The organism is Paenibacillus sp. 2KB_20, from assembly GCF_052115765.1.
Classification (GTDB): domain Bacteria; phylum Bacillota; class Bacilli; order Paenibacillales; family Paenibacillaceae; genus Paenibacillus_AQ.
This window is the reverse complement of record NZ_JBFRHH010000025.1, coordinates 1-51,574: the sequence shown is the minus strand read 5'-3', so window position 1 is coordinate 51,574 and position 51,574 is coordinate 1. Positions and strand designations below refer to the sequence as shown.

Annotated in this window: 56 protein-coding genes and 1 pseudogene; 48 read left to right on the top strand and 9 right to left on the bottom strand. The window is 49.5% G+C overall.

Features of this window, described 5'->3' with window-relative positions:
• Nucleotides 1–449 precede the first annotated feature (449 nt).
• From AB4124_RS33195 to AB4124_RS33175, 5 genes are all read left to right on the top strand, one after another.
• Nucleotides 450–1,802, top strand: coding sequence for a cytochrome ubiquinol oxidase subunit I (locus AB4124_RS33195; RefSeq protein ID WP_379406695.1), 1,353 nt, complete (start codon nucleotides 450–452; stop codon nucleotides 1,800–1,802).
• Nucleotides 1,799–2,830, top strand: a complete 1,032-nt coding sequence (locus tag AB4124_RS33190; RefSeq protein ID WP_441975364.1) for a cytochrome d ubiquinol oxidase subunit II — start codon at nucleotides 1,799–1,801, stop codon at nucleotides 2,828–2,830. The genes AB4124_RS33195 and AB4124_RS33190 overlap by 4 nt, the downstream gene beginning before the upstream one ends.
• Nucleotides 2,831–2,835: 5 nt before the next feature.
• Nucleotides 2,836–2,937 (top strand): cytochrome bd oxidase small subunit CydS, encoded by a 102-nt coding sequence (gene cydS, locus AB4124_RS33185; protein ID WP_015737491.1) that lies wholly within the window; start codon nucleotides 2,836–2,838, stop codon nucleotides 2,935–2,937.
• Between the two features lie 126 nt (nucleotides 2,938–3,063).
• Nucleotides 3,064–4,095: an MBL fold metallo-hydrolase gene (locus tag AB4124_RS33180; protein ID WP_339268097.1), complete on the top strand. Its 1,032-nt coding sequence runs from the start codon at nucleotides 3,064–3,066 to the stop codon at nucleotides 4,093–4,095.
• A gap of 310 nt (nucleotides 4,096–4,405) precedes the next feature.
• A complete protein-coding gene (locus AB4124_RS33175) occupies nucleotides 4,406–6,031 on the top strand; it encodes an ABC-F family ATP-binding cassette domain-containing protein (protein WP_076325414.1) in 1,626 nt (541 codons plus the stop codon).
• 124 nt (nucleotides 6,032–6,155) lie between these two features.
• Here the strand turns inward: AB4124_RS33175 and AB4124_RS33170 are convergent, their stop codons facing one another.
• On the bottom strand, nucleotides 6,156–6,347 hold the full coding sequence (locus AB4124_RS33170; protein WP_076325415.1) for a hypothetical protein: 192 nt from the start codon (nucleotides 6,345–6,347) through the stop codon (nucleotides 6,156–6,158).
• 226 nt (nucleotides 6,348–6,573) lie between these two features.
• On the opposite strand from AB4124_RS33170, the gene AB4124_RS33165 reads away from it, so the two are divergent.
• Nucleotides 6,574–7,449 carry a cation diffusion facilitator family transporter gene (locus AB4124_RS33165; RefSeq protein WP_441975363.1) on the top strand — a complete coding sequence of 292 codons (876 nt, stop codon included), beginning with the start codon at nucleotides 6,574–6,576 and terminating at the stop codon, nucleotides 7,447–7,449.
• Nucleotides 7,450–7,556: 107 nt separating this feature from the next.
• Here the strand turns inward: AB4124_RS33165 and AB4124_RS33160 are convergent, their stop codons facing one another.
• Nucleotides 7,557–7,922, bottom strand: a complete 366-nt coding sequence (locus AB4124_RS33160; RefSeq protein WP_076325417.1) for a hypothetical protein — start codon at nucleotides 7,920–7,922, stop codon at nucleotides 7,557–7,559.
• 202 nt (nucleotides 7,923–8,124) lie between these two features.
• On the opposite strand from AB4124_RS33160, the gene AB4124_RS33155 reads away from it, so the two are divergent.
• The 3 genes from AB4124_RS33155 (at nucleotide 8,125) to AB4124_RS33145 (ending at nucleotide 10,963) form a co-directional block, all read left to right on the top strand.
• Complete coding sequence (locus tag AB4124_RS33155) at nucleotides 8,125–8,703, top strand: hypothetical protein (RefSeq protein ID WP_430200610.1); 579 nt, start codon at nucleotides 8,125–8,127, stop codon at nucleotides 8,701–8,703.
• Between the two features lie 252 nt (nucleotides 8,704–8,955).
• Nucleotides 8,956–9,405, top strand: coding sequence for a MarR family transcriptional regulator (locus AB4124_RS33150; RefSeq protein ID WP_076325419.1), 450 nt, complete (start codon nucleotides 8,956–8,958; stop codon nucleotides 9,403–9,405).
• 52 nt (nucleotides 9,406–9,457) lie between these two features.
• On the top strand, nucleotides 9,458–10,963 hold the full coding sequence (locus tag AB4124_RS33145; RefSeq protein ID WP_441975362.1) for a DHA2 family efflux MFS transporter permease subunit: 1,506 nt from the start codon (nucleotides 9,458–9,460) through the stop codon (nucleotides 10,961–10,963).
• A gap of 128 nt (nucleotides 10,964–11,091) precedes the next feature.
• On the opposite strand, the gene AB4124_RS33140 is transcribed toward AB4124_RS33145, so the two are convergent.
• Nucleotides 11,092–11,256 carry a DUF1328 domain-containing protein gene (locus AB4124_RS33140; RefSeq protein ID WP_006212708.1) on the bottom strand — a complete coding sequence of 55 codons (165 nt, stop codon included), beginning with the start codon at nucleotides 11,254–11,256 and terminating at the stop codon, nucleotides 11,092–11,094.
• A gap of 275 nt (nucleotides 11,257–11,531) precedes the next feature.
• Between AB4124_RS33140 and AB4124_RS33135 the strand changes: the two genes are divergently transcribed.
• The 11 genes from AB4124_RS33135 (at nucleotide 11,532) to AB4124_RS33085 (ending at nucleotide 23,549) form a co-directional block, all read left to right on the top strand.
• Nucleotides 11,532–12,053 carry a DUF948 domain-containing protein gene (locus AB4124_RS33135; protein ID WP_339268087.1) on the top strand — a complete coding sequence of 174 codons (522 nt, stop codon included), beginning with the start codon at nucleotides 11,532–11,534 and terminating at the stop codon, nucleotides 12,051–12,053.
• Between the two features lie 57 nt (nucleotides 12,054–12,110).
• Nucleotides 12,111–12,644 carry a hypothetical protein gene (locus AB4124_RS33130; protein ID WP_441975361.1) on the top strand — a complete coding sequence of 178 codons (534 nt, stop codon included), beginning with the start codon at nucleotides 12,111–12,113 and terminating at the stop codon, nucleotides 12,642–12,644.
• Nucleotides 12,645–12,729: 85 nt separating this feature from the next.
• Nucleotides 12,730–13,071 (top strand): general stress protein, encoded by a 342-nt coding sequence (locus AB4124_RS33125; protein WP_076325423.1) that lies wholly within the window; start codon nucleotides 12,730–12,732, stop codon nucleotides 13,069–13,071.
• Between the two features lie 231 nt (nucleotides 13,072–13,302).
• Nucleotides 13,303–14,478 carry a PP2C family protein-serine/threonine phosphatase gene (locus AB4124_RS33120; RefSeq protein ID WP_441975360.1) on the top strand — a complete coding sequence of 392 codons (1,176 nt, stop codon included), beginning with the start codon at nucleotides 13,303–13,305 and terminating at the stop codon, nucleotides 14,476–14,478.
• Nucleotides 14,475–18,134 (top strand): response regulator, encoded by a 3,660-nt coding sequence (locus AB4124_RS33115; protein WP_441975359.1) that lies wholly within the window; start codon nucleotides 14,475–14,477, stop codon nucleotides 18,132–18,134. The genes AB4124_RS33120 and AB4124_RS33115 overlap by 4 nt, the downstream gene beginning before the upstream one ends.
• A gap of 60 nt (nucleotides 18,135–18,194) precedes the next feature.
• The gene (locus AB4124_RS33110) at nucleotides 18,195–19,067 is read left to right on the top strand and encodes a CheR family methyltransferase (RefSeq protein WP_076325426.1); all 873 of its coding nucleotides are present in this window, start codon (nucleotides 18,195–18,197) and stop codon (nucleotides 19,065–19,067) included.
• A gap of 20 nt (nucleotides 19,068–19,087) precedes the next feature.
• Nucleotides 19,088–20,767: a response regulator gene (locus AB4124_RS33105; RefSeq protein ID WP_441975358.1), complete on the top strand. Its 1,680-nt coding sequence runs from the start codon at nucleotides 19,088–19,090 to the stop codon at nucleotides 20,765–20,767.
• Nucleotides 20,768–20,878: 111 nt separating this feature from the next.
• Entirely contained in the window at nucleotides 20,879–21,202 is a 324-nt protein-coding gene (locus tag AB4124_RS33100) for an STAS domain-containing protein (RefSeq protein WP_009594079.1), read from the top strand.
• 32 nt (nucleotides 21,203–21,234) lie between these two features.
• Nucleotides 21,235–21,684, top strand: coding sequence for an anti-sigma B factor RsbW (gene rsbW, locus AB4124_RS33095; protein WP_076325428.1), 450 nt, complete (start codon nucleotides 21,235–21,237; stop codon nucleotides 21,682–21,684).
• Nucleotides 21,681–22,451: a sigma-70 family RNA polymerase sigma factor gene (locus tag AB4124_RS33090; RefSeq protein WP_009594120.1), complete on the top strand. Its 771-nt coding sequence runs from the start codon at nucleotides 21,681–21,683 to the stop codon at nucleotides 22,449–22,451. The genes rsbW and AB4124_RS33090 overlap by 4 nt, the downstream gene beginning before the upstream one ends.
• Nucleotides 22,452–22,571: 120 nt before the next feature.
• The gene (locus AB4124_RS33085; RefSeq protein ID WP_379406704.1) at nucleotides 22,572–23,549 is read left to right on the top strand and encodes a magnesium transporter CorA family protein; all 978 of its coding nucleotides are present in this window, start codon (nucleotides 22,572–22,574) and stop codon (nucleotides 23,547–23,549) included.
• Between the two features lie 87 nt (nucleotides 23,550–23,636).
• Here AB4124_RS33085 and AB4124_RS33080 read toward each other — a convergent pair whose 3' ends face one another.
• The 3 genes from AB4124_RS33080 to AB4124_RS33070 all read right to left on the bottom strand — a co-directional run bounded on the left by AB4124_RS33080 (nucleotide 23,637) and on the right by AB4124_RS33070 (nucleotide 24,918).
• Complete coding sequence (locus tag AB4124_RS33080; RefSeq protein WP_076325430.1) at nucleotides 23,637–24,068, bottom strand: DUF5665 domain-containing protein; 432 nt, start codon at nucleotides 24,066–24,068, stop codon at nucleotides 23,637–23,639.
• 134 nt (nucleotides 24,069–24,202) lie between these two features.
• Complete coding sequence (locus AB4124_RS33075) at nucleotides 24,203–24,613, bottom strand: YtxH domain-containing protein (protein ID WP_076325431.1); 411 nt, start codon at nucleotides 24,611–24,613, stop codon at nucleotides 24,203–24,205.
• A gap of 47 nt (nucleotides 24,614–24,660) precedes the next feature.
• Nucleotides 24,661–24,918: a GlsB/YeaQ/YmgE family stress response membrane protein gene (locus AB4124_RS33070; protein ID WP_006212694.1), complete on the bottom strand. Its 258-nt coding sequence runs from the start codon at nucleotides 24,916–24,918 to the stop codon at nucleotides 24,661–24,663.
• A gap of 282 nt (nucleotides 24,919–25,200) precedes the next feature.
• On the opposite strand from AB4124_RS33070, the gene AB4124_RS33065 reads away from it, so the two are divergent.
• Nucleotides 25,201–26,205, top strand: a complete 1,005-nt coding sequence (locus AB4124_RS33065) for an asparaginase (RefSeq protein ID WP_441975357.1) — start codon at nucleotides 25,201–25,203, stop codon at nucleotides 26,203–26,205.
• 65 nt (nucleotides 26,206–26,270) lie between these two features.
• A complete protein-coding gene (locus AB4124_RS33060) occupies nucleotides 26,271–26,990 on the top strand; it encodes a pirin family protein (protein WP_441975356.1) in 720 nt (239 codons plus the stop codon).
• Nucleotides 26,991–27,102: 112 nt separating this feature from the next.
• Here the strand turns inward: AB4124_RS33060 and AB4124_RS33055 are convergent, their stop codons facing one another.
• Nucleotides 27,103–27,330 carry a DUF1128 domain-containing protein gene (locus AB4124_RS33055; RefSeq protein WP_015737472.1) on the bottom strand — a complete coding sequence of 76 codons (228 nt, stop codon included), beginning with the start codon at nucleotides 27,328–27,330 and terminating at the stop codon, nucleotides 27,103–27,105.
• Nucleotides 27,331–27,512: 182 nt separating this feature from the next.
• On the opposite strand from AB4124_RS33055, the pseudogene yyaC reads away from it, so the two are divergent.
• From yyaC to AB4124_RS33030, 5 genes and pseudogenes are all read left to right on the top strand, one after another.
• Nucleotides 27,513–28,051: pseudogene (gene yyaC, locus AB4124_RS33050) on the top strand (spore protease YyaC).
• Between the two features lie 108 nt (nucleotides 28,052–28,159).
• Nucleotides 28,160–28,951: an alpha/beta fold hydrolase gene (locus AB4124_RS33045; protein WP_430182106.1), complete on the top strand. Its 792-nt coding sequence runs from the start codon at nucleotides 28,160–28,162 to the stop codon at nucleotides 28,949–28,951.
• A 258-nt stretch (nucleotides 28,952–29,209) separates the two neighbouring features.
• Nucleotides 29,210–29,893, top strand: a complete 684-nt coding sequence (locus AB4124_RS33040; protein WP_441975355.1) for a DUF6483 family protein — start codon at nucleotides 29,210–29,212, stop codon at nucleotides 29,891–29,893.
• A 36-nt stretch (nucleotides 29,894–29,929) separates the two neighbouring features.
• Nucleotides 29,930–31,105, top strand: a complete 1,176-nt coding sequence (locus AB4124_RS33035; RefSeq protein ID WP_441975354.1) for a class I SAM-dependent methyltransferase — start codon at nucleotides 29,930–29,932, stop codon at nucleotides 31,103–31,105.
• 398 nt (nucleotides 31,106–31,503) lie between these two features.
• The gene (locus tag AB4124_RS33030) at nucleotides 31,504–33,693 is read left to right on the top strand and encodes an O-antigen ligase family protein (protein WP_441975353.1); all 2,190 of its coding nucleotides are present in this window, start codon (nucleotides 31,504–31,506) and stop codon (nucleotides 33,691–33,693) included.
• 58 nt (nucleotides 33,694–33,751) lie between these two features.
• Here AB4124_RS33030 and AB4124_RS33025 read toward each other — a convergent pair whose 3' ends face one another.
• A complete protein-coding gene (locus tag AB4124_RS33025; RefSeq protein WP_076325438.1) occupies nucleotides 33,752–34,066 on the bottom strand; it encodes a hypothetical protein in 315 nt (104 codons plus the stop codon).
• Nucleotides 34,067–34,217: 151 nt separating this feature from the next.
• Here AB4124_RS33025 and AB4124_RS33020 point away from each other — a divergent pair, with 151 nt between their 5' ends.
• From AB4124_RS33020 to AB4124_RS32925, 20 genes are all read left to right on the top strand, one after another.
• Nucleotides 34,218–34,829, top strand: coding sequence for a DedA family protein (locus tag AB4124_RS33020; protein ID WP_076325439.1), 612 nt, complete (start codon nucleotides 34,218–34,220; stop codon nucleotides 34,827–34,829).
• A 3-nt stretch (nucleotides 34,830–34,832) separates the two neighbouring features.
• On the top strand, nucleotides 34,833–35,399 hold the full coding sequence (locus AB4124_RS33015; RefSeq protein WP_076325440.1) for a thioredoxin family protein: 567 nt from the start codon (nucleotides 34,833–34,835) through the stop codon (nucleotides 35,397–35,399).
• A gap of 2 nt (nucleotides 35,400–35,401) precedes the next feature.
• Nucleotides 35,402–36,040 carry an MBL fold metallo-hydrolase gene (locus tag AB4124_RS33010; protein WP_379416774.1) on the top strand — a complete coding sequence of 213 codons (639 nt, stop codon included), beginning with the start codon at nucleotides 35,402–35,404 and terminating at the stop codon, nucleotides 36,038–36,040.
• 178 nt (nucleotides 36,041–36,218) lie between these two features.
• Entirely contained in the window at nucleotides 36,219–36,410 is a 192-nt protein-coding gene (locus tag AB4124_RS33005) for a hypothetical protein (RefSeq protein ID WP_076325442.1), read from the top strand.
• A 247-nt stretch (nucleotides 36,411–36,657) separates the two neighbouring features.
• Complete coding sequence (gene sigY, locus AB4124_RS33000) at nucleotides 36,658–37,203, top strand: RNA polymerase sigma factor SigY (protein ID WP_441975352.1); 546 nt, start codon at nucleotides 36,658–36,660, stop codon at nucleotides 37,201–37,203.
• Nucleotides 37,184–37,522, top strand: a complete 339-nt coding sequence (locus AB4124_RS32995; protein WP_256720772.1) for a YxlC family protein — start codon at nucleotides 37,184–37,186, stop codon at nucleotides 37,520–37,522. Before sigY ends, AB4124_RS32995 begins: the two co-directional genes overlap by 20 nt.
• A complete protein-coding gene (locus tag AB4124_RS32990; protein WP_441975351.1) occupies nucleotides 37,522–37,725 on the top strand; it encodes a hypothetical protein in 204 nt (67 codons plus the stop codon). Before AB4124_RS32995 ends, AB4124_RS32990 begins: the two co-directional genes overlap by 1 nt.
• Before the next feature lie 45 nt (nucleotides 37,726–37,770).
• Nucleotides 37,771–37,965 carry a PLDc N-terminal domain-containing protein gene (locus tag AB4124_RS32985; protein ID WP_076325446.1) on the top strand — a complete coding sequence of 65 codons (195 nt, stop codon included), beginning with the start codon at nucleotides 37,771–37,773 and terminating at the stop codon, nucleotides 37,963–37,965.
• On the top strand, nucleotides 37,962–38,885 hold the full coding sequence (locus AB4124_RS32980; RefSeq protein WP_430109803.1) for an ATP-binding cassette domain-containing protein: 924 nt from the start codon (nucleotides 37,962–37,964) through the stop codon (nucleotides 38,883–38,885). Before AB4124_RS32985 ends, AB4124_RS32980 begins: the two co-directional genes overlap by 4 nt.
• Nucleotides 38,882–39,658 carry an ABC transporter permease gene (locus AB4124_RS32975; protein ID WP_441975350.1) on the top strand — a complete coding sequence of 259 codons (777 nt, stop codon included), beginning with the start codon at nucleotides 38,882–38,884 and terminating at the stop codon, nucleotides 39,656–39,658. The genes AB4124_RS32980 and AB4124_RS32975 overlap by 4 nt, the downstream gene beginning before the upstream one ends.
• Before the next feature lie 214 nt (nucleotides 39,659–39,872).
• Complete coding sequence (locus tag AB4124_RS32970) at nucleotides 39,873–40,253, top strand: ATPase (RefSeq protein WP_071219588.1); 381 nt, start codon at nucleotides 39,873–39,875, stop codon at nucleotides 40,251–40,253.
• 173 nt (nucleotides 40,254–40,426) lie between these two features.
• Nucleotides 40,427–40,714 carry an Asp-tRNA(Asn)/Glu-tRNA(Gln) amidotransferase subunit GatC gene (gatC, locus tag AB4124_RS32965; RefSeq protein WP_071219587.1) on the top strand — a complete coding sequence of 96 codons (288 nt, stop codon included), beginning with the start codon at nucleotides 40,427–40,429 and terminating at the stop codon, nucleotides 40,712–40,714.
• A 20-nt stretch (nucleotides 40,715–40,734) separates the two neighbouring features.
• Nucleotides 40,735–42,192 (top strand): Asp-tRNA(Asn)/Glu-tRNA(Gln) amidotransferase subunit GatA, encoded by a 1,458-nt coding sequence (gatA, locus tag AB4124_RS32960; RefSeq protein ID WP_076325449.1) that lies wholly within the window; start codon nucleotides 40,735–40,737, stop codon nucleotides 42,190–42,192.
• Nucleotides 42,193–42,222: 30 nt separating this feature from the next.
• On the top strand, nucleotides 42,223–43,662 hold the full coding sequence (gene gatB, locus AB4124_RS32955; protein WP_441975349.1) for an Asp-tRNA(Asn)/Glu-tRNA(Gln) amidotransferase subunit GatB: 1,440 nt from the start codon (nucleotides 42,223–42,225) through the stop codon (nucleotides 43,660–43,662).
• 118 nt (nucleotides 43,663–43,780) lie between these two features.
• Complete coding sequence (locus tag AB4124_RS32950; RefSeq protein WP_441975348.1) at nucleotides 43,781–44,239, top strand: GNAT family N-acetyltransferase; 459 nt, start codon at nucleotides 43,781–43,783, stop codon at nucleotides 44,237–44,239.
• A 49-nt stretch (nucleotides 44,240–44,288) separates the two neighbouring features.
• Nucleotides 44,289–45,002 carry an MgtC/SapB family protein gene (locus AB4124_RS32945; RefSeq protein ID WP_076325452.1) on the top strand — a complete coding sequence of 238 codons (714 nt, stop codon included), beginning with the start codon at nucleotides 44,289–44,291 and terminating at the stop codon, nucleotides 45,000–45,002.
• 195 nt (nucleotides 45,003–45,197) lie between these two features.
• On the top strand, nucleotides 45,198–45,806 hold the full coding sequence (locus AB4124_RS32940; RefSeq protein WP_339268044.1) for a hypothetical protein: 609 nt from the start codon (nucleotides 45,198–45,200) through the stop codon (nucleotides 45,804–45,806).
• 49 nt (nucleotides 45,807–45,855) lie between these two features.
• Entirely contained in the window at nucleotides 45,856–47,175 is a 1,320-nt protein-coding gene (locus tag AB4124_RS32935; RefSeq protein WP_441975347.1) for a DUF4097 family beta strand repeat-containing protein, read from the top strand.
• 87 nt (nucleotides 47,176–47,262) lie between these two features.
• Complete coding sequence (gene perR, locus AB4124_RS32930; protein WP_071219580.1) at nucleotides 47,263–47,682, top strand: peroxide-responsive transcriptional repressor PerR; 420 nt, start codon at nucleotides 47,263–47,265, stop codon at nucleotides 47,680–47,682.
• A 116-nt stretch (nucleotides 47,683–47,798) separates the two neighbouring features.
• Nucleotides 47,799–49,514: a glycosyl hydrolase family 18 protein gene (locus tag AB4124_RS32925; RefSeq protein WP_441975346.1), complete on the top strand. Its 1,716-nt coding sequence runs from the start codon at nucleotides 47,799–47,801 to the stop codon at nucleotides 49,512–49,514.
• Between the two features lie 127 nt (nucleotides 49,515–49,641).
• On the opposite strand, the gene AB4124_RS32920 is transcribed toward AB4124_RS32925, so the two are convergent.
• A complete protein-coding gene (locus tag AB4124_RS32920) occupies nucleotides 49,642–50,007 on the bottom strand; it encodes a YgzB family protein (RefSeq protein ID WP_076325456.1) in 366 nt (121 codons plus the stop codon).
• Nucleotides 50,008–50,194: 187 nt separating this feature from the next.
• On the opposite strand from AB4124_RS32920, the gene AB4124_RS32915 reads away from it, so the two are divergent.
• Entirely contained in the window at nucleotides 50,195–51,073 is an 879-nt protein-coding gene (locus tag AB4124_RS32915; RefSeq protein WP_339268039.1) for a nucleotidyltransferase-like protein, read from the top strand.
• Nucleotides 51,074–51,574: the final 501 nt, after the last annotated feature.

Sequence of the window (51,574 nt, the reverse complement as noted above, 5' to 3'; positions counted from 1 at the left end):
AAGTGCGTGTTCAAAAAGGTCGATTTTCAGCACCGAGAAGGTTGGATGAAGCTAGGGACGTCAGGAGCGGAGCGTACGTTTTGGGTACGTGAGCACCGGAAGGCCCGGCTGAATTCAAGATTCGATGCCGAGCTGCTTCCTGATTCGCTTCGTGTTAGATATAGAATTTGTTAGTTATCAGCGGAGGCTGATGAAATTCTATATCGCAAGAAAACCTACCTATCATCGCGGTCGCGCATCCTTGAAGTGGCATCGATTAGGTTTTCTTATCAAAAGCGGACTTTTTGAACAACCTCTAAAGGAGGCTAGGCTGACGGATGCACAGGAAGCAGGAGCGAAAGCTTGCGATTCTATGCTTTATTGTTGCGGCCATAATGCTATACGGCGCCGTGAAAGGGTATCTGCGCTATATGAAATATTTTGGATAAAGAAACCGAGGAGTGAACCTGATGTCTTCACTGGACCCCGTACTGATGAGCCGGATCCTGACCGGTTTGACCCTGTTTGTACATATTGTTCTGGCAACCATCGGCGTTGGGATTCCGATTATGCTGGCCCTGGCGGAATGGAGGGGGATTCGGACAGGGGACAACCATTATACGTTGCTCGCCAGGCGCTGGGCGCGGGGATTCGTGATTACGGTGGCCGTCGGCGTTGTGACAGGTACTGCCATCGGCTTGCAGCTTAGCTTGTTATGGCCCACCTTTATGCGTGTAGCCGGTAAAGCCATTGCGCTGCCACTGTTTATGGAAACCTTTGCTTTTTTTGTGGAGGCGATTTTTCTTGGCATTTATCTCTATACATGGGATCGATTCAAAAATAAATGGACCCATTTGCTGCTGCTTATTCCCGTGGCGATCGGCTCCTCCGCGTCAGCATTCTTTATCACGAGCATGAATGCTTTTATGAATCAGCCCCAGGGCTTCGAACTGGTAGATGGGGTATTTACGAATGTGAATCCGTTTGTCGCTATGTTCAATCCGGCAACGCCGACCAAGGTGAGCCATGTGCTGGCGTCAGCGTATACGACCAGTGCGGCTGCGCTGGCCAGCATAGCCGCTTTCAGTTTATTGCGGGGAAGCAGGCACATCTACTTTAAGAAAGCGCTGAAGCTTACTGTCGTGTCCACCTTTGTTTTTGCAGTGGCTACCGTGATGATCGGAGATTTCTCTGGCAAATTTCTGGCTAAATACCAGCCCGAGAAGCTGGCGGCGGCCGAGTGGCATTTTGAGACGATGACACAAGCCCCGCTCATTTACGGCGGCTTTCTGGATCAGAATAATGAGATTAAGTATGCATTGAAGATTCCCTATGCGCTAAGCATATTAGCGGGAAACAGCCCCAGCACGGAAGTCGTTGGCCTGAATGAATTTCCGGAGAATGAGAGACCGCCGATGTCAGTGCATTATTTTTTCGATTTGAAGGTGACCAGCGGCGCCGTGATCGTTCTGATTCCGCTCCTGTATATGTTCCGCAAGAAACTTCCTGGCAAAAGGCCTTATCCAAAATGGCTGCTGCTCAGTATATTGGCTTTGGGGCCTCTTTCGATGTCAGCCATATGGCTGGGCTGGTTCCTTGCCGAGATCGGAAGGCAGCCGTGGATTGTGCGGGGATACATGAAGGTATCGGATGCGGCAACCACTTCATCAAGTGTCGGCTGGATGCTGGTGCTGTTTATTATCCTGTATCTGGTGCTATCCGTATCCGCGATCCGCGTGCTGAGCCAATTGTTCCGGAATAAAAGCGCCGAAGAGGAAATCCGGCTGCTGGGACTCGAAATCGAAGGGGGAGACCGCAAATGAGCTATGCAATGGTAGCAATAACCGTGCTGTGGACATTTCTGTTTGGCTATTTGCTGGTGGCCTCGATTGATTTCGGTGCCGGATTTTTCAGCTATTACAGCGTGCTCACTGGACACGAGAACAAGATTCATAACATCATCCAGCGGTATTTATCTCCCGTCTGGGAAGTGACCAACGTATTCCTGATCTTTTTTGTGGTCGGGCTTGTCGGATTCTTTCCGGATGCTGCGTATTATTATGGCACCGCTCTGCTTGTGCCGGGCAGCTTGGCCCTTGTGCTGCTGGCGATCCGCGGCGCTTACTACGCCTATCACACGTATGGCAGCCAGACTGGGAACAATATCGTGTATATGGGGCTCTACGGGGCAACGGGGCTTCTCATCCCGGCCGCATTGTCAACGATATTGGCCATCTCGGAAGGTGGCATTATCTATATGGACAACGGGAAGGTGGAGCTTCATTGGTATACGTTTTTCACGAACCCGTACACGTGGTCGGTCATCCTGCTTGCACTTGTGAGCGTTCTGTACATCTCGGCGATGTTCCTGTCTTATTACGCGCAGCGTACGGGGGATGAGGTAGCGTTCGGCGTGGTCCGGGGCTATGCACTGGGGTGGAGCGGACCGACGATCCTGGCTTCGGTTTTCGCGTTTTTCCAGATCAACCATCAGAACCCGGTGCATTTTGGGCAGATGCTGGATATCGCATGGATGTTTATCGCCTCGTTCATCTGCTTTGTCATTGCGGTGTATCTTGTATGGAAACGAATCCGGCTCGGCATCGCTTTTATCATGGTTATGCTCCAATTTGCCTTTGCCTGGTATGGGTATGGACGCTCGCATCTGCCGTATGTTCTCTATGATTACATCCATATTCATGAGAGTATTACCAACGATACGATGGCGATCGCTTTGATTACCGCATTTATCCTGGGTTTCTGCGTATTGGTTCCTTCCCTGATCCTGCTGATGCGATTGTTTCTGTTCGATGCGAACTACATTCGTGGAAAATCCGCGAAGAAGGGGTGAGGCAAGTGGAGGACTTCGGCATTTTCATAGCACCGCTGCTCACCGTACTGGCTGCTGTAGCCTTTATGGCGATCTATGTCGTCAAGTATAAAGATCCATCGGATTGATTCTGACAAAGGCAAAGACGGGTTGTTTCGCCACGAATCATTCGGTGTAAAAAGAACAACATACGCAAAGTTGAGCGGAGAGGTCAATACGGGGTAAAATACAGGGTAATGGAAGGAGGAGGCTGCATGCCAAAAATTCGCTATAACAATATCGATAACGTCAGCACGGATAAAACACTTAAACAATTCAAGCAGTGGCGCGACGAACGTCGTCAGAAGAAGAAGGATTATTCCTACTGTATTCCGAACCTGACGCCGGATCTTCAGTATTTGCATAGCAACCGGCACGAAACCTCCGTTACCTGGATCGGGCACGCTACGTTCTTCATCCAATATGAAGGCTTGAATATCGTGACTGATCCCGTATGGGCGCGGAGAATGGGGTTTAATAAGCGCCTTGGAGAACCTGGACTTCCCATTCATGAGATCCCCCCGATTGATGTCATTTTGATCTCGCATTCCCATTATGACCATATGCATGTTGCCTCGATCCGCAAGCTGTATCGTGCGGACACCACGATCATCGTACCCGTTGGTCTGCGTCGCAAAATGATCAACAAAGGCTTTCGGCGCGTGATCGAACTGCAGTGGTGGGAATCTGCAACCATTAAGGGCGTTAAATTCTCCTTCGTGCCGACACAGCATTGGACTCGGCGTACGCCGTTTGATACGAATACATCCCATTGGGGAGGATTCGTGATGGAGCCCGTGCTGCAGGATGCGAAGAGGGATTCGGGTTCTTCCGATGAATCGCTATGCTATAACGAACCTGTCGCGGAGGATGGCACCCGCCTGCTTCCGCCGAATTTGTATTTTGCCGGAGACAGCGGTTATTTCGAGGGCTTTAAGCTGATCGGAGAACGCTTTAACATTCACCTTGCTCTGATGCCGATCGGGGCATATGAGCCGGAATGGTTCATGACGTCACAGCACGTTAATCCGGAAGAGGCGCTGCAGGCGTTCCAGGACGTGAAGGCCGAGACGATGATTCCGATGCATTATGGCACTTTCAAGCTGGCAGACGATACGGCCAGAGAAGCGCTGGATAGGATGGAAGCGGAACGCGAGCGGCTGGGGATCGCCAAGGAGCGTATTTGCGTATTAAAGTACGGAGAAACCTTCAAGGTTCAGCCTGAGCGGAGAAGCGTGACATCGTAACTGAAACGTACAAACGATTCTGATCAAGCAAATGCATAAGACGGAAAGATTCATACACCATAGACTAGCAAAAGAAGGCCCGGAAGGTTTTTTATAACCTCTCGGGCCCATTTTCAGTTGGACTTTTTCTATTAAACTAGAAAAAGTAGTTTTTGATCGACGGCGTCCTGTCCTGTGCGCTTGAGAAAAGGGTGCAAGCAGGAGGTTATATTTGTTTAAAACCGTTTTATATCGTCCAGAAGCTTCGATAACCGTCGTACTTATGCTATAATGTGCTGAAACCAATAGTGATAAAGGATGGTAATGCTTAATGATCAGTACAAGCGGCGTAACGCTCCGCTATGGCAAACGAGCACTATTTGAAGATGTCAATATAAAATTCACCCCGGGCAACTGCTACGGCCTCATCGGCGCCAACGGGGCGGGTAAGTCTACATTTCTGAAAATCCTCTCCGGTGAGATTGAACCGAACCAAGGCGAGGTTCATATGACACCGAATGAACGGATGGCGGTTCTGAAGCAGAACCACTATGAATACGACCAGTATCCAGTCCTGGAGACGGTTATTATGGGTCATGCCCGGCTGTATAACATCATGAAAGAGAAAGATGCGCTGTATGCGAAAGCCGATTTCTCTGAAGCAGACGGAATGCGTGCGGGTGAGCTGGAAGGCGAATTCGCAGAGCTGAACGGATGGGATGCAGAGCCGGATGCGGCAGCGCTCCTGATCGGTCTCGGCATTCCACGTGAGCTGCACGATAAGAAAATGTCGGAGCTGAGCGGTAATGAGAAGGTACGCGTTCTCTTGGCGCAAGCATTGTTTGGCCGTCCGCATAACCTGCTGCTGGATGAGCCTACCAACCACTTGGACCTGGAATCGATTCAGTGGCTCGAGAACTTCCTTATGGATTATGAAGGTACCGTTATCGTGGTATCCCATGACCGTCACTTCCTGAACAAGGTGTGTACGCATATTGCGGATATCGACTTCGGTAAAATCCAGCTGTATGTCGGCAACTATGATTTCTGGTATGAATCCAGTAAGCTGGCGCTTGAACTTCAACGGGATGCCAACAAGAAGAAGGAAGAGAAGATCAAGGAATTGCAGGCATTTATTCAACGCTTCTCGGCGAATGCTTCCAAATCGAAGCAGGCGACTTCCCGTAAGAAACAGCTCGATAAAATTACGCTGGAGGATCTTCGTCCTTCGAACCGTAAATATCCGTTTCTTCATTTCAAGCCTGAACGCGAGGCGGGCAAGCAGTTGCTTACGGTTGATGGCATCACCAAATCGATGGATGGGGAAAAGGTTCTGGATAATGTCAGCTTTGTTGTAAACAAAGGCGACAAAATCGCATTTGTTGGACCGAACGGTATGCCGAAAACGACGCTGTTCCAGGTCATTACAGGAGAAACCGAAGCGGATGCCGGTGAATACAGCTGGGGTGTAACAACCACCCAGGCATATTTCCCGAAAGACAACTCTGCTTATTTTGACGGTGTTGATATCAACCTTGTGGAATGGCTGCGCCAATATTCCAAGGATCAAGATGAGACATTCTTGCGCGGATTCCTTGGCCGCATGCTGTTCTCAGGTGAGGAAGCGTTGAAGAAAGCAAGCGTATTGTCCGGGGGCGAGAAGGTTCGCTGTATGCTGGCCAAAATGATGCTGAACGGCGCGAATGTGCTCATCTTCGATGAGCCGACGAACCACTTGGATCTTGAATCCATCACGGCACTCAACAATGGTCTGATCGATTTCGACGGAACGATTCTGTTCACCTCGCATGACCATCAGTTCATTCAGACGATTGCCAACCGAATTATCGAGATTACGCCAAATGGCATTATCGACCGCAGCATGAGTTATGATGAGTATCTTGAGAGTGAAGAGATCAAGGGACTTCGCGAAAGCATGTACCCGGTTGAAGTTTAAGAAATAAGATACGACGGCGAAGATGATGGCGCGAGCTTTCATCTCGCACGATCCATTAAAAAATGCTGCACCTTCCAAGTATGGGAGGTGCAGCATTTTTTGCGTTATGCACGGATGGGCTCTTCTACGAACCGCCGGTACGACGACGCTGGTTGTTTGGTTTTTTATTGTTTTGGCTTTTCATTTTTTGCGCTGAACCGGCCTGGAATTGTCCGGGCTTGTTCGCGGATGAGTTTTGCTGTTTCTTTTGTTCCAGCTTTTGCCGGATTGCATCAGCCAAATTCACTTTACGTGACTCATTATTATTCTCGGGCATAGTATCACCCTCCTCTTTGTGTTCGCCTGTCCTCATTTTATTCGTTTTTAAATCGCCCGGCAAGGGTAACAATGATTAATACCATTTTCTACGCCCATGGTTCTTTGACCGAAAGCAATTATGTTTCTCTAGACCCACACGAATGACCTTTGCTAGGATTAAATATGGATAATGATGGATATCGCTTGAGGCCTGCAAAAGGGCAAGCAAAGGAGAGACGTATAAAGTGAATAACGCCTATGAAAACATCAAACAAGGGGAACGCGGGGCTTGGATCAGTATTGCCGCCTACCTCGTGTTGTCATCATTTAAAATATTCTGTGGATACTTATTTGCATCCAGTGCTTTGCTTGCTGACGGTTTCAACAACCTGACGGATATTGTGGCATCACTCGCCGTATTGATCGGACTGCGAATTTCCCAGAAACCGCCGGATTCCGATCATGCGTATGGGCATTTAAGGGCGGAGACGATTGCGGCTCTGGTTGCTTCATTTATCATGGCGGTCGTGGGTATCCAAGTGCTGGTTGAAGCCGTTCGTTCATTTTTTGAAGGCTCTAAGGAAATACCAAATTTATGGTCTGCCGGCGTGGCCGGCATCTGTGCCGTTGCCATGCTTGGCGTATACCGGTACAATCGGAACCTCGCACGGCGCATCGATAACCAGGCACTCATGGCAGCGGCCAAGGATAATTTATCGGATGCACTTGTCAGTGTGGGAGCAGCTGTTGGTATTATCGGCGCTCAATTCGGCCTGCCCTGGCTGGATACCGCAGCGGCGGTAGCGGTTGGTGTCATTATTTGCAAAACGGCTTGGGAAATATTCAGAGATTGCACCTATAGTCTAACGGACGGTTTTGATGAAAACCGTTTGTCGGACTTGCGCAGTACGATTGCCCGTACGCCCGGTGTCGAGGGGATTAAGGACATGAAGGCCCGAATTCACGGCAATCATGTGCTGGTGGATGTTGTCATCGAGGTCGACCCGGATATCAGTGTTCTGGAGGGTCATCAGATCAGTGACCGGATCGAAGATCAGATGGAGAAGATTCACAATATTATGAGTGTCCACATTCATGTGGAGCCTAAGGGATCGTCCTAGGGGCACCGAAGAGGTACGTATACAAATGGCAGGCCAAGATTGTCTTGACCTGCCATTTAACCTGCTAGGATACATGAAGGATCATGAAGTCCGGCAGTCATACACGATTACGCTACATAAATCCAAGCTTTACCGAGCCATGTATAAACTTCAACCCATTCCCCGCCAAGCACGACACCCGTTCGATTACCGGTTGTGTCGATTTTTTGCGAAGCCAAGGCACCAAGCTTTTCGCCGTTTGGAGCGTTATAGAAGTAGGTTCTTTCCGCAATCTCGATCATAGGTGTAGGCACCAACACGACTTCTTCCGGTTTTATAATAGGCTCTGTCGTCGAGATGGGAGCCGGACCTGAAGTTTCAGTTACCGTCCCCGAAGTTTCGGATACCGTCCCGTTAATCGGGTCTGCGCTTGCTACGGCGGTCAGGGACAGGGTGAGTGCTAGGGCTGCAGTAATGCTTAGTGTTTTTTTCATGGAATAATTCCTCCTTGGGACCGAAGTATGATTTGACACATTATTTTAACACATTATCGTAATAACCACGATTTGGATGTTTTGAACCAAGAAAGTTGGGTACATTTCTCAAATCGTGACAAGCTTCAAGGATTCCTATATACTTTGGAGATGGGAAAAGCCTTGTTGCTGCAAGGATATCCTATAGGAGGGGGGACTTTGAATGGTACGTCGAAAAAAAAGAGCCGGACGTTTCCTGCTGGGTATACTTGTCCTTCTGCTTGTGATTATCGGTGCGTTGGTCTGGTTTGTTTCTCCTACGCAATCTCTCGATATGCGCTACCGATCCGTTGATTTCAAGGACAAGTTGATGACCATGGTGTCAAACCGGGATACCCGCATGCTGCTGAGCACAGAAGAAGTCGGGGAACTCAGCAAGAAGAACATGGTAAAATATATGAGCACCCATGACCTGGGCGTAGATATCACAGGCGCCGATTTCATAATGAATGGCACAACGATGACAGCCCATATGAACGGGCAATGGGGGATTCTTCCCTTTGGTGCAGTGCTGCGCTTTCAAATGTCTGCCGAGGGAAGCCATCTTCACCTGACGCATGAATCGACAACGATCCGGGGGCTTGAGATCCCATTGAATATGTTCCGACTGGAGCCGATACAAATTTCGCTCAAGGACTATTTACCGGATCTGGTAACTGTGAAAAATGTGAAGTTTCTGTCCGACGGCCTGGAATTAAACTTCACGATGGATTGGATGTCCATTCCGTCACTATTTAAGTAAAGCAAGCGAATCGGCTAAAGACTCAGACAAGGAAACCATGTCTGGGTCTTTTTTTTGTGTTTTCAAGAGATGTCATTATTTTCAGAAAAAAACTATGAAGAAAATACATATGTAAACATTGACACTATAATCATCCGCTACTATAATCAATAAATGTTTAGAAATAAATGTTTTAGTACTAAAGTATATAGAGGCGAAGATGGCTGTCTCTATTGAAGGAGTGCTGGACCTTTTAAGGGAGTGTAAAAATACATGTCCATGCGGAATGAAATTCTGGAGTTGGAGATGCTATTTAAGAAGATGGTTCGGACTGTGCATCATGAATGGCAGAAGGAGGGATTTCCTAAACTAGGCAGAACCCAGTATACCGCTTTGGAGATGCTTCATGAACAGGGAGCTTTGAGATTGTCGGATTTGGCCGATTCCATTCATGTGACATGCGGAGCGGTTACAGGCATATCCGATAAATTAATCGAAGGTGGGTTCGCACGCCGAATAAGGGATACAGCCGACCGAAGAGTTATCCATCTGGAGATCACGCCGCTTGGGCGGGAACTGATCGAACAGCTGGCCAATAAACGTGCCGAGTTGAGCGATTTGTTATACGGTTTTCTAACGGACGAAGAGGTTAAGCAGTTGAGTGTCCTGTATCGCAAAATTTTGACGAATGTTGAGCACATCCAAGGTCAGATGTCCACATAGAACAAACAAGCTATATGTATGATTTTACTTAGAAAGAGAGTGAAGGCTGCACATGAGTACCCATACCGTTGTTCGCCCCGGCGAGCCTGTTAAGAAAGGCCCTATCATTGCTGCACTTATGATTGGCGCTTTCGTCGCCATTCTTAACCAGACATTGATGAATGTTGCTCTGCCGAGCATCATGGAAAATTTGAGCATCAAACCGACAGTAGCCCAGTGGCTAACCACAGGCTTTATGCTGGTGAACGGGGTCTTGATCCCCGTTACCGCTTATCTGATCGCGCGTTTCTCGACAAGGCAGTTATTCATCAGTGCGATGACGCTGTTTACGATTGGCACCTTGCTGTGTGCCATCAGCCCCAATTTTGCGTTCCTGCTTACCGGACGCCTCGTTCAGGCTGCGGGTGCAGGTATTTTGATGCCGCTTATGACCGTTGTATTTCTGAATATTTTCCCTGTTGAGAATCGCGGCAAGGCGATGGGGATGATGGGGATCGCCATGATATTTGCTCCTGCTATCGGACCTACGCTTTCCGGATATATTGTGGAGCACTATGATTGGCGTGTGCTGTTCTACATGATTCTGCCTTTCTCGATCATTGCTACATTAATCGGAGTTTTCTTCCTGAAAAACGTTACCGAGGTCAGCCGGCCGAAGCTGGATATGATCGCGATCATTTTGTCCACCTTGGGCTTTGGCGGTTTGCTGTACGGCTTCAGTGATGCCGGGAATGACGGTTGGTCCAGCACGCCGGTTGTTACGACCCTAGCGGTCGGGGCGATCGCCCTCATCCTGTTTGTATGGCGGGAGATGAAGACCGACAATCCGATGCTGGAATTCCGGATATTCAAATACAACATGTTTACGTTGACGACCCTAATCAATGTCATTGTCACGATGGCAATGTATGCCGGCATGATCCTGCTGCCCATTTATCTGCAGCAGATCCGTGGATTCACGCCGGTGGAATCAGGACTTCTCATGCTTCCCGGCGCTATTCTGATGGGGATCATGTCACCGATTACGGGCGCGATCTTCGATAAGGTTGGCGCAAGATGGCTGGCTGTTATCGGTCTAGCGATTACGGTCATTACGACGTGGGAGTTTAGTAATTTGACCGAAACAATGTCTTACAACCACATCATGATCATCTATACGGCCCGCATGTTCGGGATGTCGATGCTTATGATGCCGATCCAGACGGCCGGACTAAATCAACTGCCGCGGAGCTTGAACGCCCACGGTACGGCCATGTCGAATACACTCCGCATGGTTTCTGGCTCGATCGGAACAGCGATTCTTGTTACCGTAATGTCCACCCAGGCCGAGAGCAAAGGGGAAGCCCTGATGAAATCGGGACTATTTGATCCGAAGAATCAGGCAGACCTGCTCAAGCTGGGTAACGAAGCAACCATTTACGGCATTAATTATGCCTTTGTTATTGCCACATGGATCAGCGTCGCTTCCTTGATCTTGGCTTTCTTTATTAAGAAGACGAGACCGGCGGAAGAGCCGAAGACTTCAGGAAATCAGGAGGTTGCAGGAACGAACGTGTAACCCGATCCGATTTTGCTCAGCGCATAACGCATAAAAAGGGTGTCCAATCCGTTTATCAAACGGAGGACACCCTTTTTTTCATTTCCAAATGTGTATATTCAATGCATGGGCTTTAGTATGCGACAGCGTCACATACTTCGTCTGCGTCCGGTGAAGAGAGAGATCACAAACAGGACAACGAAGATGAAGAACAGCACCTTCGCGATACTGGCTGCAGCCTCAACGATGCCGAAGAAGCCAAAGATCCCTGCAATCAGTGCAACAACTAGAAAAATTACGGACCATTTTAACATCCTATTCACCCTGCTTTCTTTATCGATTTTATTGGATATAGCAAGCAGTCTCATGAGGCTTCAAGATGCGGCATATACCCAATTTGAAGCTCGGTAGGGAGCTATCGGCTGTTGCCACAGCGCCCTTCGTAGTGTTCTTTAACCGGGGCGGCAGAGGATGAAACAAGCTGCAGAACAATGGCAGGAATGGCAATCGTCCCTTTGTTTCGTGAGTTGGGGGATAGGGTAACTATTGCGTATCCGAAACCAACATACTTGAAAGTGAGGGACAACGTATGCTAACCCAAATCAGTGTTGCCATTATTGCCGTGGCATTTGCGGTTCTGGTTTTCTTTTTAATCAAGACATTAAAGGCTGCGACACAATCGCTCGAAAAGGTAACAGAAACACTCCAGGATGTCCAAAAGACGGTGGACGAATTGACTTATGAAGTGAAGCAGACCATTCGAAATACGAATGATATTACGGTGGATGTTCAGCATAAGATGAGACAGATTGATCCTGTACTGGATACCGTCAAGAATCTGGGAGAAGCTTTAAGCGAAGTCACCTATGCGGTGAAGCAGGTATCCTCCGGCATGGTTAGCCGCTTTAAGCAATCCCGGATGGAACAGAAGAAAGAGCAGCCTGCCCGTACGGAAGTGCCTTTGACGGCTCAGGATCGTACATTCCAGTCCTATGATGCGGTATACCAGCATACGGAAGAAGAAGAAAAGTCACGCGGCCGGAATTGGTTAGCCTACGTGGATACAGCGGTTGGTCTGTGGAACAGCTTTCGTCGTCAAAAAGCCAGATAAATGTAAAAAATCCAAGCCCGGGTATAGCTCTGCAAGCTGAAGAAAGGAGGAGGTCGCATGTGGAATGTCGCACTGTTGATGGTAGGGCTCTTGATTTACTCCGGAAGTGGAGGTGCTGTGGCAGAGCCGCAGCCTTCTGCCGGGATGTCGCCACCGCCTTTTATTCATGCCGCATCGGATGTTGGACAAGCACAGACCAGCGACAACTCTACGGAGAGCTATCGAACTTTAAACGGGATTTCGTTAACGGATAACAAGCGCGATGTCATTCGCAAGCTGGGAGCGCCATCTCGAATTGAGCATGAGGAGCTGACCGGAATGACCAAGCTGGATTACAAAGATTTGGAGGTTGGGGTCCGTAACGGCTACACGGAATATGTTCATGTGAAGCCCTCTGCCGCATCCTTTCAGGTTGAAGACCAGCGTATAGGTATGACTACCAATCAAATTCGGGCATCTCTGGGGAAACCGTATTTTAAAGCGGAGGACGGGGATGTGTACCTTGAGGACCATCATGCGCTTAAGGTGTTTATTGACCGGAACTCCGGTGAAATTACAGGAATTGATTTGTTTTTCGATTATAGCCAGTAAATTTGTTTCAACCTTAAGAAATCAGGTTAATAACAAATGGACTACAACCTACTGAGGTTTTACACTATTAGGGGAGGTTTTCACAATGGAATTTACCAATACGAAGTCATATGCCAAAGTCGTTGAGAACGGTACGCAAGCGGTTCAGGAGGTTCAGAACCTGCGCCAGTCCGGTTACGATCAGGATCGGATTTATGTATTGGCTCATGATTCGGACAAGACAAGCCGGATCGTGGATGCATCCGATGCCAACAACGTAGGCATCAAGGAAGAAGGCATTTTTGATGCCTTTGCGAATTTATTCCGATCCCGCGGCGATGAACTCCGCGCCAAAATCGTATCGCTTGGCTTCACGGAGGCCGAGGCTGGATTCTATGAGAAACAGCTGGATCTAGGCAAAGTACTCGTCATCGCTAAAAAAGATTAATGACATAACATCGACGGTATGCGTTATAGGACTTAAAACATAGATAAGGAATGAGACCTTGGACGTCTCATTCCTTATCTATGTTTTAAAAGAATGTTCCATAAACCTTATAAAGGTGGAAGATTCAAGATACAGAGCCTTTTTCTATGGCAATTGATCAGAAGGTTATTATAGTATAATAGTGGGAAAAGGATTTCTATCGTATAATCCGTAACGTTAAGGGAGAGGGCAATGAGAATATTAATCGTAGATGACAATCCGACTAACGTCATTATTATTCGAGAAATCTTAAAAAAGGAAAATTATCAGAATACTTTATCTGCATCTTCAGCCCTGGAAATGCTGGAACATCTGGGGATTGGCGATCGCAGCCGTGAGCTGCATCCCCGGAGAGCGGATATCGATTTGATTCTGCTCGATATGATGATGCCCGAGATGGATGGAATTGAAGCTTGCCGTATTGTACAGCAATATGAGCATTTGAAAGATATACCGATCATTATGGTCACTGCCGTCGGGGATTCCAAGAAGCTGGCGGAAGCGCTGGATGCCGGAGCCGTCGATTATGTGACGAAGCCGATCAACAAGGTGGAGCTTATGGCACGGATTCGTCTGGCGCTCCGGTTGAAACATGAGAAAGACTGGCATATTGAGAGGGAACAGCGGGTCCAAGCTGAATTGAAGCTTGCGGCCATGGTTCAGAATGCCGTTTTGAGCTCACCAATTGAAGATGATCAGCTTGAGATTCATGCGTTATACCAGCCCTCAGCGGAGCTGGCGGGGGATTTGTATGCATGGTACCCGCTTGGCGAAGGCCGTTATGGCGTGATTCTGCTGGATATGATGGGACACGGGATTACTTCGTCCCTATTTTGCATGTTCATCGCTTCGGTTTTGAAGGACACGGTGACAACTTATGTCGAACCGGAGAAGGTGGTTCAGGAATTGAACCGCAGGTTCAATCAGTTAAACCTCGGCGAACAGCTGATACAGTACTATTTTACAGCGATCTATCTTGTTGTAGACACCCGTTTGAAGCGGGTGGACTATGTCAACGCAGGCCATCCGCCGGCTCTTTTCTTTCAGGAAAGCGGGGGTGTGATGACCTTGGATCAAGGCTGCTGCCCAGTGGGGTTATTCGACCGGATCGAAGACATGGAGCCTAGAAGCTTTCAGTATGAAGGCGAAGGACACTTGGTTATGTATACGGATGGCCTGCTTGAGCTGGTAGAGGGTGGTCATGACGAGAAGCTGGATTATTTGAAGGAACATTTGGGCGGCCCTCATCATTGGCGAGAAGATGAAATGAAGGAGCAATATTTTGTGGATGATCCATCGCAGGAGCGAGAGGACGATAAATGCCTGGTTTGGATATCTCTTAAAAAAGGAGAGGAAACCAATCAATGAAGCTTAGGAGCAAGTTAGTCATTGGTTTTACGACTTTGCTGGCGCTCATGCTGGTTCTGACCTTGATTGGTTATGACCGAATCACTTATATGAAAGACCAGATGGATCAGGTCTATCAGGAGCGCTATCAAAAGGTACGAAACTCCAGCGCAATGCGCGGAGAGGTCAACGATATGGCGCGTGAGCTTACGAATATGATACTGAGTAATGACCAGTCCACGTACGCTGTGTCCGAACAGGAACTGGAAACGATGACAACACAAACTCAGGCGTATTTTAAAGCGATCAAGGAAAGCGCAAATACCGCCGAAGAGCAGCAATTGTTAGTCCGGATTGATCGTGCGGTGAATCAATATATCGTTTATCAAAACAAGACATTGGAACTATTGGCAAAGAGCAATGCAACAGAGGCCAATCTGCTACGCAGCTCGACTGGACAAGCTGTCCAGGAAGAGATGCTGACGAGTTTGAACGAGCTTAGCAGTTATGAGAACCAGAAGATCAATGATGAAATAACAGCAGCAAAAGCGGCATATGACCGCTCTGTCCAAATGTTCATCTATATTATGGCTGGCGGGTTGTTAATCGGAATGCTGGTCATTCTATGGATTCTCCCAAGCATTACCCGGGGCATCAACGTGGTCTCCATGATGCTGAAGAGCTTTGGCGAAGGCAGATTGAAGGCGATCCGTCGTATTAAAGTTACGTCCAAGGATGAGTTTGGCGATGTGGCTCGGGTATTTAAAGACCTGTCGGAAGACATTATTGAGAAGCAGCGTATCGAGGAAACCTATCTCCAGGCGCAGCGTGATCAGTCTTGGCTGAACTCGAATATGGCCAGAGTCACGGAGCTGCTGGAGGGGATCAATTCCCTAGAGGAAGTCGGTCAGCGGTTCATCAGCGAGTTCACGCCAATTTTGGGTGCGCATTATGGAGCTATCTATATCCGTCAAGAAGACAAACATCCGAATAAGTTGGAGATGAAGGGCTCTTACGCCCATGAAGGCGGCGAAGAACCGAAGATTTCTTTCATGATCGGGGAAGGGCTTGTTGGTCAAGTTGCATTCGACAAGAAACCGATCGTACTGAGAAGCGCACCGGAGGATTACATGAAGGTGGAATCCGCATGGGGATCATCGAAGCCGGTATCCGTCATGATCTATCCGATTCTGTTTGAAAATGAAGTGATGGGTGTTATGGAGTTGGCAGCCTTTGAGGAAACAACCTCATTACAGCAGCAGCTAATATCTCAGCTGAGTCAATCTCTTGGCATTATTCTGAACAATATTACAGGCCGTCTGCGGGTCGAGCAGCTGCTGCGCGAATCGCAAGCCATGACCGAGGAACTTCAGGTTCAATCGGAAGAGCTGCAGACCCAGCAAGAAGAGCTTCGCCGTACGAACGAAAATCTGGAGGAGCAAACCAATGCTCTCAAGCGTTCCGAGGACTTGCTGCAGCGTCAGCAGGAAGAGTTGGAGCATTACAATACCGAGCTTGTTGCCAAGACGCGTGCGCTTGAGGAACAGGTGCAGGAAGTGGAAGAGAAGAACGATGAAATCGAGAAGGCGAGAATGCAGCTTGAGCAGCAAGCGAAGCAGCTTTCGATTACAACCAAATATAAGTCGGAGTTCATGGCCAATATGTCCCACGAACTACGGACCCCGCTTAACAGCCTGCTGATATTATCACAGCTGTTGTCGGAGAATAAGGATGGAAATCTGAGCAATAAGCAGATTGAATATGCACAGACTATTTATATGTCGGGCTCTGATCTGCTGAAAATGATTGATGAGATTCTCGATTTGTCCAAAGTGGATGCAGGGAAAATGGAGATCAATTATGAGGATGTTCAGCTTCCGGATATTGAAGCCTTCGTGGAGCAGAATTTTGCCGCCGTTGCATCCCGCAAGCATATTGACCTGGGTGTGCACATTGGTGCAGATATTCCGCAGAGCATTGTCACGGACAGCCATCGTGTGAAGCAAATTCTTCGTAATCTGTTGTCGAACGCCTTTAAATTTACCAATAGCGGCTCTGTCGAGCTGCATGTGGAGAAGGCCGACAAGGAGAAACTTCCGATTTACTTGAATGCCGAAGCGGATTATGTGGCTTTTGCTGTCAGAGATACCGGTATCGGTATCCCGGCTGATAAAACGGACCTAATCTTTGAAGCCTTCCAGCAGGTAGACGGCACAACCAGCCGTAAATACGGGGGAACCGGGCTTGGTTTATCCATCAGCCGCGAGCTTTCCCGTCTGCTGGGCGGAGGCATTCTGGTTGAATCGGAAGAAGGCAAGGGAAGCTGCTTCACACTCTTCCTGCCAGCTAGTCCTCCGGATTTGGTAGAAGGTTCACAGCAAGCAGCCGCAGCAATTGAGGCACCACCGGAGCGTAAAATGATCGTGCCGAAGGCAAAGATGATTACGAAAGAGGCTCAGCCATCCGTACAGGTGGATGACGATCGCAACCAGCTCGGACCGACAGATAAAGTGCTGCTTATCATTGAGGATGACGTGAAGTTTGCCAGAATTCTTATGGATATGGCCAGAGGACGCGGCTTCAAGGCGTTGGTTGCATTGCAGGGGGATATCGGTCTGGAGATGGCCAAGTCGTACAAACCGGATGCCATCATCCTGGATATCCAGCTTCCGGTTATTGATGGCTGGTCTGTCATGGGCGAGCTGAAGAGCTCTGCGGTTACGCGCCACATTCCAGTGCATGTCATTTCGGTCGTGGATGAAGTGAAGCAAGGATTAATGATGGGAGCGATCGCTTACTTGAAGAAGCCGTCATCCAGAGAAGCGCTGGAGGGCGCGTTTACGCATATCGAATCCTATACGGAAAAATCGATGAAGCATCTGCTGATTGTCGAGGATGATGACATTCAGCGGAATTCCATTATTGAATTGATTGGTCATGACGATGTATCGATTACGGCGGCATCCACAGGCGCCGAAGCGCTCACTGAGCTGCACAAACAGCACTATGATTGTATGGTGCTTGATCTGATGCTGACGGACATGACAGGTTTTGAGCTGCTAGATCAGATCCGCGACGATGAGAACCTGGTGGATCTGCCGATTATTATTTATACAGGCAAGGACCTTGATTCGAAGGAAGAGATGCAGCTACGCAAATATGCGGAGTCGATCATCATTAAAGACGTAAAATCGCCAGAGCGGCTTTTGGATGAAACAACACTGTTCCTCCATCGGGTCGAGGCTGATTTGCCGGAAGATAAGCGTAAAATCCTGCAGAAACTGCACAACAAGGAAGAGCTGTTTGAAGGTAAGAAGATTCTGCTGGTGGACGATGATATCCGCAACGTGTTTGCTCTCTCCAGCGTGCTGGAGGGATACCATATGGAAGTTACCTTCGCTGAGAACGGTCGGGAAGCAATCGAGCTGCTTCAGGAACATCCGGATTTTGATCTGGTGTTAATGGATATGATGATGCCGGAGATGGACGGTTATGAAGCGATGCGACGTTTACGCGAAATGCCGGAATTCGAGAAACTGCCGATTATTGCCCTGACAGCCAAAGCCATGAAAGAGGATCGCGCGAAATGTATTGAAGCGGGAGCTTCCGATTATATGAAGAAGCCGATACAAACGGAGCAACTTCTTTCGCTTATGAGGGTTTGGTTGTATTCGTAAGCTGCTTTTGTGGGTAAAGTACAAGTAGCAAATAAACACGGGGAAAGCGGTGCAAGCGTAATGTCATCTAGTGACCATATGGAATCAGAACAACTGTTGTTAACAGAGGAAAGCGAACGTGAGCTGGAACAGATCGAGATTGAGCTTCTTTTGGAAGGAATTCATCGATTCTATGGTTACGACTTTCGCAATTACGCTATTCCCTCATTGAGGCGGAGAATCTGGCATCATGTTCATGCCGAGGGCGTATCCACAATCTCAGCCCTTCAGGATAAAGTACTTCACGACCGTTCTTGTTTTGAACGGCTCATATATAATCTATCAATTCCGGTTACGGAAATGTTCAGGGATCCGAAACTATTCCTGACATTCAGGCAGTCGGTAGTTCCATTGCTTCGTACGTATCCTTATATACGGATTTGGCATGCTGGCTGTTCGACTGGAGAAGAAGTGTATTCCATGGCTATTTTGCTTCATGAAGAGGGACTGTATGAGAAATCCCGGATTTATGCGACAGACATGAATTCACGTTCTCTCCAGCAGGCCAAGGAAGGCGTATTCGACATCAAACGCATGAAGCAATACACCAAGAATTATATGGAGGCGGGCGGTACCCGCTCGTTCTCCGAATACTATACAGCGAAGTACAATTCGGTTATTTTCCAACCGTTTTTGAAGAAAAACATGATATTTGCCGAGCATAATCTGGCAACAGACCGTTCCTTTAACGAGTTTAATGTGATCTTTTGCCGGAATGTCATGATTTATTTTAATGATCAGCTGCGGGATCACGTACATGGATTATTTCACGAGAGTCTAAGCCATTTTGGTATTCTCGTACTGGGTTCTAAAGAGTCCATTCACTTTACGAATTATAGTGAAGCTTATGAGACGCTGGACCGGGTGGAGAAAATATACCGGAAGATTAAATAGAAGTTTTGTAGGAGGATCTCATGGGGTTTCACGAACCGATTCATATTCTGTTGGTAGATGACCGCCCTGAAAACTTACTTGCACTCGAAGCTGTTCTGGACAGCGAACAATACACGCTCATCAAAGCTACTTCAGGGGAAGAGGCTTTGCGATATCTCTTGAAGTATGATTTTGCCGTGATTGTTCTTGATGTACAAATGCCCGGCATGGACGGTATCGAAACAGCAAGGCTGATCAAGGCGAGAGACAAGACAAAAGATATTCCGATTATATTCATTTCCGCGAACAGCAAGGATGCGGAGCATCTTTTTGCAGGATACTCCGCTGGGGCGATCGACTATATGGTTAAACCCTTTATCCCTCAAATCTTAAAGTCCAAGATCGAGGGTTTTGTCGATATGTACCGGACCAATAACAGGCTGAAAATTCAGTCCATGCAGTTGCACCAGAAGACCCAGGAGCTTGAAAAGATTAATCAGGAACTTGTGCTGGCCAAGGAAGAAGCGGAGATTGCCGCCAAAGCAAAAACGGAATTTCTGGCGATGATGAGTCACGAGATCCGCACGCCGATGAATGGCGTCATCGGGATGATTGATTTGCTGATGGATAGCGACCTCCAGGATGAACAGCGGGAATACGCAACGATTATCCGCAACAGCGCGGATGCCTTGGTTAACATCATTAATGACATTCTGGATTTTTCCAAGATGGAATCAGGCAAAATGGAGCTCGAGGAATATCCGTTCGATCTCAAGTCCTGCGTTCAGGAAGTGTTTGGTTTGTTCTCTGGAGAAGCCTCCAAGAAGAATCTGGAGCTTACGTATTACATCGAGGATCAAATTCCTGCGATCATATTCGGTGATATGGGACGCCTTCGTCAAGTGTTGGTGAATCTGGTATCCAATGCCGTGAAGTTTACGAATGAGGGCGGCGTGTATTTGGTTGTTTCGCTTGCCCAAGCTGAAGAGAACCGGTTAACCCTTGAATTCACAGTGAAGGATACGGGGATCGGAATCTCATCCAAGAAACTTGATCGGTTATTCAAGCCGTTCTCTCAATTGGATTCCTCGATGACAAGGCGCTATGGTGGAACAGGACTTGGGCTTGCGATCTGTAAATCGCTCGTACAGATGATGGGCGGAGAGATCGCGGTTGAGTCCATAGAAGGCAAGGGAGCCACCTTCGTATTTACGATCTGCGTTCATACGCATGAGGAAGAGTATCATCGACTCCGGGAAGAGGAGCGTTCGGCAAGATATCGTGTGCATGGGGAGAGGCAGCCAAACATCCTGATTGTGGACGATCATCCAATTAATCGAAAACTGATGGAAAGCATGCTGGGAAAGATGGGGATGAAAGCGGATATGGCGGAGGACGGCAGGCAGGCGGTTGATATGGTTGCCGGTCCTAAAGTCTACGACATGATCTTCATGGATTTGCAGATGCCGGTTATGGATGGTCTGGAAGCAGCGCGCCTGATCCGCCAGATGAAACCGGAGGCTGAGCCTCCCGTTCTGGTTGCGATGACGGCTAATGTGATGGACGGGATTCAGAAGCGCTGCTTTGACGCGGGCATGAATGAATATATCAGCAAGCCGGTCAAAATCAGCTGTGTGAAGCATCTGATATCCCGGTATGTACCGGTAGGACCGGAAGGATGGGATATCAGACCAAGCCCTGTTCGCATCATCAACGGTTAGCACAGCAATCGGTTTCCATATATTAGCGTGTCTACAACCCACCTAACCTGTTTCAACAAGCGAGATAACGGGTTATGTAAAGGGAAAACAAATGATTGGGAGAGAGTGTCTATGAATACAAAAACGAATGATAAGTTCAATGCTAAGACCCAAATGAACGAGGGCGTATGCACGGTATTTTTGAGCGGTGAACTTGATCTGTCCGTCGCTCCGGATTTTCGGTTAGTCATGGAGCCTCTTGTCGGCAATTCCGAAGTAGACTTGATCGTCAACATGAAGGACATGACATATATTGATAGCACGGGTATTGGTATTCTTCTGTCGATACTGAAAGCAAGACATGGTATGGAAGCACGCTTTGCAGTCGAGGAAGTTCCGCCGCAAATTCAAAAGCTGTTCGATATGACGGGTATTGCGAAGTTCTTTCAGTCGTAAGAAGAATTCCCAATAGGAAAGGATCGAAAAGAATGAATTCAGATGTACAAAGAGTAACGCTTAATTTGCCTGCCAGTGCTGAATATGTGGATATTGTAAGACTGAATCTGTACGGGATAGCTTCCAAGATGGGCTTTTCCTATGAAGAGATCGAAGATATGAAGGTCGCGGTGTCCGAGGCCTGTAATAACTCGGTCTTGTATGCTTATAGTCAGGAAGGCGGAATGGTAGAGGTTTTATTTCAAGTGACCAGCGATTCGCTATCCATTACGGTCAGAGACGAAGGGGAGAGTTTCGACAGTGTGGGAGCGGTTGGCAACCGTACACTTCATGATAAAGATCTCAGCGAGGTCCAAATCGGAGGACTAGGCTTCTACCTGATGGAGGCGCTTATGGATGAGGTAAGCGTGACAAACCAGGCTGGAAAGGGAACCGAGGTTACGCTGACAAAGCGGCTCGCAAGAAGCGAGGAGCCGGTATGAGTGATAAGGCGACTCCCCAAGAGTCCAGAGATGAAGCCGTTCATTTAATTGAACAGTATCAGCAAACGAAGGATAACGATATCGCGACGGTGCTGATTAAGAAATATGAACCGATGGTTAAAATGGCGGCAGGCAAGATTGCCCGAAATCGGCCCGACCTGTATGAGGATTTGTATCAGGTTGGCCAAATGGCATTAATTCGCCTTCTGCAGCAATATGACATCAGCCTGGGGATTCCGTTTGAGCCCTATGCCATGAAGAGCATGATCGGGCATATGAAAAACTTCCTCCGCGATAAATCATGGTACATTCAAGTACCAAGACGAATCAAGGAGAAGGGTGCCTTGGTTCAGCAAGCGATTGATGAATTGATGGTGAAGCTGGAGAGATCTCCCGATGTAAATGAGATCGCATCCTACCTGGATCTTTCCGTTGAGGAAACGGTTGAAGTGCTAGCCGGACGTGAATGCTATCATTATGTATCATTGGATTCCCCTTTATCTCAGGAAGAAACCGGAGCGACGCTTGGAGAGCTAATCAGTTCGGATGTAAATGATTTTGATTCCGTTGAGAAGCGCATGGATCTTCAGCAGGCGATGAGCCAGTTGAAGGAGCAAGAGCAGAAGGTGCTATTGCTGGCATTTCAGGAGGGACAGTCCCAGAGAGCGATCGCTCAGAGGTTAGGCGTGTCGCAAATGAGTGTCTCGCGTATCCAGAAGCGGGCAACGGAAAAACTGAAGCAGATCATGTCCAATTCTTCTTACTGATATGGACAAGCCTCGTAGAAACAGACGTATAGCAACATAAGGCACGCTTCCTCCATTACAGGAAAGCGTGCCTTTTTGGAACCTACGATTCGTATTTATAGAAGGGAGTGACAGGGAAACATGCTGGGGCCGGATAGGATGGAAGGTCAGGATATTTATACTATTGCAGGGGGATGGAAGTGGTACGATGTTCGAACGGATGACTGGCAATCCTCCTGGATCGGTGAACTTCGGACGCGCTATCCTTATACAGCCGAATGGTTTGATCTGGCATCGACGTTAAAGGAACGAAACTACTTATCCGTCCGATTCAAGGATGGGGTGGAGCCGGTCATTATGGGAACCATGCTTTACAAGGTTACGGATGATGCCGATCATTACAAGTCGGAACAGTTCTATTTTTATACAGACCACCAAGTGCTGATCACCATCAATTTGGATGAGCATACCCGAAGCGTGATGGCTAAGTCCGATAGAGCTTCCATGCTTCATCAATGCCAAAAGCCTGTCGACGGCATGTTTGTGCTGGCTCGGGCCATTCTGCATTATTACCATGCAGGAATGGACCAATTCGAGCATAACCTGCGTCTTGTTGAAAGCGATATGCGTACGCGCAACCGAAGGTCCTTAATGGACAGTATTCTGTCGTCCCGGTTTGAGCTGTTGGAGTGGAGTAATCTGTTTATTCCTTTTCAGGAGCTGATCGCCGCAGCAAAGGAAGGGTATCATGGCGAGCTGGATAGCAGCCGCTCGTTTCAACAGCTCCTTCATCGAGTGGAACGAATGGAAAAGCTGATTCATCATTATGAGCGCGAAATCGATACGCTGGTATCGATAGACGATGCAATCTCTGCGTTCCGTGGGAATGAAATTATGAAGACCCTGACGATTTTTACGGTCGTGCTCACACCGGCAACCGTGGTCGGAGCCATATGGGGTATGAACTTTGAGAATTTGCCCGCCATTAAGACGTTCTGGGGATTTACGGCAATCAGCGGCTTCACCCTGCTGTGGACCGGGGGGATGTATCTTTGGATGCGTGCGAAGGGATGGACGGGCGACCTGCTTCAAGTGAAGTCCAGCAACAAAAACCTTTAAGACACGAAGGATATGCATGAATGGCAGCAAGAATGATCACAACGCCCGGTGACCCCTAAAGGCACCGGGCGTGTTCATGCGTTAACACTAGGATCTGGATTGATCAATATATCCTTGCAAATCCGAGATGAAATCCCCGATCATCGGTACGTTGACAAAGAAGCTGAGAATGTAACCCAGAAGACCCAGCACGAGTGCCGTGCCAAGCGTTAAGCCTAGCCCCCGGGATAGTCCGGCTGTGAGGTTGGCGATGATGCGTTTCTTGGGATTCATGTAATGATCGATCATGTCCCTCATTTCGGATTTCTCCAGCGTGGTGGCAATTTTGTCCAGACGCGTGTTCAGTTTCTTTACCTCGTGCCGCAGTTCGAAGGGATGCTCCTGGACATCATCCGTCTCCCGCGAGCGCCTTTCTTTACTTGTTTCGGATTCCATTCGTGGCTCCTCGCGTCGTGTCGAACGATTGCCGCTCCGGGTCGAGAAGCTGGAGCCGCTATGATATGGGTTCGCTTTACTCATGAGTTATCCCCGCTTTCTAGGCAAATGCGCCGTTTCATTTCAATTATCAATCCATATGATGCTTATAAGCTGACTGTCACGATCTGGCACAAAAATAGCCAGCTGTGTCAGCTGGCTATTCGTGACCTCACGAATTAAACATTCGTTGTCGATTTTATTTCACGGCTGACATCGGAAGAAGTGTCCATCGCTTGATCCTTTACGTCTTTGGAAGCATTAGAAACCTCGCTGGACACGTCCGCCGATGCTTCCTTGACGCTGGACATAATGCTTTGGCGGCCTTCATTCACGGTGGCCATCACATCGGAGGCTTTGGTGCCCACGGTTTTGGCCAGTTCAGAAGCTTTATCGCCTACGGTATAAGCAACTTCCTTGGTTTTATCCGTTACCATGCTCAGTTTCTCGGACAAATCCCCGCGCAGTTCGCGGCCTGGCTTTGGAGCGAACAACAGAGCTGCTGCCGCTCCGACCAAGGCACCGATGAAAGCACCTTTGAAGAATGTGGAACCGCTTTGTACTGGATGTTCTTGTTCTGTGTGATTCATAACTTTCACTCCTTTTAGTTAATATAAAAAGAATATAGACACGAGAATCAGGCTGTACGTCTAAATAGCTTGGCAACAAGACCGAGCAAGAATACGAAGATAGCTGTACCGATGATAGCGGGCACAATGGCAAATCCGCCAATGACAGGTCCCCATGCTCCGAAGAGCCATGGTCCAAGCCATGCGCCCACGAAACCAGCGATCATGGATCCGATAATTCCGCCCGGCATTTCATGACCAACCAGTGCATCCCCGATAATCCCGATGATGATTGCCATTACGATGCTGATGATGATTCCCCACATACGATCGCCTCCTTTTTAAAGAGCAATGTTTTTCGAGTGGGCTTGCTTATCTCGTAATTAAACCTAAGGGCACATCGTGAAACAGGACAGCGTGAAACGGGAGATAAAATGGAGTGTCCGTCCCCTGCGGAATTTAGCCTGCTGTTATTTGCAGATTTTTGTACTATACTGAATACAGATTTGCAATAATCCTCGAATAAGCGAGGAATATAGGTACCACACATGAAGAGGTTTCTAAGGCGGGAATACGGTCACAGACGGTTATAGAAGGAGTTATTCAACATGGACACTGTATTAGTGAATGAATATCGGGCGGACATATTAGAGTGCGTCCACAATGGACATATATGTATTGTTAATGAACAAGGAAGCGTTCAGGCTTACGCGGGAGATCCGGAATATGTCGCATTTACGCGCTCTTCGGCCAAGCCGATGCAGGCGATCCCCTCCATCCGCGGCGGGCTTGCTGACCATTATGGACTGACGGATAAGGAAATCGCGATCATGACGGCCTCGCATCGGGCGGAGCCGGCTCACATAGAAGTACTGGAAGGCTTTGCCCGCAAGGTGAATATTAGCGAAGCTCACATGGTTTGCGCGTCCAGCTGGCCGCTGGATGAGGAAAATAAAGAAGCTCTTCTGCGAGAGCGGAGAGACAAGAGTAAATGGTACCATAATTGCTCCGGCAAGCATTATGGCATGCTGGCCTATTGCCAGATGGCAGGATATCCGCTGACGGGATATGATCAGCCGGAACATCCGCTGCAGCAGGAGATCCTTCAGACGGTTTCCGATTTGGCCGGACTGGCTCCCTCTGATATCCGGTTGGGAACCGATGGTTGCGGCCTGCCGGTATTTGCCATGCCGCTTCGTGCTCTGGCTACAGCCTATATGAAGCTCGCATCCCCGGAACTTATTGAGGATGAGCCAACACAAAGGGCGGTCATCCGAATTACGGAGGCCATGCATGCATCTCCCTATATGGTGGCGGGAAATCACAAGGTGGACACCCTTCTTTTGGAAGATGATAATATTGTGGCCAAGGGAGGCTTTAAAGGTGTGTACTGCTTGGGTCTGAAGAAGGAGCACCTAGGCATTTCGTTCAAGATTGCAGATGGCTCTGAAGAAGAATGGGGCTGGGTAGCGGAGTCCATATTGGAGCAAATCGGGTATAACAACAAAACAACTATCGATCGCCTGAAAGCCGCGTATCCCAAGGACTTATACAACGATGAAGGCCTTAAAGTAGGCAGGGTGGAAACCGCATTTAGGCTGACTCATACGTAATCATGACTGATTAGACCGGAAACCGCCGGGGTATTGATTAGTAAAAACGGCGGAGGTGACCGGCCATGATTAAAATCATGACGGCAGCGGAACGACATACGACCCATAAAGACGGGATTCATAGTGAATTCAGCTTTTCCTTTGGTGATTATACAGACCCACATAACGAGCATTTTGGAAGCTTGCTGGCACATAATGAATATGTGCTTAAACCGATGGAAGGTTTTGATCGAAGATTTCATCATGACTTGGTCATTGTCCATTTGGTGCTGGAAGGCACGTTAACGTATGAAGATGATACAGGGAAAGAAATGGAGCTGACGCCCGGTTCGATTCATGTCGTGAATACAGGCTCCGGCGTGTACCATGCAGAGAAGAATGCCTCATCTTCCGAGGACGTACGCTATCTGGAAATGTGGTTTCTACCTCCGGAGCCGAACCTTGAGACCAGTCATCATCAAGGCGATTTTACAAAAGAACAGCAATTGAACCAGGTGCTTCCGATTATGGGGCCGGGCCACGGGGAGCGCAGCTTGCCCGAGTCGCTGGATGTTGTAATGTACAGTACCATACTGGAGACAGGACAAGAACTGACGTACAGCCTGGCCGAAGATCGGAGAATGCATTTGTATGTGATTAGCGGTCAAGTCGAAATATCATCGGAGGACGGCATGTTTGATATTACAGCGGGTGACGCGGCCAGGATACAGCGCCGTCATGAGCTGACATTCCGAGGGAACTCAAGTGAGGGGAACTCAGAAGTGGTGATGATTGATATGCCGTAGAGAAGGACAGAAAGCCCCCGGAACTTTGCTTAAATTAGCGAAGTTCCGGGGGCTTTTAGCTATACAAGGGCTCTTCTTTTTGATCTTTTCAAGCTTTTCGGGCAATGATGATCTACTGGTTCCCGCGCAACTGCCCGAGCTCCGATACAACAGCTTCCACTTCCGATATACTAAGGTTTTGCTTATTCATGACCATGTCGTACAAATCATAAATATCATCATATTGGTTAACCGAGAAGGCGGAGGCTTGCATAGCAGCTCCTGTAGCCATCCGAAGCTTGGTTTTAATCTGTTCAATCATATACTCGACATTGGCTTGGGATTTTTCACTCAAATCCATGGATTAACACCATCCTCTCATAGGCGGATTTACGATTTTCGTCCCTGTATTGTACCATGTTACCGTGTGGCTCGACCAATGTTTTTGCCATCGGAGACAGAGATAGGTTAAAATCAGGAAAAAAAGGTTTTTCAGGCTGCGGGACAAGGTTTCAAGCGATGTAATCAAGGAGGAGGTCCGTCATGAGCGAACAAGCCGGCAAGACGCCAGGCGTACAGGCTGTAAAAGCTAAAATGTCGGGGCATGAACTGACGGATTTTTTTCGGTCGATTTCGCAGCGGCATTCGCTGGACAGCATTGTATTTTTATGTATAGGCACCGACCGTTCCACAGGAGATGCACTCGGACCGCTCACAGGAAGCCGGCTCATGGAATACGGTTTTCCGCATGTGATCGGGACGCTGCCTAATCCGTGCGACGCTTTTAATCTTGAGTCAAGGCTTCAAGGTTTGCCTGAGGATAAGGAGATTATTGCCATTGATGCATGCCTGGGACAAGCCTCGTCAGTCGGAATTTCTTTACATGCGAGGGTCCACTGACGCCTGCCCAGTCCGTCGGCGGGAGGCTTCCTGCAGTGGGAGATTACAGCGTGGCAGCGGTTGTAAATGTCCATGGACCGAAACCATATTGGACTCTTCAAGTGACGTCCCTATACCAAGTCATGGGGATGGCGGAGCAGATAGCGAAGCAAGCCGCTATAGCCTTTGGCCTTAGGCCGTAAGACACGGCGTTTCAGCCGGGGGTGTTTTTGTTTAATAATAGATCATTCTTTATAAAATAATGGGTGTCTATCACATGGCATCCGCTGAATAGAAAGAAGGGTATCGCTATGGAAAAAGTACAATGCAACGGCAGCACGATTTGTTATGTTGATCAGGGACAAGGTGAGCCAGTCATTCTGCTTCACGGTTTCTGCGGAAGCTCCGCCTACTGGGAACAGGTCCTGCCATTTCTTCAAGGCTTCAGAGTCATTGTACCGGATCTCCGTGGTCACGGGCGGTCTGATGCACCGATGGGATCGTATACCATTGAACAGATGGCAGACGATGTGCTGCTATTGATGGATGAGCTCGACATCCCGAAGGCAGCATTACTCGGTCATTCCCTCGGAGGATACATCACGCTCTCCTTCGCCCAGCGTTACGCTTCTCGTTTGAACGCCTTCGGCCTGATTCATTCTACAGGCTACCCGGATTCGGACGAAGCGAAGGAGAAGCGGGTGAAGGCGGTCAGCACCATCCAAGGGGAGGGCATTACGGCTTTTGTTGACGGATTGGTGCCCGGCTTATTCGCTCCGGATACGAAAGATACCAAGCCGGAATGTATTCAGCGGGCGAAGGAGATAGGTTATCTAACGCCACCTCAGGGAGCGATCGGAGCGGCGCTGGCGATGCGTGAGCGTCCGGACCGACGCGATGTACTCTCGGCGTCCATTCTGCCTATTCTGCTGGTAGCCGGGGAGAAAGACGGATTGATTCCGGCAGAGCGTACCTTTACGACAGACCATGACAACGTGACCCCAATCATAATCGAGGGCGCAGGACATATGAGTATGATGGAGACGCCGGAGAAGCTCGGCGAAGTCATCACTTCTTTCTTGGGACGGCTTGAGCATGAATAAACGCATGAGAGTCTTTCGATAGTTTATAATGAACGGATACCCCCTTGCGGGATATCCGTTTTATTTTTGTGCCCAGCGTACTCTCCGTCGTTGCTTGTCCGGCCGTTGAAATAGAGCCGAGAATGGGGGGGGGGAGGGCCGGCTACTGGAATTCTGGCCCCGGATAGCCTACAATTTAATCGTGATCCGGTTGGGATCTGGACCCGGCAAGATCAGAATACGCTGCATTTGTCATGGATGCAGGTTGGGGGTGGGCGAATGTTTCGCAGGGATTATCTCGTGCGGCTAATTGAGGATATGACACAGATGATTGCCAAGGTGTTTTCGCTGAAGCAGGAGCGCAAGCACACAGAAGCCCTATGGGAGCTGGATGAGCTCTTCAAACGGCAGTTCCGGTTGAATTCGGATCTGCTTCGCTCATTGTCCGCTGCCGATATTGAACAGTTATTTCGGAGTCATGGTTATTTGGAAGCGGACAAGCTGCAAAGCGCCGTCAGGCTTATGGAAGAGGAAGCATCCCTGCTGCTTGACCTGGAGCGTGAAGAAGAGGCTGTTATGCTCTATACCAAGGTTTTTCAGCTATATTTGAAGTCAGCCCTGCAAGGAGCGGATCTCAAACTGATCGGGTTGACGGAACGGATCGGTATGGTGAAAGAACGTTTAAGGTCATACGCATTGCCTGAGACGGCGATGCGGGATTACTATGCATATACGGAGCAGCAGGGGATGTACGCGGAAGCGGAGAACACCCTTTACCAACTGCTGGATAACGGCAAGATGGAATATGGTGAAGCCGTACAGTTTTATCAAAGATTGCAGCTGAAGCTGCCCGAGGATTTGGTGAAGGGCGGGCTTCCGCTGGAGGAAGTCCACGAAGGAATGGATGAGCTTAACCGTCGTTTTCCACATACAGCGGTAAACGGTGACAAGTCGTTTACCTAAGCGGGATTAACCTGTCTATCACATAAAGAAAGCGAGATGTGCCTTTTGGATGCATTAAGAAAATTGATTCATAACATCATGGAAGAAGGCTCGTTGATCACGGCTACGCTAAGCCAGCTTCGCAAGCGGGAAGGCATGACTTACAGCAAAGTAACGGTTAAGCCTGTAGAGCTCAAGAATAAGCTGCACTACCAGTTCGCCTATTATTCCGGAACCAAAGTCACCCATCAGAACGTGCCAGCGGATGAGGCGGAGGCGGTGCTGGTTGACATGTTCGAGAATGTATTCCGGCAAGCGATGATGTATACGCCGGAAGCGGATTATCAGGTACTGATCTCGAAGAAATACAAGGTTTCGATTCTGACCAAATCCGCCTCCAAGACCAAGACGGATTTGTCTCATAACCGGAAAAAGACGTACATCCTTGAAGAGGGAGAGCCCGTTCCGTTTCTGGTGGAGCTCGGCATCATGAGTGAGGACGGCAAAGTATTTGCTCGCCGGTACGATAAGTTCAAACAGATCAACCGGTTTTTGGAGATGGTTGAGGATGTGCTTCCCCACCTGCCGGAGGACCGTCCACTGACGATCGTTGATTTTGGCTGCGGCAAATCCTATCTGACCTTCGCTTTATATCACTATTTGGCGGTAACCGCGCACAGAAAGCTGAATATTGTCGGATTGGATCTCAAGGCGGATGTCATCGAACACTGCAGTATGCTGGCGAAAAAACTGAACTACACCCAATTGCAGTTTCTTGTCGGTGACATTGCGGAATATGACGAGCTGGAGCAGGTGGATATGGTGGTCACGCTGCATGCATGTGATACAGCAACAGATGCTGCGCTGGAAAAAGCGGTCCGTTGGGGTGCTTCGGTTATTCTGTCGGTGCCTTGCTGCCAACATGAGCTGTTCTCTCAAGTCCAAAGCCCTGTTATGGAGCCGCTGCTGTCCCACGGTATTCTGAAGGAACGATTCTCAGCGCTTGCCACGGACGCCATTCGAGCCAAGCTCCTCGATCTGATGGGCTACAAGACGCAGCTGCTGGAGTTTATTGATATGGAACATACACCGAAAAACATATTGATCCGTGCGGTTAGCGGTTCTGCCGGAGATCGGGATAAGCTATGGCAGGAATATACCGCGTTCCGCGATTTTTTAAGCGCCTCGCCATATCTTGAGCGGGCGTGCAAGGAATTGCTGCCGGATACGTAAAATCACATCATGTTGATCCCGGAAAAGCGATGAAAGTGCAACTGCACTTTCATCGCTTTTTTAGAGATCAGAACGTATAAACTTCGAAGCTTGGACTTCCAGATATCTTTACCCCGATTGCCGGTGATTCCGATTCTGCAGGGGAACATCTAAGCGTGGCCTTTTCTTCTGAGAATGTACGTCAAAAATAGACGCTTTTTCTTATGATGGCATTCGAAGCCTTAATCCAGGGGATCAAGCGGCCTTATAGCCCGATGAGATCACAGACGCTGCTTCAAAGAATAACGTCGTAAGTCCTTGTCCACAATGGCTAATAGCTGGTTTGGCCAGAAGGACGGATGCCGTGTAAGGAGCAGCCGAGGTTGAATGGTTATGCATGGGAACGGGGGCGTTGGTTCATGGCAAGGAAGACCCTACATCGTAATTGCGGGATGATGCTGATTGCACTTGTCTTGGTGGCAGGTATCCGGAGCGGAATGTTTTTTGATGGAGATATCTATGGGGTCGGAGCTGGTTTTGGAGTGCTTCTGCTGCTTATGATGGGAACTAAACGGCATGGTGGAATCCAAGGTCAGGAGATTCATGGCATTGGCATGACGCCTGGATTGGTTAATTTGGATAAAGGTTTGCGAGTGGTGCTTGGGTGCATCTGCGGAATGATTCTCATGTATGTGCTTCATGCAATCGGGCGACCACTCTCTCTGGAAGGCACGATGAAAGAGATCATCCTGTGGGGAAGCTACGGCTCCTTTGCAGCTGTCACCTGGCGTATATGCCGTGCAGGTGATGGCTTACGTATGATGCAGGGGGGTTGGCATCTGATGGGTGCTGTGCTGTGCGGCAGTGCTTTGCTTGCCGTATATGGGCTTTTGGAGCTGCCGTATGGGATCTATCATACGGCGGATGCGGACATCAGCGCGACGGGCGCGAGGCTTGGTGGCCTGCTTCAGTACCCGAACACATTCGGGGCCGTGATGGCCGCCTTCCTGCTGGAGCGGCTGTTCGCGCTGCCGTCCGTCCTGCGGACCCGGACGGGCACGCTCCGCGCAGCGGCTGCCCTGCTGCCGCTGCTGCCCTACACCGCCGCGCTGCTCCTGACGGAGTCGCGCGGCGCCTGGCTCGCGGCCGCCCTCGCGTGCGCGGCCGGATTCGCCCAGGAGCGGCGTGCTTTCGCGCCGCTCCTGGTGGCTGCCGCCGCGCCATTGGCGAGCGCGGCGCTGCTGTACCGCCAGCTGGCTGAGGCCAAGCTGGCGCCAGCCGTGCTGCCCGGCCTGCTATGGCTGGCCGGGCTTTGGGCCGGCGGCGTCCTCGCCGGCCTGCTGCTGTGCCGCTGGCGGCACAGCGGGGGCCCGTGGCGGCGGTATGCCGCGCCAGGGGCCCTGGGGGCTGCGGCGCTGCTGGCTGCCGCAGCCGGAGCGGTGATCCTGCATCAGGTGCAGGATCGGACTCTGGGCGGCGCGGCAACGCTGAGCGCGCGCCGCCTTATGTACAGCGACGCATGGCAGCTGGCCCGGTCGTCGCTGTGGCTGGGACGGGGAGGGGAGACGTGGCGGCAATCCTACCTTGCCATTCAGTCCCAGCCCTACGTGGGTGCCGAGGTGCACAGCGGATATATGGATATCCTGCTGAATGCGGGCCTGATCGGGTTGCTGCTTGTCCTTGTTCTGGTTAGCTTTATGGTTGCGGGGCTCATTGCTGTGAACTCTCGACTCATGTCCGCTGCCTTCGTGCTGATCGGACACGCGGTGGTGGACTTTGACTGGAGCTTTGGGCTGGTATGGCTGCTGCTGTTGTGGCTTACAGTAATGGGCTTCGCTGCGGCCTCTTCTGGTCGGGAAGTGCAGAATGGACCTATCGCAGCTCAAAGACGCAAACCCTTCAAAATAGGGAAGAAGCTGCTAGCCGTTTATGAAGGGAACCGGGGAAATCGACCGTTGCTGTCATTGCTCAGGGTTACAGCGATCGTTCTGCTCGTATGCTGGGTTCTTCTCGCTGCCGCGCTGGGCATCAGCGAGGTCAAAGAGCGATGGGCCGCATCGGAACCGCCCGGACGGCAGATCGCGCTCCTCCAGTCCTCGTTAAGGTGGAACCTTGCCAACACGGAGGCGGCACTGAGCCTGGCGGATTGGCTTCCCCCAAGCCAGCGAATCCCGCTACTGATGGAAAGTTTGGTGTATGCACCGAATCACCCGGGGCTGAGCTGGAAGCTGGCAGAGGCTTACTCGCTCAGAGGTGAATCGGAAGAAGCGACAGCCTGGTATATAGCGGCGATCGATCGGGATCGGTTCAATGATGTCAAACAAACCCGAGCCGTGCTGAAGCTGGCTACCCTCGCAGATTGGCACCGGACGGCAGGAGATTCCACCAGATCGGTTGAAGCGGCTCGGGCCGGTTTGGAAATCTTGAAGCGCTATCGTGCCCTTGCGGTCGATTTTCGTGAGATGGATGATCATCGAAATGACCGGGAATTCGATCTGTCTATGCTTGCGGTACGGCAGGCCAACCGTTTGGAAAAAATGCTGAATGGGGAACACGAAAAGCATGCGGCAAAGCAGTCCATGAAAGCAGATATCTCGGCCCGACGCTAGCACGAATCATGCCGTACTGTCCATTTCACAGCAGGTAACGAAACAAGGAAGAGCAGCGTTATCCGCCGAAGGCATCCCGGAAGGCCGAGGCCAACTGACGTTCAGGAACCTCCCACAGCCCGGCCAGTTCGCCGCAGACTTCCTTTTCCCACCAGTCGCACAAAAGTTTCTTGTTGCTGTGGTTTTCGTGGATCCAGATCAAATTACCGATAACCTTCCGGTAATACAATTCTTCACCTTGCTTCAAGGCTTCCGGAGGAAGGTACAGCTTGAGCCGTTTGGTCGTGCGGTATAATTCTTTGCTGCAGGCCCGCCGTATCCCGCGTGGGGAGGGGGGCTTGCTGCCCGGTTGTTTGGCATGGGGAGAATGCATGCGTGACTCACTCCTTTGCTTCACCATATGTCCCGAAACGGGCGAAAGTCACTGTGCCGTCTATAATTGGGCGCAGTAGAAGGCATGTCCCGGGCTGTGTTAGAATAGGCTAGTACCAGAAATCAACGCAGGAGGAAAGCGGGGGACAAGCGTGGAATTCTTTTACGAGGTTGTAGCTCGGTTGTTTGAATGGATCCAGCAGCTGGGTTATTTCGGAATCATGCTCGGATTAATGGTGGAGGTCATCCCAAGCGAGATCGTACTCGCCTATGGCGGTTATCTGGTGTCTTTGGGTGAGGTTCATTTTCTCGGAGCCATGCTCTTCGGTACCGCTGGCGGCGTGCTCGCACAGTTGTTTATTTATTGGATCGGCCGTTATGGAGGCAGGCCCTTCTTAGAGAAGTACGGGAAGTACATATTGATTAAGAAGAAGCATATCGATTACGCCGAGGAATGGTTTAGCAAGTACGGCACTGGCGTTATATTTACGGCACGGTTTGTACCGGTGGTACGGCATGCGATTTCCATACCGGCAGGCATATCCAAGATGCATGTGGGAAGGTTTACGCTGCTGACCACACTAGCTGTTATTCCATGGACGGCATTATTCTTATACCTCGGATTGCTTCTGGGTGATCAATGGGAGCATATTGACGAGAAAGCAGGGCCATACGTGCAGGAAATTCTGCTGGGGGCATTGGCCGTCATGATTCTTTATTTTTTGATAAAATGGATAAAATCATCGAAGGCGAGGTCGAAATAACGAATGAGCATGAATATGGCAAATCATTTGGGGACAGGCATATCTCCACAGCAATTTATGGACGGCATGCAGAAGAACCAGGAGACGTTCAAGGCAGGATATGAACAGTTTGTCTGGGAGAATGAAGAGGATAAAGAGTTCTTCGAAAGTCTGAATTTCCGGGATGACCTGCGGGTCCTTATTCTGGCAGCGGATTGGTGCGGTGATGTTGCACGCAATATGCCTGTCGTATTCCGGGCGATGGAGACTGCCGGGATTGAGACCGAAGTGCTGATTATGGAGGAGAATCTGGATGTCATGGATCAGTTCTTGACCATGGGTGGTCGTTCCATTCCGGTTGTTATCATTTCAGATACCGGAGGGCATGTTCTCGGTACATGGGGACCGCGCCCGGCGCATGTCCAGAAGTTTATGATTGAGTTTAAGCAGAACAATCCGGATCGTGAAGCACCGGACTATCAGGACAACCTTGCGGTCACACGACAAAGCATTATTCAAGCCTACGGGGAAGGGTATGAGTTTCACGCTGCAATCATTAAGGAATTGCGTGAACTTATGTCAGGGTTCTAATCATGACACTTCATATTGAGACTTTTAATTTAGGACCGCTTCAGACGAATGCGTATTTACTGACAGGGCCTGTAGAAGGCAAAGCAGTCATCATCGACCCTGGCATGAACCCGGGGCCGCTGCTGAAGCGAATAGCCGATTTGGAAATTGAAGCGATCCTGCTGACCCATGCGCATTTTGATCATATGGCCGGTGTCGAGGAAATCCGTAAGCTAAAGGGTTGTCCTGTTTACCTGCACACCCTGGAGAGTGAATGGCTGTCCAACCCGAAGCTTAACGGCTCGATGATGTGGCCACAGGTAACGGAACCGCTGTCCACCGAGCCGGCTGAGTACGATTTGGCGGACGGACTTGAGCTGCAGCTGATCGGACATACCTTCAGCGTCTTTCATACACCGGGCCATTCACCGGGAAGTGTGAGCTTCAAATGTGGAAATGATCTGTTTTCCGGCGATGTGCTGTTCCGTCTAGGCGTTGGGCGAACGGACCTTCCTGGAGGTCGTGAACGTGATTTGATTGATTCCATTCAAAATACGCTGTATAGCTTCCCTGATGAGGTCGTTGTGTACTCCGGCCATGGACCCCGGACAACCATTGGCTATGAAAAACAGCGGAATCCTTACGTCCCTGCCAGCCGATAAGATAGCTTCCGACATAAATCGGGAATTTTTGTCTGGACAAACATAGACAACATTGATACAATACGGTTAATTAAATGTTACCCTTGCGAAGCACGCAGACTGTGGAATTTATCCCGGTTTGCGTTCTTTTATTTTATGGGGAGTTTTTTGGCATGGACGTGATTAGGGGGAAGCGCCAGTGAGGAAAGATCATCTATCGCTGTTGAACGGAAGGGCTACAAGAGGCGAAGCGATTGATCGACAATCGGAGTCCCGCCGGCAGACCCAGACGGAAATATCCTCGGTTGTCTGGGACAGGCTGGTGAAGGATGAAGGGATAGCGCAGCAGCCATGGCATCATCGGCTGCAGGTTATAAGATTTAATCAATAGATCGACATACGAACATGACACCCTCATCATGAAGTGAATGTGTTCTTTCTATTGGGGAGGGCAGCCGGTTATTTACCGGCTGCTTTTTTTTGAGTTTTTTTACAGATATCGATGAATTTCTTGCCGACATGATTGAATTTAAATAAATGATATCATTCGGTATACGATAAATATAAATATCCATTTGAACGATTAGCTGTCGGTAATCGTATTATGGTGGAATGCGAAAGAAGGTGATGATTTCATCATGATCCCTGATGAAGAGGGTTTGATACGACAAGCGCAATTAGGAGATGCAGCGGCTATGGCGCTATTATTCAAGCAGCATTATTCCTTTCTTTATAAATATTTGCTTAAGGTGACGATGGACCCGATGGTTGCAGAAGATACTGCACAGGATACCATTGTTCGATGCATGGAGAATATGAACCGTTACAACGGAACGTCATCTTTTTCCTCATGGATGATAACCATTGCTACTCGATTGTTCATCGATAGTACCCGGCGAAGGAAGCGGGAGAAGAAATGGCTGGAGCAGGAGGCGCTTCAGTCGGCAAGGCGGATTCGCTGGCAGATGGAGCGGCGGGGAGAAGATTGGACAGACATGCTGGATGGATTATCGCGCTTATCCGAAGATCACCGGATTGCCATACTGCTGAAGCATTATTACGGTTACAGCTATGATGAAATCGGAACCATGCTTGGCATTCCCGAGGGAACGGTAAAATCACGAACAGCCTACGGTATCAAGCAGCTGCGAAAGGAGATGGGTGATGATGGTCAAAGGACCTGAGCATGAGGATGATGCTTGGATTGAAGGATTGACTCAAGAGTTGAAAAGAGTAGATGAATTGTTTGAGGACGTGCCGTCGCCCTCTCTGGAAGGAATGCACAAGTTGGCCGTTCATACCTTGGAGCGGCGCCGGCGCCGGATGAAATACGAGTTGATACTCTTTCTTCTGATTGCACTCTTTATCGTTGGTGGCGGATTGATGGCTGCCTTGGCGGCGCCGATGATCCTACTGTTTATTCACGGGTTCGGCATGGTTGCCGGGATTTCCGTTCTTGTATTTTCCAAGAGTCTGAGATCTGCCGGAAAGAAGGGAATCTGATGAATGAAGTTAACGAGAGCCCGCTGGGAGTGATCATCCTTGCCGTTGTGCTTGTGCTGATCCAAGGGACATGGCTTTTCCTGGATGCCAGGAAACGGGGGCTTGGCAAGATGGCCTGGTTCTGGGGGATATGGGGGTCTACGACAATGCCGCTGCCGCTGCTTTTTTACTGGATTTTTGTCATTCGTAAAGACGACCACTAGTCTTAAGTTCTTACATTATATATGGAAAATTAGGGGGGATTAAGAATGGATATGATTTGGGGATTGATCTGGCCGATTCTTGCACTGCAAGCCATTCTCGCGGTAACGGGGCTGATATCTTTGTTTCGTGCAGAGCCAGCAAGCATACGTGGGCCGAGATGGATGTGGGTGCTCATTATATTGCTGGGCAACCTGATTGGCAGCGTTGCTTATTTCGTTGCGGGGAGGCGAGAAGTTTGATAGAGAAGCTTTTAAGCATTCATGAATTGACCAAAAGCATAGGAAGCATCACGCCGGTCAAGGGCATCTCATTTGAATTGCAGCGTGGAAGCTGCACCGCCCTGCTTGGTCCTAATGGTGCCGGCAAAACAACCACACTGCGGATGTTGGCTGGATTAATTCCTCCAACCCGGGGGGAGATCCGATACGGATCGGCCGATACGCAAACGAGCGGTTGGCGTAACCGTATTGGTTACTTGCCTCAGTACCCGAAGTTTTATAGCTGGATGTCGGGCATCGAGTACTTGTCTTTCAGCGCCAAGCTGTCGGGATTATCCGGACGAGAGGCTAGTAAGCGAAGTCGGGAAGTCATCGAAATGGTAGGCCTGCAGCAGGCGGCTAAACGCCGAATATCCGGTTACTCCGGCGGAATGAAGCAGCGGCTTGGCATTGCTCAGGCACTTGTGCATGAGCCCGAGCTGATTATGCTGGACGAGCCGGTATCGGCGCTTGATCCGATCGGACGTCGTGAGGTGATGGACCTTTTGGATCGCTTGCGCGGGGAAGTCACCGTTCTGTTCTCTACCCATGTGCTTCACGATGCGGAGGAAATTTGCGATGACATGGTACTGATGGTAGACGGGGAAATTGCGGAGAAAGGTGCCCTTAGTGAACTTCGCACGAAATACCGCCAGCCGGTCCTATCGATTGAGGTTGAACCGGGGGAGCGGGAGGTTGCTTGGCTCGACAGTCTTGCGAGCCGTCCTTATGTGCATGAGATCGAGCTCGGCAAACGAGGCGCCAAGCTGATGGTGACGGATATGGGTGTTGCGCGTGCTGCGTTAATCAAGGAGCTTGCCGATGACGGAATCGAGCTGCTTCGTTTTGAAGCGGGCACGTCTTCGCTCGAGGATATGTTTATGAAGGTGGTGGGCTCATGAAGCCGTTCTGGATTTATTATCAAAAAGAAATGCTCGAGGCAGGTCGGACCTATAAATGGATTTGGGTCCCCGCGGTCTTTCTGCTTCTTGGCATTATGCAGCCGGTATCCACTTATTATTTGCCGGAGATTCTTACCATGGCCGGGGAGTTGCCCCCGGAGGCAGCGGCATTATTTACTGTCCCGTCCGCTGAGAGCGTGATGGCATCAACCTTGAGCCAATTCAGCACCATCGGCCTGTTGGTGCTTGTGCTGGCCGGAATGAACACGGTAGCAGGGGAGCGGGCCACCGGCACGGCTGAGCTTGTTCTCGCCCGCTCGGTATCCACGATTCCCATGATGGCTGCCAAATGGGCCGCCTTGATGACGTTGCTGGTCGTTTCTTTTGCGCTAGGGCTTGGCGGTGCTGCTTATTACACGTATCAGCTCATCGGTCCTTTGGAATGGGGAGCGGTTACCAGCGGCGGAGGTTTATATGCGGTATGGCTGGCCTGGATCGTAACGCTTGTACTGCCGCTCGGCGCCTTCCTTCGCGGGCCAGCTGCGGCCTTCATCAGCTTGGCCGTTGCCGGCGCACTTTCGCTCTTATCCGGGCTGCTGCCCTCCCGCATTCAATGGAGCCCGGGCCGGTTAAGCAGCATGGCCGCGGAGCGAATCCTTGGCGCAGGGAGCAGCGCGTGGTCACCGATACTCGTTGCCATGCTGATTATGGTGGTGTCGATTATCGTTGCCGCCAAGCTGCTCAGAAGGAGTCCATTATCCCCGCAATCCTAGTTTCCATGGGAGATTCAGGTTTTATCTGAATCACATGGACATCTCTATCTTTTTTTAGTAGACTATGAAGACAAGAAAAACGTCTATCGACGTACGTTATCAGAAGAGAGACCGTATTTAGCGGAAGTTTTTCTTGCGAGATAAGGATGATAAGCCTCTGAAGTTTATATTTTCTTATCTCTTAAAAAAGGATAGACAACTCAGGAGGTAGACGATGCTGCGTTTAGGGGAAAAGATTACAATCGTTGCGGACGCCTTTGAGCAGAATCTTCCAATCGGTCAATACGGTTATATCATCGCTTATGACCGAAATCCGGACAATGCGTTCGATTACGTCATTCGGATTCCGAGCCTCAACCGTAATTTTTTTGTTCCGGCAGATGATGTAGAGCTGGAATCAATCGTGTTGAAGCAGGAAGCCGAGCGGGTCGAGCGGGAAGCGCTCATCGATTTCGCCCTGTCGACATATAATGAGAAGCTGTTTCATCAAGTGATGAACGGCGAGTTGGAAAGTGTTGAAGAGGAAGAAGAGACCAAGGAAGCAATATCCCAGGCGGATTTCATCAAACAAGTGAATCTTCGTGCTTGGATTTAGAAGAGTCGGCTGAGGCCGACTCTTTTTTGATGGAATGGAAAAGTGACTTCGAAGCGGCAAGCTTCAAGCTGTTTGGATTGAATCTTGCATGCTTCTACAATATAATGAGAAAAGTTGTCGTGACAGACTTTACCCCTTTAACTGGATAGGGGCATGAAGGAGGATGTAAAGCCATGAGCATTACCGATAAGGATGTTCAGCATGTAGCGAAGCTGGCCCGTTTGAATTTGACGCCTGAAGAAGAGCAGATGTTTACCGGCCAACTGAATGCGATTTTACAATATGCCGAGAAGTTAAATGAGTTGGATACAGAAGGTGTTGAGCCGACTACACACGTGCTTCATCTCAGCAATGTCATGAGAGAAGACGAAGTACGCGAGAGCTTGCCCATCGAGAAAGTGCTGCTTAACGCACCGGATGAAGAAGACGATCAAATTAAAGTACCTGCTGTTTTGGAATAGCCTGAAGGGAGGATACACACTTGAGTCTGTTTGATTATAAGTTAACGGAGATACATAATAAGCTGCAGAATAAGGAGCTTTCCGTAACCGATCTGGTTGACCAAGCTTTTACTCGTATTTCCGAACGTGAGGATCGGGTGAAGGCATTTATTACTTTGGACGAAGAAGGTGCTCGTTCATCCGCCAAGGCTTTGGATGAGAAGCTGGCTTCAGAGGGGACGCGCGGGCTGTTGTTCGGGCTTCCTGTCGGAATCAAGGATAATATCGTGACAGAAGGACTTCGCACCACATGCGCAAGTCAGTTTTTGTCCAATTTCACACCGGTTTATGATGCGACGGTTGTCGGTAAATTGCGTGCAGCGGATACGGTGACAATCGGTAAGCTGAACATGGATGAATTTGCAATGGGAGGCTCCAATGAGAACTCCAGCTTCTACCCGGTGCGTAACCCATGGGATTTAGATCGGGTGCCCGGTGGATCCAGCGGCGGCTCGGCTGCGGCTGTAGCTGCAGGTGAAGCATATTTTGCGCTGGGGTCGGATACAGGCGGTTCCATCAGGCAGCCTGCCTCTTATTGCGGTGTCGTGGGACTGAAACCAACCTATGGCCTCGTATCCCGGTTCGGCCTTGTTGCCTTTGCATCATCGCTGGATCAGATCGGACCTTTGACGAAAAATGTGGAAGATTCCGCGTATGTCCTGCAAGCCATTGCCGGTTATGACCCAATGGATTCGACATCCGCCAAAGTGGACGTGCCCGACTATCTGAGCGCGTTATCCGGAGACGTTACGGGTCTTCGCATTGCCGTGCCTAAGGAATACCTGGGCGAGGGTGTTGACGCTGAAGTGAAGGAAACCGTCCTGAACGCACTGAAGGTGCTCGAAGCAATGGGCGCTACCTGGGACGAAGTTTCCCTGCCACATACCGACTATGCGGTAGCAACGTATTATTTGCTCGCTTCTTCGGAGGCTTCTTCGAACCTGGCCCGCTTTGACGGCGTACGCTATGGCGTTCGTTCCGACAATGCAGGCAGCCTGATCGACCTGTATCATGAGTCCCGCAGCCAAGGCTTCGGCGATGAGGTGAAACGCCGCATCATGCTGGGTACCTATGCGCTTAGCTCGGGCTATTACGATGCCTATTATTTGAAGGCACAAAAAGCCCGTACGCTCATCAAGCAGGACTTCGATAAAGTATTCGAGCAATATGATGTCATCATCGGACCGACAGCTCCGACTACGGCTTTTAAGCTGGGAGCTCAGGTGGACGATCCGCTGACGATGTATTTGAATGATATCCTGACGATTCCTGTCAGCTTGGCAGGTGTGCCGGCAGTGAGTGTTCCTTGCGGATTTGCGGACGGACTACCAGTTGGCATGCAAATTATCGGCAAAGCCTTTGATGAGTCGACCGTACTGCGCGTCGCGCATGCCTACGAGCAAAATACTGAACACCATAAACGGCGCCCTGAACTGTAAACCGGCGGCAGAGAAGGAGGGAAACAATCGATGTCTACATCAAAATATGAAACGGTTATCGGATTGGAAGTGCACGTAGAGCTGCATACGAATTCCAAAATATTTTGCGGCTGCTCCACTGCGTTTGGAGCCCCGCCGAACACACATACATGTCCCATCTGTCTTGGCCATCCCGGCGTCCTGCCCGTATTAAACCGCCAGGCTGTGGAATATGCTATCAAGGCTGCGATGGCGCTGAATTGCACCATCGGCGATATCAGCAAATTTGACCGCAAGAACTATTTCTACCCGGATTCTCCGAAAGCATACCAGATTTCCCAGTACGATCAGCCGATCGGTGAAAACGGCTGGATCGATATTGAGGTGGACGGAAAGACGAAGCGAATCGGGATTACCCGGCTTCATCTAGAGGAGGATGCCGGTAAACTCACGCACGTGGATGGTGGATATGCATCGCTGGTTGACTTTAACCGCGTAGGCACGCCTCTTGTTGAGATCGTGTCCGAACCTGAGATCTCAACGCCGGAGGAAGCCAAGGCTTATCTGGAGAAAATACGCGCGATTATGCAATACTGCGACGTCTCCGACGTGAAGATGGAGGAGGGTTCGCTTCGCTGCGACGCCAACATCAGCCTTCGTCCATGGGGACAGAAAGAATTCGGCACCAAGGCCGAGCTAAAGAATATGAACTCCTTCCGCGGCGTACAGCGCGGTTTGGAATATGAGCAGTACCGGCAAACGGAAGTTCTTGATGAGGGCGGCGTGATCGTACAGGAAACCCGCCGCTGGGACGAAGCACAGGCAAAAACCTTCTCCATGCGCGGGAAGGAGCAGGCGCACGACTACCGTTATTTCCCGGACCCGGATCTGGTATCGGTGCATATTAGCGAGGAATGGAAAGAAGCGATTCGTGCGACGATTCCGGAGCTTCCGGATGCCCGTAAGGCACGTTATGCTTCGGAGTATGGATTGCCGGATTATGATGCTGCGGTCATCACGTCGTCCAAGCTGCTCGCCGACTTCTTCGAGGACAGCTTGAACTATACGAAGGATGCCAAATCCGTATCGAACTGGATCATGGGAGATTTGCTGGGTTATTTGAACTCGAACAATCTGGAGCTGTCTGAAGTGAAGATCACGGGCCAAGGCCTGGGCGAGATGATCGGATTGATCGAGAAGGGAACCATCAGCAGCAAAATCGCCAAAACCGTCTTCAAAGAGATGCTGGAGAGCGGCAAGCTGCCTGCACAAATCGTTGAGGAGAAGGGCCTCGTCCAAATCAGCGATGAAGGTGCGATCAAGCGTATTGTCGAGCAGGTGGTTGCAAACAATCCGCAATCCGTAGAGGACTACAAGGCAGGTAAACAGAAAGCAATCGGCTTCCTGGTTGGTCAAGTGATGAAAGAGAGCAAGGGAAAAGCCAATCCTGCGCTGGCCAACAAACTACTGGTTGAGGTGCTGAACGGATAATCAACGTTCATCCGTCATGTTCCCGAAATGTATTTAGATAATGGGAGCTTGTCCCGTATTTAGGGGCAAGTTCCTTTTTAAGATATCAGAAATAATAACTTGGTTAGGGGATGAATATATGATAAAAGCATTATCTTTGGAGGATAGGGATACCGTCCAGCAGATATGGAGTCTGCAGCACATGGCGTACCCTTTGGAAGCTGAATTAATCGGATTTTCCGAAATCCCCCCACTGCAGGATACTTTCGATACGATCCGTACGAGCGGGGAAACTTTTTTTGGTTATATAAATGAAGAAGGCGACCTTATTGGAGCTATTGCGGTAGAGCCGGAACAGGAGCAGGTCACCATATCACGGATGATGGTCCATCCCGGTCATTTTCGCAAAGGGATTGCGGGGACTTTAATTCGACATGTGTTGGAATCCTACAAGGAGGCGCCGATATTCGTGGTCTCAACAGGGACGCGCAATACGCCTGCGGTAACGTTGTATGAGAAATTCGGGTTTGTAAAGAATCACGCTTTTGAGGTTGCTCCGGGCGTGGAATTGACCGAGTTCCATCTTCATATACAATGAATGATATAGCATAAGCGATTGAAGGCGACGTGAGGGGAGTATCGTTCTTTTGAATAATCCTTGGGTGATAGATAATGTATCCATATTATTAAGATTGCTGCTGGCTATGCTGCTTGGCGGCTTGATCGGTTTTGAACGGGAACGTTCCAACCATGCTGCAGGATTGCGCACGCATATATTGGTATGCTTGGGTTCTACACTTATTATGCTGTTATCCATTTACGGTTTTTCCGATTTTGTAGACGAGATTAACGTTCGGATTGACCCTGCGCGCTTGGCAACGGCCGTCATTACAGGGATTGGCTTCTTGGGTGCCGGTACCATTCTGTTTACGGGTAAATCCATTACCGGATTAACCACTGCTGCGTCCATCTGGGTTGTGGGAGCCGTGGGGTTGGCGGTCGGGGCTGGCTTTTACTTTGCCTCGATTGTATCGACCGTACTAATTCTTCTTAATCTGGTTGTCTTCAATAAGCTGGAGCAGCGTTACATCCGCGGCAGCAAACTCCATCTCATCACTGTCCATGCAGCGAATACGCCGAATATTTTGGAGGATATTTCCGCTGTTCTGGAGGAACAAGAATTCGTGATTAAGAAGCTTATCGTTAACGAACGAAGCAGTGTGGCATACGGGGAGCTGCAGCCTGCGGTATTAGGGCTCGAAATTTCGCTGCACGTCTTGACCGATCGCAAATTCGAACCGATGGAGATTACCCGGCAGTTGCGGGGAGTCGGTCATGTAACGATGGTAACGGCTGAATAGGATATGGAATGAACCATAACAAACGGCAACTGCTGAACCACCGGCGGTGCCGTTTTTTTGCGGGCTTGCCGGCCTTCTGCGGACGGTCTATCCAGTTTTTTGCCAGTTACTTCGGCTCCTCGTTGGGGTACTATCAAAGAAAAACATCGTAAAACAACGCCTGTCCCAGGATGTTTGGAAGGAGGCGAGAAGGTTATGAATCCAACACCCGAACCACAAACCGAAGTCAGCAAGAAGAAACGGCATCAGGTCCAAGTTAAGCGCCACCCGGGGCTGCAGCGAAAAAAGCGGAAATTATATGCACTTCTATTAGCCGCTCTCATTCCGGGCCTGGGTCATTTATACCTCGGTATGTATCGCAAGGGGATCACATTTATTATGTTGCTGCTGCTGGATATATCGGCGCTTTTATATTTCTCTTCCATCGGTATGCAGATCAATGTACCGCTGCTTGTCGTCCTGGGTCTTCTGATTCCCGTAGGGTATTTCTATAACGTGTATGACGTGCTGCAGGCAGCAGAATATATTATTTCCCGGAAAAAACGTGGTGAGGTAGCCGCTGCTTCCGAGGACGGAAGAGAACGGAACCATCCGTTCCGGGGTGAACGGGGAATCGCTTTTGGCATCATGTTGGTTGTTACCGGGACCCTGCTTATTTTGTTTCATCAGAAGCCGCCTTGGCTCCAGACAGGAATACGCGACTATGGTGCGGAAGCCTCTGCCATCATGCTGATCGTTATCGGGATATGGGCAGGCATCCGGGAAGCTCTCCGGCACCGACGAGACAATGGCAAGTTCCTATAACGCACACAGTGTACGGTGATAGCTGCCCAACAGATGAGGGAGGAGACGGATGAAACATAAAATTAGAGTGGGACGATATACAGCCGCTTTGCTGCTTGTATGTACAGGCGTTTTATTGCTGCTGGACGAGTGGAGAGGCACGGATTATATATTTACGCTCCAGCGTTGGTGGCCGCTGTTATTTATCCTGCTCGGCGTTGAATATTTAGTCAGGTACACGCTATCGCGTCTCTTAGGCAAAAGCAAAGAATTTCGGTTTCGGCCGGACATGAGGGGGATTTTGCTGGCAGTGGCTGTTACGGCCTCCGTATTCGTCATTTCCCAGCAGGAGCATTTTCTCCATCTCTGGAACCGGGTGAGCCTGAACTTGACGGCAGCGGGAGTGGATTACAGCGAAGCTGAAGATAACCGGTTCCAGAAGCCGACATTGGAGATTCCAGTGGAGCTTGAAACCGAGAAAGTCATCGTTGATCACTTAAACGGGGATATCTCCATCACACGGCAGGATGTCGACGATATCAAGGTGGAGACGGAAGTATGGATCGATCATGAGCAGCCCGGTTTAGCTGAAGCGATCGCCGAGCAGTCGACGATGGAAGTGGGGGAAGGCAAGACGATCACGATTCGTTCCAAGGGGAAGGCCTATGGAGAATCGGGTAAGCGGCAGCCCCGTATGAACTTGAACATCGCGGTTCCGGATGATCGACGATTCAATTTTGAGATACGAACGATGAACGGAGCCATTACGTTAAACCGCGTGGAAGCGATTGAGAATATTTTGCTGGAGAGCGGTAATGGGCCTATTACGATGGATCGGATATACGGAAATGTTACGGGCAAGACCTTAAATGGCGAAATTACGGCGCGCGGCGTTACCGGTAATATTAAAATGTCCACTAATCGCGGGAATATGCTGGCCGTCGACGTTACGGGCGAAACGGATTTAACCACACAAGTGGGAAATATGACGGTAAAGCGAACGACCGATCTTATCCGGGCTCAGACGAGGAACGGCAATATTCTGATCAGCGGGGCAGAGTCGCAATTAAACGCTGAATCTCTCAATGGTGGAGTGGCTATACGTTCATCCCGCATTGGTGGCGATTGGAATATATACAGTGCCGTTGGAGAGATGAATCTTCACATTCCGCTCGAGGGCGATTACAAGCTAGAAGGGACGATTAGTTACGGCAGAATTCTGACGACGCTGCCCAATCTCCTGATCGAACAGAAAACCATCTCCGGTGGATCCGGTACAAGCGAACATTCCATTCGTATTGAGGGAAACAGTAATCTGAACATCTACCGAAGCTATCCGGAGCAGGAGGAAGGCCGGAACAGCGGGGGCTGGACGCCTCTGCCGGATTGACAACAATCCAAGAAACGCCGTACAATGAAGTCTAAGAACGGTATAGGTTTTGTGAAAACCAGTTAAACTTGAAGGCGGTGGGCAACCATGGGAACGTCCGTACAGCATGCGCTGGAACAACTGAAAACGACCGGTGTCCGCATCACGCCGCAACGTCATGCGATTTTAACGTATCTGGTGGAATCTATGGGCCATCCGACAGCGGATGATATTTATCGGGCTCTGGAGCCTAATTTTCCTAGTATGAGCGTAGCCACAGTATACAACAATTTAAAAATGTTTATTGAAGCCGGCATGGTGCGTGAGCTGACGTACGGGGATAACTCGAGTCGTTTTGACGCCAACGTATCGGATCATCATCATGTTATATGTCAGAGTTGCGGTAAAATCGAAGATTTCAGCTATCCGTCCCTTGAAGATGTTGGAATACAAGCTGAGAAAAGCACCGGGTTTGAAGTAAAGGGACTACGAATGGAGCTGTATGGGCTCTGCAAGTCCTGCCAATAGACGCCGGTTATTATAAATGAACGTGCGGAATGAACCATTCCACACGTTTTTATTTTTAAGGGCGTTATTCTGTATCAAGGGATTAGTCATGAGCAAGAGTGAAATGGGGGAGTAGGTTGGCAAGAAGAAGATATCGGGGAAAGAAGAGGCGTACGAGAGGAAGCTCTTTCTTTCTGGGGTTGTTGTTGATTGCGGCCGGGGTCTGGTGGGTTGTTACTACATTATTTCCGAACCAGACCTATACCGTGCCGGACTGGCGTGGAATGGACAAGCCGATTTTTGTTCAGGGGGAACTGAAGGAACAGCCTGCACGGGGCTCCGGGGAAGAGCTGCTGCTGCCGATAACGGTGATTCAGGAGAGCGTGGATGCCAACATCCGTTATGAGCAGAAAACGGAATCCGTCATTGTAACGACTTCGGAATCGGTATTCCGCATGAAGATGGACAGCACGAAGGGCGAGCTGAACGGCAAGGCGGTCACTATTCCCTACGCACCTAAGCTGATTGACGGCATTGCCTATGTTCCGATTAAGCCGCTCAAACAGCATTATGGTGTGGCCATTCACGAGGACAAGGCGACAGGCGCCATCATTCTGATGCGTGCGGGGGATTCGATTCAGCTTGCCGAGGCAGCACCCGGTAACCCTGAGGACACCGTGGCTCTGCACGAGAGCGGGGAGAAAAGGTCTCCGATAGTACTGGATATGCCAGCCGGTGAGCGGCTTCGCGTATGGCGTGAAGAAGAGGGATGGTTATTCGTCCAGGCAGATAACGGGTATACGGGATATGCTCTTAAAGAGCAGATTAAACTTGGGGACGTGAAGGAACTTCCGCTGCTTGCGCAGGCTCCTTCGCGGGCAGAGCTGGAATGGAAGGATAAGTCAGTCAATCTGGCATGGGAAGCTGTTTATACCAAAAATCCCAGCACGGATCGCATTGGCGAACTGCCCGGTGTCAACGTGGTCAGTCCGACCTGGTTCAACATTGTGGATAGTGAGGGCACGGTCAAATCCAAAGCTGATAAGCAGTATGTAAGCTGGGCCCATAACAGGAACATGGAGGTATGGGGTCTGATGGACAACAGCTTCGATCCTGATATGACAACCGAGGCGCTGTCTACTTTTGATAGAAGATCACATATTATCAAGCAGATGCTGACTTATGCCAAGCAATATAAACTCGACGGAATCAATATCGACTTTGAAAATGTCCACACCAAGGATAAAGATCATGTCGTTCAGTTCGTGAGGGAAATGAAGCCGCTGGCCAAAGCCAGAGGGCTGATCGTTTCTATTGATGTTACGCCAAAATCGAACAGCGAGATGTGGTCGCTCTTTCTCGATCGGAAGCGACTCGGAGAGACGGTTGATTACATGATGGTGATGGCTTATGACGAGCACTGGGCCACGAGTCCGAAAGCGGGATCCGTATCTTCGCTGCCATGGGCCGAGCAGTCGGTAAGGCGAATCATGGAGGAGGACGCGGTACCGTCGTCCAAGCTGGTGTTGGGCGTACCGTTATATACACGGGTGTGGACGGAAACAAGCGAAGCGGGAGAGACGAAGGTATCCTCGAAAGCGATTGGAATGGAGAAGCTGCAGACCCTGCTTAAGGAACAAAAAGTGAAAGGTACACTTGATGCCAGTACAGGGCAGAACTATGTTCAATTCACAGAGGGAGAATCCATCAAGAAAATATGGATGGAGGATGGCACTTCTCTGCAGTCCCGAGTGAATATGGCCAAAAAGCTGAAGCTCGGCGGCGTTGCTTCATGGAATCGAAGCTTTGCCATTCCGGAAACCTGGCATGTTCTGAAGACGATACATGATTAAGGATGAACAGAACTTATCTTCATATCATAATAAAGAACCCGGTTATCGCGAGGATAACCGGGTTCTTTGTGTTTAATCGTCTTACAAGTTGCGAATCCTATTGAATATGCAGGTTCTGCAAATCCCTTTAGGATTTGGTTTGCTGGGCTTCAAGCTCTTCTGCTGTGATGTTGGCCTGACCTGGATCCAGTGTCAAAATCGTATGGCAGAACATGCAGCGGTCGGTTTTTCCCAACATCTTGGTCAATTTATTGCATTCCGGGCACTGAATTTGGACGGCACTCGTGGATAACATACCTGCCCAGAAGTAAATGCCGAGACTCCCCAGCATCATAATCAGGCCAAACACCAATCCGATTCCGGCAAATATTTTGCCTGCTTGGCCGAAGAATACGATTCCGGCTGTACCCAGCACCATAAGGCCCATACCCAGCATCGTCAGCAGCAATCCCCAAGTGCGGAAGGCGTTGATTTTTGCGTTCTTAAAGATCATGGCTCGAAAACTCCTGTCATTCAAATAGTTGTTTATGAAATAACGTGAACCGAGAAATGAAATCTTGTATTTTCGTTTATTGTCTTCATAAGATCTTATCTCCTAAAAGAAGGAACTTACATGGACATGTAGAATTACATTATAACTGAAATGGCTGAAATTCGCCAAGGAATGTATGGAGGGAAACGTGGAATTAACCAACTTTTCTTTTTATTATGGAAATACGGTTGATGAGGAAGCTGTAGGGGCGATAGCATACCGTAATTCGGACAAAAGGCAGCAAGGATTACTTGTTTATGATTTTGAGGTTAATATTGTTGTCGTGTATGACGGAACACCTGATGAGCCTCCCATCCAGCATTCTATTGTAGGCGGGGAACGCTGCCAGGTTATAAGTATCGGATTGGACGGATTGCATCGGGAACTCCTGAGCGGCACATACAAAGTATTGATCAAATGCTTCCTAGAAGGAGATATCATAAAAGACGATCAAGATCGCCTGTCCAATCTGCGCCGTGATTTCCTTAGGTTTGCTGAACCGTTCCGGGAGCAAAAATTGTTTATTGGTTTTGCCCACTTTCTACAAAAGTATATGGATGCCAAGATGCACTTGAAGGAAGAGCGGGTTCTGGATGCTTACCATACTCTATTAGAAGGTCTTCATCATTGGGGGCAGCTGGAGCTGATCGAGCGGGGGATTCATCCAGAGTCGGCTGTTTGGGAGCAGATTACAGGATTGAATACACCCGTCCGCAAATTATATGAAGAGCTTACGGTCAGTACGGAAACGCTCGGGCAACGAGTGGAGCTGGCCCTGCTGGCCTATGAATTCTCCATGATATCCAAGCTGGAGAGCTCAGCAGCACTGCTGCTCCGGGTTTTAAGAAGCCGGCGGAATCCCTGGACGATACAGGAGCTTATTCTCCACCCTGAGCTGGCACCTGTATGCAAAGAGCTGCCGATCGTGATGCGCAAGCTGGTGTATCAATCACTTGTGAAGGAAGTTCCGCTATGGAGAGGAATTCGATCTTATGGATCTGAAGCCATTCGGTACTACACCGACTAAGGAAGGACGCGAGTCCTTCTTTTTTTGTGCCGAAGCATTTAATATTACGGTTATAAAACAGCATCTAAGGAGACACAGTATCTAACGTTAGTGTAGAAAAAAGATGTTCTTAACCGTTCAAAGATGCCTTAGGATCTTTGTTAAAAGAAGCCTGAAAATAATTTGGCGAATTATGTTGACGAGCCACCTGTTTCTGTGATAAATTATAACTCGCCCCTTCGAAAGGGACTTTGATAATTCGGTTAAGAAAATGTCGAATTAAAAAGTTTTCAAAAAAAGTTCTTGACGAAACGATGGGCACCATGATATATTATAAAGGTCGCCGCTGAAAATGAGTTTTCGGCGAAAGACAAAGAAGTTGATCTTTGAAAACTGAACAACGAGTGAGTAAAACGGACCACTTAGGTGGAACGTTGAAATAGAGAATTGAACAAATTCTCGTCAGTTAAGAAATGAGCAAGTCAAACACTTTATTGGAGAGTTTGATCCTGGCTCAGGACG

Bases quoted from the DNA above. Each gene is read 5' to 3' on its own strand.
- AB4124_RS33195 (WP_379406695.1), top strand. From the start codon at position 450: ATGTCTTCACTGGACCCCGTACTGATGAGCCGGATCCTGACCGGTTTG.
- AB4124_RS33190 (WP_441975364.1), top strand. From the start codon at position 1,799: ATGAGCTATGCAATGGTAGCAATAACCGTGCTGTGGACATTTCTGTTT.
- AB4124_RS33180 (WP_339268097.1), top strand. From the start codon at position 3,064: ATGCCAAAAATTCGCTATAACAATATCGATAACGTCAGCACGGATAAA.
- AB4124_RS33175 (WP_076325414.1), top strand. From the start codon at position 4,406: ATGATCAGTACAAGCGGCGTAACGCTCCGCTATGGCAAACGAGCACTA.
- AB4124_RS33170 (WP_076325415.1), bottom strand. From the start codon at position 6,347: ATGCCCGAGAATAATAATGAGTCACGTAAAGTGAATTTGGCTGATGCA.
- AB4124_RS33160 (WP_076325417.1), bottom strand. From the start codon at position 7,922: ATGAAAAAAACACTAAGCATTACTGCAGCCCTAGCACTCACCCTGTCC.
- AB4124_RS33155 (WP_430200610.1), top strand. From the start codon at position 8,125: ATGGTACGTCGAAAAAAAAGAGCCGGACGTTTCCTGCTGGGTATACTT.
- AB4124_RS33150 (WP_076325419.1), top strand. From the start codon at position 8,956: ATGTCCATGCGGAATGAAATTCTGGAGTTGGAGATGCTATTTAAGAAG.
- AB4124_RS33145 (WP_441975362.1), top strand. From the start codon at position 9,458: ATGAGTACCCATACCGTTGTTCGCCCCGGCGAGCCTGTTAAGAAAGGC.
- AB4124_RS33140 (WP_006212708.1), bottom strand. From the start codon at position 11,256: ATGTTAAAATGGTCCGTAATTTTTCTAGTTGTTGCACTGATTGCAGGG.
- AB4124_RS33135 (WP_339268087.1), top strand. From the start codon at position 11,532: ATGCTAACCCAAATCAGTGTTGCCATTATTGCCGTGGCATTTGCGGTT.
- AB4124_RS33130 (WP_441975361.1), top strand. From the start codon at position 12,111: ATGTGGAATGTCGCACTGTTGATGGTAGGGCTCTTGATTTACTCCGGA.
- AB4124_RS33125 (WP_076325423.1), top strand. From the start codon at position 12,730: ATGGAATTTACCAATACGAAGTCATATGCCAAAGTCGTTGAGAACGGT.
- AB4124_RS33120 (WP_441975360.1), top strand. From the start codon at position 13,303: ATGAGAATATTAATCGTAGATGACAATCCGACTAACGTCATTATTATT.
- AB4124_RS33115 (WP_441975359.1), top strand. From the start codon at position 14,475: ATGAAGCTTAGGAGCAAGTTAGTCATTGGTTTTACGACTTTGCTGGCG.
- AB4124_RS33110 (WP_076325426.1), top strand. From the start codon at position 18,195: ATGTCATCTAGTGACCATATGGAATCAGAACAACTGTTGTTAACAGAG.
- AB4124_RS33105 (WP_441975358.1), top strand. From the start codon at position 19,088: ATGGGGTTTCACGAACCGATTCATATTCTGTTGGTAGATGACCGCCCT.
- AB4124_RS33100 (WP_009594079.1), top strand. From the start codon at position 20,879: ATGAATACAAAAACGAATGATAAGTTCAATGCTAAGACCCAAATGAAC.
- rsbW (WP_076325428.1), top strand. From the start codon at position 21,235: ATGAATTCAGATGTACAAAGAGTAACGCTTAATTTGCCTGCCAGTGCT.
- AB4124_RS33090 (WP_009594120.1), top strand. From the start codon at position 21,681: ATGAGTGATAAGGCGACTCCCCAAGAGTCCAGAGATGAAGCCGTTCAT.
- AB4124_RS33085 (WP_379406704.1), top strand. From the start codon at position 22,572: ATGCTGGGGCCGGATAGGATGGAAGGTCAGGATATTTATACTATTGCA.
- AB4124_RS33080 (WP_076325430.1), bottom strand. From the start codon at position 24,068: ATGAGTAAAGCGAACCCATATCATAGCGGCTCCAGCTTCTCGACCCGG.
- AB4124_RS33075 (WP_076325431.1), bottom strand. From the start codon at position 24,613: ATGAATCACACAGAACAAGAACATCCAGTACAAAGCGGTTCCACATTC.
- AB4124_RS33070 (WP_006212694.1), bottom strand. From the start codon at position 24,918: ATGTGGGGAATCATCATCAGCATCGTAATGGCAATCATCATCGGGATT.
- AB4124_RS33065 (WP_441975357.1), top strand. From the start codon at position 25,201: ATGGACACTGTATTAGTGAATGAATATCGGGCGGACATATTAGAGTGC.
- AB4124_RS33060 (WP_441975356.1), top strand. From the start codon at position 26,271: ATGATTAAAATCATGACGGCAGCGGAACGACATACGACCCATAAAGAC.
- AB4124_RS33055 (WP_015737472.1), bottom strand. From the start codon at position 27,330: ATGGATTTGAGTGAAAAATCCCAAGCCAATGTCGAGTATATGATTGAA.
- AB4124_RS33045 (WP_430182106.1), top strand. From the start codon at position 28,160: ATGGAAAAAGTACAATGCAACGGCAGCACGATTTGTTATGTTGATCAG.
- AB4124_RS33040 (WP_441975355.1), top strand. From the start codon at position 29,210: ATGTTTCGCAGGGATTATCTCGTGCGGCTAATTGAGGATATGACACAG.
- AB4124_RS33035 (WP_441975354.1), top strand. From the start codon at position 29,930: ATGTGCCTTTTGGATGCATTAAGAAAATTGATTCATAACATCATGGAA.
- AB4124_RS33030 (WP_441975353.1), top strand. From the start codon at position 31,504: ATGGCAAGGAAGACCCTACATCGTAATTGCGGGATGATGCTGATTGCA.
- AB4124_RS33025 (WP_076325438.1), bottom strand. From the start codon at position 34,066: ATGCATTCTCCCCATGCCAAACAACCGGGCAGCAAGCCCCCCTCCCCA.
- AB4124_RS33015 (WP_076325440.1), top strand. From the start codon at position 34,833: ATGAGCATGAATATGGCAAATCATTTGGGGACAGGCATATCTCCACAG.
- AB4124_RS33010 (WP_379416774.1), top strand. From the start codon at position 35,402: ATGACACTTCATATTGAGACTTTTAATTTAGGACCGCTTCAGACGAAT.
- sigY (WP_441975352.1), top strand. From the start codon at position 36,658: ATGATCCCTGATGAAGAGGGTTTGATACGACAAGCGCAATTAGGAGAT.
- AB4124_RS32995 (WP_256720772.1), top strand. From the start codon at position 37,184: ATGATGGTCAAAGGACCTGAGCATGAGGATGATGCTTGGATTGAAGGA.
- AB4124_RS32990 (WP_441975351.1), top strand. From the start codon at position 37,522: ATGAATGAAGTTAACGAGAGCCCGCTGGGAGTGATCATCCTTGCCGTT.
- AB4124_RS32985 (WP_076325446.1), top strand. From the start codon at position 37,771: ATGGATATGATTTGGGGATTGATCTGGCCGATTCTTGCACTGCAAGCC.
- AB4124_RS32975 (WP_441975350.1), top strand. From the start codon at position 38,882: ATGAAGCCGTTCTGGATTTATTATCAAAAAGAAATGCTCGAGGCAGGT.
- AB4124_RS32970 (WP_071219588.1), top strand. From the start codon at position 39,873: ATGCTGCGTTTAGGGGAAAAGATTACAATCGTTGCGGACGCCTTTGAG.
- gatC (WP_071219587.1), top strand. From the start codon at position 40,427: ATGAGCATTACCGATAAGGATGTTCAGCATGTAGCGAAGCTGGCCCGT.
- gatB (WP_441975349.1), top strand. From the start codon at position 42,223: ATGTCTACATCAAAATATGAAACGGTTATCGGATTGGAAGTGCACGTA.
- AB4124_RS32950 (WP_441975348.1), top strand. From the start codon at position 43,781: ATGATAAAAGCATTATCTTTGGAGGATAGGGATACCGTCCAGCAGATA.
- AB4124_RS32940 (WP_339268044.1), top strand. From the start codon at position 45,198: ATGAATCCAACACCCGAACCACAAACCGAAGTCAGCAAGAAGAAACGG.
- AB4124_RS32935 (WP_441975347.1), top strand. From the start codon at position 45,856: ATGAAACATAAAATTAGAGTGGGACGATATACAGCCGCTTTGCTGCTT.
- perR (WP_071219580.1), top strand. From the start codon at position 47,263: ATGGGAACGTCCGTACAGCATGCGCTGGAACAACTGAAAACGACCGGT.
- AB4124_RS32920 (WP_076325456.1), bottom strand. From the start codon at position 50,007: ATGATCTTTAAGAACGCAAAAATCAACGCCTTCCGCACTTGGGGATTG.